Annotated in this window: 49 protein-coding genes (2 of these 49 only partly in view); 18 read left to right on the top strand and 31 right to left on the bottom strand. The window is 63.2% G+C overall.

All coding sequences use genetic code 11. The annotated features are described in order from the left end of the window. Nucleotides 1-341: the final stretch of a posphoenolpyruvate synthetase regulatory kinase/phosphorylase PpsR gene (gene ppsR, locus HNO82_RS01615; RefSeq protein WP_034350275.1), read on the top strand. The gene continues 514 nt to the left of window position 1, outside the view; only the last 341 of its 855 coding nucleotides appear in the window; its start codon lies beyond the left edge, outside the window; its stop codon occupies nt 339-341. Here the strand turns inward: ppsR and HNO82_RS01610 are convergent. The 17 genes from HNO82_RS01610 to rpsB all read right to left on the bottom strand — a co-directional run bounded on the left by HNO82_RS01610 (nt 322) and on the right by rpsB (nt 17,081). Further along, nucleotides 322-783: a DUF6314 family protein gene (locus tag HNO82_RS01610; protein WP_249776904.1), complete on the bottom strand. Its 462-nt coding sequence runs from the start codon at nt 781-783 to the stop codon at nt 322-324. The genes ppsR and HNO82_RS01610 overlap by 20 nt on opposite strands. Nucleotides 784-830: 47 nt before the next feature. Further along, a complete protein-coding gene (locus HNO82_RS01605) occupies nt 831-1,622 on the bottom strand; it encodes a TrmH family RNA methyltransferase (RefSeq protein WP_175342520.1) in 792 nt (263 codons plus the stop codon). Between the two features lie 11 nt (nt 1,623-1,633). After that, nucleotides 1,634-2,266 (bottom strand): ribonuclease HII, encoded by a 633-nt coding sequence (rnhB, locus tag HNO82_RS01600; protein WP_175342610.1) that lies wholly within the window; start codon nt 2,264-2,266, stop codon nt 1,634-1,636. A 68-nt stretch (nt 2,267-2,334) separates the two neighbouring features. Then, nucleotides 2,335-3,510, bottom strand: a complete 1,176-nt coding sequence (gene lpxB, locus HNO82_RS01595) for a lipid-A-disaccharide synthase (protein WP_175342519.1) — start codon at nt 3,508-3,510, stop codon at nt 2,335-2,337. Next, nucleotides 3,494-4,282: an acyl-ACP--UDP-N-acetylglucosamine O-acyltransferase gene (gene lpxA, locus HNO82_RS01590; protein ID WP_175342518.1), complete on the bottom strand. Its 789-nt coding sequence runs from the start codon at nt 4,280-4,282 to the stop codon at nt 3,494-3,496. Before lpxA ends, lpxB begins: the two co-directional genes overlap by 17 nt. A 136-nt stretch (nt 4,283-4,418) precedes the next feature. Next, on the bottom strand, nt 4,419-4,883 hold the full coding sequence (gene fabZ, locus HNO82_RS01585; RefSeq protein ID WP_006462531.1) for a 3-hydroxyacyl-ACP dehydratase FabZ: 465 nt from the start codon (nt 4,881-4,883) through the stop codon (nt 4,419-4,421). Continuing rightward, complete coding sequence (gene lpxD / locus HNO82_RS01580) at nt 4,876-5,964, bottom strand: UDP-3-O-(3-hydroxymyristoyl)glucosamine N-acyltransferase (protein WP_175342517.1); 1,089 nt, start codon at nt 5,962-5,964, stop codon at nt 4,876-4,878. Before lpxD ends, fabZ begins: the two co-directional genes overlap by 8 nt. 129 nt (nt 5,965-6,093) lie before the next feature. Continuing rightward, on the bottom strand, nt 6,094-6,603 hold the full coding sequence (locus tag HNO82_RS01575) for an OmpH/Skp family outer membrane protein (RefSeq protein ID WP_237713536.1): 510 nt from the start codon (nt 6,601-6,603) through the stop codon (nt 6,094-6,096). A 45-nt stretch (nt 6,604-6,648) separates the two neighbouring features. Then, a complete protein-coding gene (bamA, locus tag HNO82_RS01570; protein WP_008328437.1) occupies nt 6,649-9,030 on the bottom strand; it encodes an outer membrane protein assembly factor BamA in 2,382 nt (793 codons plus the stop codon). Nucleotides 9,031-9,232: 202 nt separating this feature from the next. Beyond that, the gene (gene rseP, locus HNO82_RS01565) at nt 9,233-10,606 is read right to left on the bottom strand and encodes an RIP metalloprotease RseP (protein ID WP_175342516.1); all 1,374 of its coding nucleotides are present in this window, start codon (nt 10,604-10,606) and stop codon (nt 9,233-9,235) included. Beyond that, the gene (gene ispC / locus HNO82_RS01560; RefSeq protein ID WP_175342515.1) at nt 10,603-11,775 is read right to left on the bottom strand and encodes a 1-deoxy-D-xylulose-5-phosphate reductoisomerase; all 1,173 of its coding nucleotides are present in this window, start codon (nt 11,773-11,775) and stop codon (nt 10,603-10,605) included. Before ispC ends, rseP begins: the two co-directional genes overlap by 4 nt. A gap of 26 nt (nt 11,776-11,801) precedes the next feature. Continuing rightward, complete coding sequence (locus HNO82_RS01555) at nt 11,802-12,629, bottom strand: phosphatidate cytidylyltransferase (RefSeq protein WP_008328431.1); 828 nt, start codon at nt 12,627-12,629, stop codon at nt 11,802-11,804. Next, nucleotides 12,629-13,387 carry a polyprenyl diphosphate synthase gene (gene uppS, locus HNO82_RS01550; protein WP_175342514.1) on the bottom strand — a complete coding sequence of 253 codons (759 nt, stop codon included), beginning with the start codon at nt 13,385-13,387 and terminating at the stop codon, nt 12,629-12,631. The genes HNO82_RS01555 and uppS overlap by 1 nt, the downstream gene beginning before the upstream one ends. 189 nt (nt 13,388-13,576) lie before the next feature. Next, nucleotides 13,577-14,137 carry a ribosome recycling factor gene (gene frr, locus HNO82_RS01545; RefSeq protein ID WP_175342513.1) on the bottom strand — a complete coding sequence of 187 codons (561 nt, stop codon included), beginning with the start codon at nt 14,135-14,137 and terminating at the stop codon, nt 13,577-13,579. Nucleotides 14,138-14,263: 126 nt separating this feature from the next. Next, nucleotides 14,264-14,980, bottom strand: a complete 717-nt coding sequence (gene pyrH / locus HNO82_RS01540; RefSeq protein WP_008328425.1) for a UMP kinase — start codon at nt 14,978-14,980, stop codon at nt 14,264-14,266. A 336-nt stretch (nt 14,981-15,316) separates the two neighbouring features. Then, complete coding sequence (gene tsf / locus HNO82_RS01535; protein ID WP_175342512.1) at nt 15,317-16,204, bottom strand: translation elongation factor Ts; 888 nt, start codon at nt 16,202-16,204, stop codon at nt 15,317-15,319. Between the two features lie 136 nt (nt 16,205-16,340). Beyond that, a complete protein-coding gene (rpsB, locus tag HNO82_RS01530; protein WP_175342511.1) occupies nt 16,341-17,081 on the bottom strand; it encodes a 30S ribosomal protein S2 in 741 nt (246 codons plus the stop codon). 322 nt (nt 17,082-17,403) lie between these two features. Between rpsB and map the strand changes: the two genes are divergently transcribed. From map to HNO82_RS01515, 3 genes are all read left to right on the top strand, one after another. Beyond that, on the top strand, nt 17,404-18,228 hold the full coding sequence (map, locus tag HNO82_RS01525) for a type I methionyl aminopeptidase (protein ID WP_175342510.1): 825 nt from the start codon (nt 17,404-17,406) through the stop codon (nt 18,226-18,228). Nucleotides 18,229-18,382: 154 nt separating this feature from the next. Further along, nucleotides 18,383-20,935: a [protein-PII] uridylyltransferase gene (locus HNO82_RS01520; protein WP_175342509.1), complete on the top strand. Its 2,553-nt coding sequence runs from the start codon at nt 18,383-18,385 to the stop codon at nt 20,933-20,935. 110 nt (nt 20,936-21,045) lie between these two features. Next, nucleotides 21,046-21,792: a pseudouridine synthase gene (locus HNO82_RS01515; protein ID WP_175342508.1), complete on the top strand. Its 747-nt coding sequence runs from the start codon at nt 21,046-21,048 to the stop codon at nt 21,790-21,792. A 74-nt stretch (nt 21,793-21,866) separates the two neighbouring features. On the opposite strand, the gene HNO82_RS01510 is transcribed toward HNO82_RS01515, so the two are convergent. After that, nucleotides 21,867-22,352: a cyanophycin metabolism-associated DUF1854 family protein gene (locus HNO82_RS01510; RefSeq protein WP_175342507.1), complete on the bottom strand. Its 486-nt coding sequence runs from the start codon at nt 22,350-22,352 to the stop codon at nt 21,867-21,869. A 4-nt stretch (nt 22,353-22,356) separates the two neighbouring features. Beyond that, on the bottom strand, nt 22,357-24,633 hold the full coding sequence (locus HNO82_RS01505; RefSeq protein WP_175342506.1) for a cyanophycin metabolism-associated ABC transporter: 2,277 nt from the start codon (nt 24,631-24,633) through the stop codon (nt 22,357-22,359). A gap of 675 nt (nt 24,634-25,308) precedes the next feature. Between HNO82_RS01505 and HNO82_RS01500 the strand changes: the two genes are divergently transcribed. Then, nucleotides 25,309-27,507, top strand: coding sequence for a cyanophycin synthetase (locus HNO82_RS01500; RefSeq protein ID WP_175342505.1), 2,199 nt, complete (start codon nt 25,309-25,311; stop codon nt 27,505-27,507). Between the two features lie 53 nt (nt 27,508-27,560). Further along, nucleotides 27,561-30,134 (top strand): cyanophycin synthetase, encoded by a 2,574-nt coding sequence (cphA, locus tag HNO82_RS01495; protein WP_175342504.1) that lies wholly within the window; start codon nt 27,561-27,563, stop codon nt 30,132-30,134. 96 nt (nt 30,135-30,230) lie between these two features. Here the strand turns inward: cphA and def are convergent, their stop codons facing one another. From def to HNO82_RS01465, 6 genes are all read right to left on the bottom strand, one after another. Further along, entirely contained in the window at nt 30,231-30,767 is a 537-nt protein-coding gene (gene def / locus HNO82_RS01490; protein ID WP_008328395.1) for a peptide deformylase, read from the bottom strand. A gap of 82 nt (nt 30,768-30,849) precedes the next feature. Continuing rightward, the gene (gene galU, locus HNO82_RS01485; protein ID WP_008328393.1) at nt 30,850-31,740 is read right to left on the bottom strand and encodes a UTP--glucose-1-phosphate uridylyltransferase GalU; all 891 of its coding nucleotides are present in this window, start codon (nt 31,738-31,740) and stop codon (nt 30,850-30,852) included. A 127-nt stretch (nt 31,741-31,867) separates the two neighbouring features. After that, a complete protein-coding gene (ligA, locus tag HNO82_RS01480; RefSeq protein ID WP_175342503.1) occupies nt 31,868-33,940 on the bottom strand; it encodes an NAD-dependent DNA ligase LigA in 2,073 nt (690 codons plus the stop codon). Between the two features lie 24 nt (nt 33,941-33,964). Next, nucleotides 33,965-35,296 (bottom strand): cell division protein ZipA C-terminal FtsZ-binding domain-containing protein, encoded by a 1,332-nt coding sequence (locus HNO82_RS01475; RefSeq protein ID WP_175342502.1) that lies wholly within the window; start codon nt 35,294-35,296, stop codon nt 33,965-33,967. Between the two features lie 407 nt (nt 35,297-35,703). Continuing rightward, on the bottom strand, nt 35,704-39,234 hold the full coding sequence (gene smc / locus HNO82_RS01470) for a chromosome segregation protein SMC (protein ID WP_175342501.1): 3,531 nt from the start codon (nt 39,232-39,234) through the stop codon (nt 35,704-35,706). 17 nt (nt 39,235-39,251) lie between these two features. Further along, nucleotides 39,252-39,464 carry a hypothetical protein gene (locus HNO82_RS01465; protein WP_175342500.1) on the bottom strand — a complete coding sequence of 71 codons (213 nt, stop codon included), beginning with the start codon at nt 39,462-39,464 and terminating at the stop codon, nt 39,252-39,254. A gap of 236 nt (nt 39,465-39,700) precedes the next feature. On the opposite strand from HNO82_RS01465, the gene dapC reads away from it, so the two are divergent. The 8 genes from dapC to HNO82_RS01425 all read left to right on the top strand — a co-directional run bounded on the left by dapC (nt 39,701) and on the right by HNO82_RS01425 (nt 48,023). Continuing rightward, a complete protein-coding gene (gene dapC, locus HNO82_RS01460) occupies nt 39,701-40,912 on the top strand; it encodes a succinyldiaminopimelate transaminase (protein ID WP_175342499.1) in 1,212 nt (403 codons plus the stop codon). 58 nt (nt 40,913-40,970) lie between these two features. Continuing rightward, entirely contained in the window at nt 40,971-41,804 is an 834-nt protein-coding gene (gene dapD, locus HNO82_RS01455) for a 2,3,4,5-tetrahydropyridine-2,6-dicarboxylate N-succinyltransferase (protein WP_006462557.1), read from the top strand. 105 nt (nt 41,805-41,909) lie between these two features. Beyond that, a complete protein-coding gene (locus HNO82_RS01450) occupies nt 41,910-42,269 on the top strand; it encodes an ArsC family reductase (protein WP_175342498.1) in 360 nt (119 codons plus the stop codon). A gap of 2 nt (nt 42,270-42,271) precedes the next feature. Then, nucleotides 42,272-43,399, top strand: coding sequence for a succinyl-diaminopimelate desuccinylase (gene dapE, locus HNO82_RS01445; RefSeq protein ID WP_175342497.1), 1,128 nt, complete (start codon nt 42,272-42,274; stop codon nt 43,397-43,399). A gap of 25 nt (nt 43,400-43,424) precedes the next feature. After that, nucleotides 43,425-44,315 carry a 50S ribosomal protein L3 N(5)-glutamine methyltransferase gene (gene prmB / locus HNO82_RS01440; RefSeq protein WP_175342496.1) on the top strand — a complete coding sequence of 297 codons (891 nt, stop codon included), beginning with the start codon at nt 43,425-43,427 and terminating at the stop codon, nt 44,313-44,315. A 31-nt stretch (nt 44,316-44,346) separates the two neighbouring features. Next, nucleotides 44,347-46,329, top strand: a complete 1,983-nt coding sequence (locus HNO82_RS01435; RefSeq protein WP_175342495.1) for an ATP-binding cassette domain-containing protein — start codon at nt 44,347-44,349, stop codon at nt 46,327-46,329. 135 nt (nt 46,330-46,464) lie between these two features. Next, entirely contained in the window at nt 46,465-47,268 is an 804-nt protein-coding gene (locus HNO82_RS01430) for a cystine ABC transporter substrate-binding protein (protein ID WP_006462562.1), read from the top strand. 95 nt (nt 47,269-47,363) lie between these two features. Then, entirely contained in the window at nt 47,364-48,023 is a 660-nt protein-coding gene (locus HNO82_RS01425) for an amino acid ABC transporter permease (protein WP_175342494.1), read from the top strand. An 87-nt stretch (nt 48,024-48,110) separates the two neighbouring features. Here the strand turns inward: HNO82_RS01425 and HNO82_RS01420 are convergent, their stop codons facing one another. Beyond that, a complete protein-coding gene (locus HNO82_RS01420; RefSeq protein WP_008328358.1) occupies nt 48,111-48,392 on the bottom strand; it encodes a hypothetical protein in 282 nt (93 codons plus the stop codon). Between the two features lie 187 nt (nt 48,393-48,579). Between HNO82_RS01420 and ompR the strand changes: the two genes are divergently transcribed. Genes ompR through HNO82_RS01405 form a run of 3 tightly spaced genes read left to right on the top strand, consistent with a single transcriptional unit; the run spans nt 48,580 to nt 51,302 of the window. Beyond that, on the top strand, nt 48,580-49,341 hold the full coding sequence (gene ompR, locus HNO82_RS01415) for an osmolarity response regulator transcription factor OmpR (protein ID WP_008328356.1): 762 nt from the start codon (nt 48,580-48,582) through the stop codon (nt 49,339-49,341). A gap of 37 nt (nt 49,342-49,378) precedes the next feature. Further along, nucleotides 49,379-50,740 (top strand): sensor histidine kinase family protein, encoded by a 1,362-nt coding sequence (locus HNO82_RS01410; protein WP_008328353.1) that lies wholly within the window; start codon nt 49,379-49,381, stop codon nt 50,738-50,740. Next, nucleotides 50,733-51,302: a flagellar protein FlhE gene (locus tag HNO82_RS01405; protein WP_175342493.1), complete on the top strand. Its 570-nt coding sequence runs from the start codon at nt 50,733-50,735 to the stop codon at nt 51,300-51,302. Before HNO82_RS01410 ends, HNO82_RS01405 begins: the two co-directional genes overlap by 8 nt. 23 nt (nt 51,303-51,325) lie before the next feature. Here HNO82_RS01405 and radA read toward each other — a convergent pair whose 3' ends face one another. Together radA and alr are read right to left on the bottom strand one after the other, a co-directional pair. Then, nucleotides 51,326-52,708, bottom strand: coding sequence for a DNA repair protein RadA (gene radA, locus HNO82_RS01400; protein ID WP_175342492.1), 1,383 nt, complete (start codon nt 52,706-52,708; stop codon nt 51,326-51,328). Between the two features lie 83 nt (nt 52,709-52,791). Continuing rightward, nucleotides 52,792-53,871, bottom strand: coding sequence for an alanine racemase (gene alr / locus HNO82_RS01395; RefSeq protein ID WP_175342491.1), 1,080 nt, complete (start codon nt 53,869-53,871; stop codon nt 52,792-52,794). A gap of 249 nt (nt 53,872-54,120) precedes the next feature. On the opposite strand from alr, the gene lplT reads away from it, so the two are divergent. Further along, nucleotides 54,121-55,392 (top strand): lysophospholipid transporter LplT, encoded by a 1,272-nt coding sequence (lplT, locus tag HNO82_RS01390; protein WP_175342490.1) that lies wholly within the window; start codon nt 54,121-54,123, stop codon nt 55,390-55,392. A 34-nt stretch (nt 55,393-55,426) separates the two neighbouring features. Here lplT and HNO82_RS01385 read toward each other — a convergent pair whose 3' ends face one another. The 3 genes in view from HNO82_RS01385 to rimI are tightly spaced (at most 13 nt apart) and all read right to left on the bottom strand, a layout consistent with a single transcriptional unit that may run on beyond the window. Continuing rightward, entirely contained in the window at nt 55,427-56,437 is a 1,011-nt protein-coding gene (locus HNO82_RS01385) for a DUF1853 family protein (RefSeq protein WP_175342489.1), read from the bottom strand. A gap of 13 nt (nt 56,438-56,450) precedes the next feature. After that, nucleotides 56,451-57,446: a uracil-DNA glycosylase gene (locus HNO82_RS01380; protein ID WP_175342488.1), complete on the bottom strand. Its 996-nt coding sequence runs from the start codon at nt 57,444-57,446 to the stop codon at nt 56,451-56,453. Beyond that, nucleotides 57,443-57,671: the final stretch of a ribosomal protein S18-alanine N-acetyltransferase gene (gene rimI / locus HNO82_RS01375; protein ID WP_299539719.1), read on the bottom strand. It continues 272 nt past the right edge of the window; the window shows 229 of its 501 coding nt (coding positions 273-501); its start codon lies beyond the right edge, outside the window; its stop codon occupies nt 57,443-57,445. Before rimI ends, HNO82_RS01380 begins: the two co-directional genes overlap by 4 nt.

The following is a 57,671-nucleotide window of genomic DNA, read 5'->3' as shown; positions in this document are numbered from 1 at the left end:
AGACCCCGACCAGCCTGTACCTGGCCATGCAGTTCGGCATCAAATGCGCCAACTATCCGCTCATTCCGGAAGACTTCGAGCGCGAGAAGCTGCCCAGCGGCCTGGTGCTGCACAAGAAGAAGATTTTCGGTCTGACCATTGCGGCTGAACGCCTGTCGGAAGTGCGCAATGAGCGCCGCCCCGGCAGCAAGTACGCCTCGCTGGAGAATTGCCGCTATGAGATCAATGAGGCCGAGAAGATGATGCGGCGCGAAGGCATCCGCTGGATGTCCTCCACCACCAAGTCCATCGAGGAAATCGCCGCCACCATCCTGCAGGAGATCAAGCTGGAGACGCGCTGAGCGAAAATCGGCGTGAAAATTCAGTAAGCACGCGGGTGCACTTCCTGGGGCCCTGAATGGACGTGTCCATGGTGAAGGAATTTTCACTATGGGCTGTATACGCCGCCGTATAGCAATCCGGGCCGCACAGGTGATCGGCGGCCGGCATGAGCGCCTGTCCTTGCAGCAGGTAGTCCTGGTAAGGCTGACCGATGCGCTCGCCGTCGGCAAACAGCACTGCCAGGCGATCAGCGCTGAAACGATAGTCAAAGACGCGGGTGAAGGGGATCAGGCGAGCCGGCGCGGCTACCATGCGCAACTGCCCCTGCTCGCGATAGATCAGTTGGCCGGGCAGCGCGCCCATGGTGAAGCTCAATTCACCCGTGGCCGTCGCCTGGGGGGACGCGCTGCCCTCCCAGATGGTCCGGGTGAAGAGCCACTCTCCACGGAAATAGTCGGCCATGGCGGCCATGTCCTTTGGCGGAAAGACAGCCATGGTCGGCACCGCCGTCAACGCCCGACGGTGCGCTGACGCAGTTGTTCGAACAGGCAGACGGCGGCGGCAGCAGCCACGTTGAGCGACTCCATCTGGCCCAGATGCGGAATCACCACTTCATGCGTGGCCGCATCCTGCAAGGCTGGCGACACGCCCTGCCCTTCATGCCCCAGCAGCCAGGCGACCGGACCGGACAGGTCACAGTCATAGATGGTCTGGGCCGCATGCGAACTGGTGGCCAGCAAGGGGATGCGGCTGGCGGCGCACAGGGCCACCAGATCGGCATTCTCGAAGATATCCAGCACGAAGTGCGCGCCCATGCCGGCCCGCAAGACCTTGGGCGACCAGGCGGCCGCCGTACCCGGCGAGCAAAACACCTGTTTCACGCCCGCAGCGGCCGCACTGCGCAGGATGGAGCCGAGATTGCCCGGATCCTGCAGGCCGTCCAGCAAGACGGCCGACTCCTTCAAGGACGTGGGGGCAGCAGGCTCCGGCGTCGTCACCAACAGCAACAAGCCCACGCCGTTTTCCACCGTACTGATGGCGTCATAGAGCTTGTCGGCCAGCACCAGGCATTGCGCGCGCAATGCTTCACATTGCGTCAGAATGGGTGCCACTTCAGGGTGATACCGGGCACTCTCGGCCACCACACAGACCTGTGGCGCGCCGCGATGCTGCAACCAGGCTTGCGCCAGATGCACGCCATCCAGCAGGCTCTGGCCGGCACGGCGGCGGGCCTGGCTGCTGGTGGCCAGCTGCTTCAAGTCCTTGAAGACCGGATTGTCCTTGGAGGTGATCAGTTTCATGCTCATCACGTTCACGCCATCCTTGCGGCCTGGCTCGACAGCAAGGCCCTGACCGGCGCGTAGGAACGACGATGCACCGGCGAGACGCCATGCAGGCGCAGCATCTCCAGGTGCAGCGGCGTGGGATAGCCCTTGTGGCGATCAAAACCGTAATGCGGATAAGTGTCATGCAAGACCATCAGCGCCGCATCGCGCGCCGTCTTGGCCAGGATGGAGGCGGCCGAGATGGCGGGCACCTTGTCGTCGCCCTTGACGATGGCTTCGCAGCGAATGCTCATGACCGGGCAGCGGTTGCCGTCGATCAGGGCCAGCGTGGGCGGCGTGGAGAGCGCTTCCACCGCGCGCCGCATGGCCAGCATGCTGGCGTGCAGGATGTTGAGTTCGTCGATCTCCTGCTCGTTGCAGGAGGCAATGGCCCAGGCCAGGGCCGATTCCTTGATTTCCAGCGCCAGGCTGTCGCGCGCGGCTTCGGAGAGCTTCTTGGAGTCGCGCAGGCCCTTGATCGGACGTGCCGGATCAAGGATCACGGCCGCCGCAAACACCGGCCCGGCCAGCGGACCGCGGCCGGCCTCATCGACCCCGCAGAGGATCTCGCCGGTATGGTCGTCAAACAAAGCCAGGGTATGGGGGGCCGCCTTGGGCATAGCAAATTCCTTCATCAAACTCTCAAACGGATCGCCGCAGCGATCCTTCTTCCCGGTAGATCCGCCGATCAGCGGCGCCGCGCACCCATGACTTCACAGACCGCATTGGCGGCTTCCCGGCTGGTATCGCGCAACAGGGACTGATGTATATCGGCAAAACGCCGCACCAGACGCTGCTGGTGCGCATGGTCTTCCAGCTGGTGCCACATGGCATCGGCCAGCGCCTGGGGCGTGGCCTGGTGCTGCAACAGTTCCGGCACCAGGAAATCGCGCGCCAGGATGTTGGGCAGGCCCACCCAGGGTTGGTAGGCCATGTGCCGCATGATCTGGTACGAGGCCCAGTTGACCTTGTAGGAGATCACCATCGGCTTCTTGTACAGCGCCACTTCCAGCGAGGCCGTTCCGGAGGCCACCAGCACGGCGTCCGAAGCCTCCATGGCGCTGTGCGACTGGCCACGGATCACGCTGATGCCAAGATCTTCATATCCGCCCTGGCGAATCTGTTCTTCAAAAAAGGCCATCTGGCGCTCGCCCGCCATGGGCGTGACGAACTGCAATTGCGCATCACGCTGCCGCAACAACCGTGCTGCGGCGAGGAAACCTTCGCCATTCTGCTTCAGTTCGCTCATGCGGCTACCCGGCAGGATGGCCACCACCCTGCCCGGCCCGGTCAGGCCCAGACGCTGGCGTGCACCCTCGGTATCGGGTTGCAGCGGGATCACCTCGGCCAGCGGGTGGCCCACATAGGTGACCGGGACCCCCGCCTGGCGATACAGGTTTTCCTCGAAGGGAAAGATCACCAGCATGTGCGACACGGCGCGCTGGATCTTTTTGATGCGCCAGCCGCGCCAGGCCCAGATCTGCGGGCCGATGAAGTGGATGGTCGGGATACCGGCCTTCTTGAGTTGCTCTTCCAGGCCCAGGTTGAAACCGGGGTAATCGACACCCACGAAGACGTCAGGCCGGTCCGCCAGCAGCTTGTCGCGCAGCGACTCCTGGATGCCCTTGATCTCGCGGTAACGCGGAATCACCTCGAACAGGCCACGCACGGTCAGCTTGTCCATCGGCCAGTCGCTGGCAAAACCCTGGGCCATCATGTGCTCGCCGCCAATGCCATGCAGGCGCACTTCCGGCAGGCGCTCGCGCACCCCGGCCAGCAGGCGGCTGCCCAGCAGGTCGCCCGAGCTTTCCCCGGCCACCAGTGCGATCGACTGGCGGCGCGTGATGTCAGCGGATGATGCCACGGGCCGAAGCCTCGATGAACTCGCGCAGCAGGCGGATGTGTTCGGCGCTGTGGGCGGACTTGGCTTCCATGTCCGCCAGTTGCTGCTTGGCTTCTTCCAGCGGCAGGCCGGCGCGGTAGATCACCTTGTAGGCGCGCTTGATCTCCATGATCTGCTCGCTGCTGAAGCCACGCCGCTTCAGGCCCTCGCTGTTGATGCCGGCCGGCACCGCACGGTTGCCGGCGGCCGTCACGAAGGGCGGCACGTCCTGGCTCACGGCCGCCGTAAAGGCGGTCATGGCGTGGGCACCGATATGGCAGAACTGGTGTACGGTGGTGAAACCGCCCAGGAACACGTGGTCACCCAGATGCACGTGGCCGGCCAGGGTGGCATTGTTGGCCAGGATGATATGGCTGCCCAGCTGGCAATCATGCGCCAGGTGGACGTAGGCCATGATCCAGTTGTCGTTGCCGATGCGGGTGGCACCGGCATCCTGGACGGTGCCCCGGTTGAAGGTGACGAATTCGCGGATGGTGTTGCGGTCGCCGATCTCCATGGTGGTCGGCTCGCCTGCGTACTTCTTGTCCTGCGGGGCCGCGCCGATGGAGGCGAACTGGAAAATCTCGTTGTCGCGGCCAATCGTGGTGTGGCCTTCGATGACCACGTGAGGACCGATGCGCGTGCCGGCACCGATGCGCACGTCGGGGCCGATGACGGCGTAGGCGCCGATCTCGACCGATTCGTCGATCTGCGCTCCGGGAGCGATCACTGCGCTGGGATGGATCTTGGACATGTCCTGTGCTTCGATGGGTTCACGAGTTGCACATCTTGCAATGAAGCAATCTGTACAATGAATCAGGCCCGGCGCGATCTTGCCGATCACCGCCGGGCCTGGCTTGATGCGTCAAGCCTTGCAGGGTGGCCTGTGGTCAGGCGCTCTGGCTGGCGTCGGCGGCGCTGCGCATGGTGCACATCAGGTCGCCTTCCACGGCCACCTGACCGTCCACGGTGGCCACGGCGCGATATTTCCAGATGCCACGGGCACGGCGGGTGATTTCCACTTCCATCTTCAACTGGTCGCCCGGCTCCACCGGACGCTTGAAGCGGGCATTGTCGATGCCGACGAAGTAGACCACGGTATTTTCATCGGGCTTGCGGCCTTCGGTCAGGAAGGACAGCAACGCAGCCGTCTGGGCCAGTGCCTCGATCATCAGCACGCCCGGCATCACCGGCTTGTGCGGGAAGTGGCCGTTGAAGAATTCTTCATTCACGGTCACGTTCTTGATCGCGGTGATCGTCTTGCCGCTCTCCCAGTTCAGCACGCGATCGACCAGCAGCAGCGGATAGCGGTGCGGCAGGTACTGTTTGATTTGATTGATGTCGAGGCTATTCATTCTCTTCTTGATTCTCTGAAAGCAGGGCTTGGCCTGCTTGTTCTTGTGTCAACGTCTTAAGCGATTTTTCCAACGCCCGGATTTTCTCACGCATCGTGCCCAGATTGCGCACCAATGCAGCGGATTTTTCCCAGTCGCGGTGTTCGGTGATGGGATAGAAGCCGGTGTACTGCCCCGGCTCCAGGATGGAACGCAAGGCCAGCGTACCGGCCGAGACGTGCACCTTGTCCACGATGGTGATGTGACCGTGGATCATGGCCGCGCCGCCGATGGAGCAGTATTTGCCGATTTTCGCGCTGCCTGCGATACCGGCGCAGGCGGCAATGGCGGTGTGGGCGCCGATGTGGCAGTTATGGGCGATCTGGATCTGGTTGTCGAGCTTGACACCCTCCTCGATCACGGTATCGGCCAGGGCGCCGCGGTCGATGGTGGTATTGGCGCCGACTTCGACGTCGTCACCGATCATGACACGACCTACCTGGGGAATCTTGATCCATTGTCCGGCTTCATTGGCAAAGCCGAAGCCATCGGCCCCGATGACGGCACCCGAATGGACGATGCCGCGGGCACCGATCTCGCAGGCGTGATGCAGCGTGGCACGGGCGTGGAAATGGGTGTCCTCGCCCACCCGGGCATGGTGGCCGATGAAGCTGCCGGCGTCGATGCGGGCGCGGGCGCCGATGACGGCACCGGCCTCGATCACCACCAGCGGGCCGATCACGGCATCCGCAGCCACCTGGGCCGATGGATCGACCACGGCACTGGGGTGGATCCCCGCCGGTGCGCGCACTTCGGCCTCGGCCTGGAACAACTGGGCGGCGCGGGCGAAATAGGCGTAGGGGTTGCGGGTGACGATACGGGCACCGGCGTAGCCCTGCACCTGGGCGTCGTCAGCCTCGGACAGGATCAGCGCCGCCGCCTGGGTCTGGTCGGCCTGCGCGCGGAACTTGGGATTGGAAAGGAAGGTGATGTGGCTGGCACCTGCGGCATCCAGCGGCGCGATGCCCTGGACGGCGATGGCCGCATCCCCCTTCAACTGGCCGCCCAGGCGCTCGACCAGTTGCTGCAGTCGAATACTCATCTTGGCTTTTCCGAATGATAGGTCTTGCTTGGCGTTACGGTAGAACAAAGGCCGCCATCATGGCAGCCCCTGAAGCGACGTGCGGGCGCCAGGGTGTCGCCACCCCGCGCCCGCACGGTATCACAGCGATTACTTGGCCAGTTCCTTCAGGACCTTGTCGGTGATGTCGATGCGCTTGGAAGCGTAGACGGCTTCCTGGAAGACGATATCGTACTTCTCGGCATCGGCGATCTGGCGGATCACCTTGTTGGTGCGCTCCAGGACCACGGCCAGTTCCTCGTTGCGACGCTGGTTCAGGTCTTCGCGGAACTCACGTTGCTTGCGCTGGAATTCCTTGTCCAGGTCGGACAGGTCACGCTGGCGCTTGGCGCGGTCGGAGTCCGACAGCACGGCGGCATCCTTGTCCAGCTTGTCGGACTGGGCTTTCAGGCGCGCAGCCATGTCTTGCAGGTCACGGTCACGCTTGGCGAACTCGGCTTCCAGCTTGGCCTGCGCTGCCTTGGCAGGGGCTGCCTCGCGGAAGATGCGCTCGGTGCTCACGAAAGCGATTTTGGAGCCTTCCTGCGCATGGGCGGGGGCAAAGCTCAACAGGCAGGCAGCCATCACGATGGTCTGCAGGGACAGGAACGATTTGGTCATGAACTTCAAGATTACTCTCCGTATTACGAATCAATGATGACCGCTTTAGAAGCCGGTACCCAGTTGGAACTGGAAGGTTTGAGACTTGTCACCCGTCTTCAGGTTCAATGGCTTGCCGAAGCTGAGCTTCAGCGGGCCGATCGGCGATACCCAGCTGATACCGACACCGGCCGAATAGCGCAGGTCGTTGAACTTGATGTTCTGGCCGTCGGCGAAGACGTTGCCGCCGTCAAAGAAGGTGAACCAGCGCAGCGTGCGGTCCTGGCCCGAGCCCGGGAACGGGAACTGCAATTCGGCGTTGCCGTACAGACGCGAGGCGCCACCCATGGAGTCGCCGTACTGGTCTTTCAGGCTACCCAGGGACGAAGCTTCATAGCCGCGGACGGTGCCGATACCGCCGGCATAGTAGTTCTTGAACACCGGATAGGGTTTACCGCCGATGCCGCGACCATAGTCGACCTCGCCGTTCAAGGCCAGCGTGACGGCCTTGCTGAAGAACGGCTGGAAGTACTGGTGCTGGTAGCTGGCACGGTAGTACTTCAGCGAACCCAGATAGGAAACTTCCAGGTTGGCTCGCTGGTAGCGACCCGTGGTCGGCACCAGGGCCGAGTCACGACCGTCACGCTGCCAGGCGACGGTCAGCGGGATGCTGGTGGTACGGGCGCTGCCGATGCCGCAGGTAGCCGTCGAGGAAACGTCGGTTACGTCGCAACCGGCACCGCCGGCACCGCCGAAGTCACGCACATACTGGCGATACAGCGAGGGGCTGGTGCTGTCGGTGCTGACCTGGGTATTTTCCAGGCCGATACCAAAGAACACGCGGTCCAGTTCGGAGAACGGCACGCCGAACTTGATGCTGCCACCCAGCGTCTTGACGCGGTAGTCACCGGTCGCGTAGACCGAAGGACGAATCGTGCGCAGGTAGACTTCGTAGGTGCGGCTGATGCCGTCATCGGTGAAGTAGGGATTGGTGGTCGAGACCGAGATCGTGCGATAGCGCGAGCTGGTGTTGATGTCGATCCCGACGGTATTGCCGCTGCCGAAGGCGTTTTCCTGCGAGATCGAGCCGGTCAGGCTGAGCTTGTCCGATTGCGAGAAGCCGGCACCGACCATGATGTTGCCGGTCGGCTTTTCCTCGACCTTCATGTTCACATCGACCTGGTCGCTGGTGCCCGGCACTTCCGGCGTATCGATGGTGACTTCCTTGAAGTAGCCCAGACGGTCCACGCGGTCGCGCGAGAGCTTGATCTTCTCGCCGTCATACCAGGAATCCTCGAACTGGCGGAATTCGCGGCGGATCACTTCATCGCGGGTCTTGGTATTGCCGGCAATGTTGACGTGACGCACGTAGACGCGCTTGCCCGGATCGACCATGATGGTGAAGGCGACTTGCTTCTTCTCGCGGTCCACATTGGGATTGGCGTTGACGTTGGCGAAGGCGTAACCGAAGTTGCCCAGACGTTCGCCGATCTTCTTGGTGCTCTCGGTGAGCTTGGCGCCGGAATAGACGTCGCCCTTCTTCAGCTGCACCAGCTTGGCCAGTTCCGGCTCCATGCCGAACATCTCGCCTTCCAGCTTGATGTCGGAGACGGTGTACTTCTCGCCTTCCTTGATGTTGACCGTGATGTAGATGTCTTTCTTGTCGGGCGTGATCGACACCTGGGTCGATTCGACCTGCATTTCCAGATAGCCACGATCCAGGTAGTAGGAACGCAGGGTTTCGATGTCGCCCTGCAGCTTTTCCTTGGAGTACTGGTCGGCCTTGGTGTACCAGGTGAACCAGCCCGGCGTGGTCAGCTTGATCTGGTCACGCAGGGTGCTGTCGGAGAAGACCTTGTTGCCGACGAAGTTGATCTGCTTGATGCGGGAGACTTCACCCTCGTCCACCGAGAAGGTGATGGCCACGCGATTGCGCTCCACCGGAGTGACGGTGGTGGTGACCTTGGCGCCATACAGGCCGCGCGAGAGGTACTGACGCTTGAGTTCCTGTTCGGCGCGATCGACCTGCGAACGGTCGAAGATGCGCGACTCGGCCACGCCGATTTCCTTCAGGGCCTTGGTCAGCTGTTCCTTGTCGAACTCCTTGATGCCGGAGAAGTCGACGCTGGCGATGGCCGGACGCTCGACCACCTGCACCACCAGCACGTCGCCTTCGGCCTCGATGCGCACGTCGCGGAAGAAACCGGTGGCATACAGCGCCTTGATGGCGGCCGTGGCCTTTTCATCATTGAAGGTATCGCCCACGCGCACCGGCAGGTAGCTGAAGACGGTGCCGGCCTCGGTACGCTGAATGCCTTCGACGCGGATATCCTTGACCACGAACGGCGTGATGGCCATGGCCTGGCTGGAGCACAGGGCAAAGGCGGCAGCGGCAATCAGGCGACGGGAGAGAGTCGGAATGGGATGTTGCGCAGGGTGTAATTTCATCTATCGTTCATCTACAGTTTTTCGCCGCGGCACTGCCTGACATGATGCTGGTAAGCAATTGAAAACGGATTCCTGATCCATTGCCAATTGCTTAACAACTGCCATCGGGGTTGGCCGGCAAATGTAAAAAATCCGGTCTTTCTCGCTGCCCTGCCGTCATTCGATTGCTCGACTGCACGGCGGGGGCGGCATCAGGCCGGATTCATCCTTGGAACATCAGTCGCACGATATCGTTGAATGCGGCAACGAGCATCAGCGCCATCAGTAATCCCAGGCCGGCGCGCTGCGCGATTTCCCCAAACCGCTCGGAAACGGGCCGCCCTGTCAAAATCTCCAGCGCATAATACAGCAAATGACCGCCGTCTAAAACCGGGATTGGCAACAGATTCATCACCCCCAGGCTGATACTGATGAAGGCCAGGAAACTCAGGTAGCTCACCAGACCCACGCGGGCGGTCTGTCCGGCATAGTCGGCAATGGTGATGGGGCCGGTGATGTTCTTCAGCGAGACCTGGCCGATGACCATCTTGCCGATCATCTTGATGGTCATCACGCTGGTATCCCAGGTACGCCGGGCGCCCTTGGCCACTGCCGTCAGCGGCCCGTCACTGATGGTCGCCATCTCGGGTGCCAGCGGTATTTCAACCTTGATGCGACCGATGCGCTTGCCGCTCTGGGCCTCTTCCACCGTGTCCGGGGTGACCCGCACCTCAAGCGCTGCGCTACCGCGCAGCCCCTGCAACAGCAATGGCTTGCCGGCGGACTCGCGGATCTTTTCCACGAAGGCCAGGCCATCCTGTACCGGCATGCCATCGATGGCCGTGATGCGGTCGCCGCTTTGCAGACCCGCCGCCTTGGCCGGGCCCTCCATGATCTTGCCCAGCACGGCGGGTGGACGAGCCAGTGCCAGGCCCAGTTTGGCCAGGAAGTCGCCTTCCAGTTCATTGCTGTCGATGCCGCCCAGGCGCAGGGTGACGGTGTCGAGCAGCTTGCCGCTGCCGTCGCGATTGGGGCGCTCGACGTCGATGCGGGCATCGGCCTTTTCCAGCACCAGCTGCATCAGTTTCCAGCGCACCTCTGACCATACCTGCACCGGCGCACCATTGATGGCGGTGATGCGGTCACCTGCCCGCAGGCCGGCCTGGTAGGCTGCCGTCTGTTCGGCCGCCGCGCGCAGTACGGGCACCGGCTCCGGCACGCCGTGCATGTAAAGACCTGCAAACAGGACAATGGCCAGCAGGAAATTGGCGATCGGACCGGCGGCCACGATGGCGATGCGACGCCAGACGGATTGGCGGGTGAATTCGCGCTTGAGATCGGCTTCCGGGATGTCTTCCAGCGGCTGTTCGCGGGCATCCAGCATCTTCACATAGCCGCCCAGCGGCAGGATGGAGATAGCCCACTCGGTCTGGTCGCGGCCGAAGCGGCGGGACCAGATCACCCGGCCCATACCGACCGAAAAGCGCAATACCTTCACACCACACCATCGCGCCACCAGGTAATGCCCCAGCTCATGGACCACCACCAGGGTGCCCAGGGCCACGAAGAAAGCGATCAGGGTATGCAGCAAGGTCATCGTGAAATCAGGGCGCAGGCAAGGTCACGCGCCTGCCGGTCCTGATCCAGCAGGGCCGTGATGTCGTCGGCTTGCCGGTTGGGAATGGCGGACATGACCTCTTGGATCAGGGGGGCGATCTTCCCGAAGCCGATGCGGCGATCAAGGAAGGCTTGCACGGCGACTTCGTTGGCGGCGTTGAGGATGGCCGCCAGCGTACCACCGGCTCGCAGGGCATCATACGCCAGTTTCAGGCAGGGGAAGCGCTGATAGTCCGGCGCAAGGAAGGACAATTGCGCAATCTGCGCCAGTTCCAGCGGCGCCACGCCCGAGGCGATACGCTCCGGATAGGCCAGCGCATTGGCGATGGGCGTGCGCATGTCGGGATTGCCCAGCTGCGCCAGCACCGAGCCATCGGCATAGGAGACCATGGAATGGATGACGCTCTGCGGGTGAATGACCACCTCGATCTTCTCGGCCGGCGCCCCGAAGAGCCAGTGCGCCTCGATGACTTCCAGGCCCTTGTTCATCATGGTGGCCGAATCCACCGAGATCTTGCGCCCCATCACCCACTTGGGATGGGCCACCGCCTCCTCTACCGTGACCTGGTCCAGCGTATTCACGTCGCGCTGCAGGAACGGGCCGCCGGAAGCCGTCAACAGGATCTTCTCGACCCCGTGCGCCGCCATCGAGCGGGTATAGCCCGCAGGCAGGCACTGGAAGATGGCGTTGTGCTCGCTGTCGATAGGCAGCAGGCTGGCGCCATGGGCTTGTACCGCATCCATGAGCAGCTGGCCGGAGATGACCAGCGCCTCCTTGTTGGCCAGCAGGATCTTCTTGCCGGCACGCGCCGCAGCCAGGGTAGAGGCCAGCCCGGCGGCACCGACGATGGCCGCCATGACCATGTCGCAGCCGTCGGCCGCGGCGATATCGCACAGTGCCTCTGGACCGTGGAGCACCTCGGTGGACAGGTCGGCGGCACGCAGCAGGGCCTGCAATTGGGCTGCCGCATCGGCCGAGCCGACCACCGCCACTTGCGGACGGAAACGCCGGCACTGCTCTGCCAGCTCGGCCACCCGGGAGTGGGCGCTCAACGCAAAGACGCGATATCGGTCGGGATGACGGGCCACCACGTCCAGCGTGGATACGCCGATGGAGCCGGTAGCGCCGAGAATGCTGATGGACTGCATGGAATTTCCAGGAGGAAAGTGGCGGCTCAGGCAGCCGCCAGCCACAGATCGACCAACGCTGCCAGCGGCAGCACCGGGATGAGCGCATCGATACGGTCGAGCACACCGCCATGGCCGGGCAGCAGGTTGCTGCTGTCCTTCATGCCGGCGCGGCGCTTGAGCTGCGACTCGAACAGGTCACCGACCACGCTGGCGGCCACCATGAGGCTCAACACACCGACAAAGCCGCCCCAGCCCCAGCGATTGAAGAGCTGATACTGGAAGGTCTCGCCCCCGCCCATGGACATGGCCACCGCCGCCGAGATCACCAGCACGGCCAGCCAGCCGCCGATGGCACCTTCCCAGGACTTGCCCGGGGAAATGGTGGGCGCCAGCTTGTGGCGGCCGAACCCCTTGCCCGAGAAATAAGCGCCGATATCGGCCACCCACACCACCGCCATCACCGAGAGCAGATACAGCGGCGAATGCTGGAACAGGTCCACGATGGCCACGAAGCAACCGAGGATGGACAGCATGTAGGTAGCGTTGAGCAGGCGATTGCTGAAGGCCTCGATCCCGGGCAGCCCCAGCCCCAATGCCGGTACGAAGCGCAAGACCCACAACAGGACGCACAACACGTACAGGGCGCGCACGCTGGGCAGGCCCGAGAAGAACAGGATCACGCTGAAGACCAGCGTCCATACGGCCGCCCACAGGGTCGGCCGCGGGCTCTTGAAGAGTCGGAAGCATTCCCAAGAACCGGCGGCAAAAAATACCAGCACCGCCATGGCAAAGGCCGGGAAATAAGCGAAATACAGGATCGGCAACAGGATTGCCAGCAGGATCAACGCCGTGATGACACGCGTCTTGAGCATCAGGAAACCTTTTTCTGGTCCAGCACCTGGGCGCTGGTGCGCCCGAAGCGGCGCTCGCGTTGTTGATAGGAACCGATCGCCTGGTCCAGCGCCTTGGCATCGAAATCAGGCCAGAAAGTCTCGGTGAAATACAGCTCGCTATAGGCCAGCTGCCACAACAGGAAATTGGAGATACGCTGCTCGCCGCCGGTGCGGATGAACAGGTCAGGCTCGGGAGCGTAGGCCATGGCCAGGTAAGGGGCCAGCTCTTCTTCGGTGTAGTCGGTAGCACCCGGCTTGTCCTTGACCATCCTGGAGACAGCCTGCATCACATCCCAGCGGCCGCCATAGTTGGCACACACGGTCAGCGTCAGGCGCCTGTTGGCGGCGGTCTGGGCTTCGGCCTTGGCCGCCATTTCCTGCAGTTTGGGATCGAAGCGACTCATATCGCCGACGATGCGCAGGCGGATGCCATTGTTGGCCATCTTGCCCACTTCGCGCTCCAGCACCGTCATGAACAGACGCATCAGGACCGACACTTCGTCGGCAGGACGGCGCCAGTTCTCGGAGCTGAAGGCAAACAGGGTGAGAAATTCGATACCGCGCTCGGCGGCGGCCTCGACGATGGAGCGCACCGCGTCCACCCCCTTGGCATGGCCCGCCACACGCGGCAGGAAACGTTTGGTCGCCCAACGACCATTGCCGTCCATGATGATGGCAACATGGCGCGGTACCGCGGAGGTCTCCGGAACCGCCAGAGTTGAGCTTTGATGCTTCATGTAAATGATTTATTGCTTTTCCGTGCAAGGGAGGGAAGCGACTCATGGTAATGGGGCGGGGCCGCTTTGACAAACCGGCCAGTTCTGCCCCTACCGCCTTCCCCGCTCCCCGCCTGCACTTTTTCTGTCTTCGACTGGTCGTGCAGCGCGGTCGCCAGAGCAGCCGCGCGTGGGCCCTGCAAGGACGGCTTACACCGTCATGACTTCCTTTTCCTTCTCGGAGACCATCTTGTCGATGTCGGCGACGAACTTGTCGGTCAGCTTCTGGATCTCGTCCTGGCCACGGCGCTCTTCATCTTCCGAGGCGATCTTGTCCTTGACCAGCTTCTTCAGACCTTCGTTGCCTTCGCGGCGGATGTTGCGCACGGCGATCTTGGCATCTTCGGCTTCGCTCTTGACCAGCTTGACCATTTCCTTGCGGCGTTCTTCGGTCAGCGCGGGCATCGGCACGCGGATCAGGTCGCCATGGGTGGCCGGATTGAGGCCCAGGTCGGCTTCGCGAATGGCCTTTTCGATGACGGCGGCCATCTTCTTCTCGAAGGGCTGCACACCGATGGTGCGGGCATCGATCAGGGTCAGGTTGGCGACCTGCGACAGGCCGGTCGGCGAACCATAGTATTCGACCATGACCTGGTCCAGCAGGCCGGTGTGGGCACGGCCGGTACGGACCTTGGCCAGATTGGTCTTGAGGGTTTCGATGGACTTGGCCATCTTCTGCTCGGTATTTTTCTTGACGTCAGCGACACTCATGCTGCTCTCCTAACTTTGGTGCAATAACTTGGCTTGTCTTGATGGCAAATGCCTGAAAGACGGGCATTGTAAACGGGAATCCCGGCCTGCGGCCGGTTTCTGCACTGCAATATCGTTCAGATATGATCAGACGTGGACCAGGGTCCCTTCGTCGTCACCCATGACCACGCTCTTCAACGCGCCCGGCTTGACGATGGAAAACACCTTGATCGGCAGCTTCTGGTCACGGCACAGCGCAAAGGCGGTCGCATCCATCACCTGCAGGTGCTTGGCGATGGCTTCGTCGAAGGAAATCGACTGGTAGCGGGTCGCTGTCGGGTCCTTCTTGGGGTCGGCGGTGTAGACGCCATCGACCTTGGTGGCCTTCAGCACGATCTGGGCACCGATTTCCGAACCACGCAGGGCGGCCGCGGTGTCGGTGGTGAAGAAGGGGTTGCCGGTGCCGGCAGCGAAGACCACGATCTTGCCTTCTTCCAGGTATTGCAGCGCCTTGGGGCGCACGTAGGGCTCGACCACCTGCTCGATGCCGATGGCCGACATCACGCGGGCCGTCAGGCCGGCCTGGCGCATGGCATCGGCCAGGGCCAGCGAGTTCATGACGGTGGCCAGCATGCCCATGTAGTCGGCGGTCGCACGATCCATGCCCTGGGCGCCCGGCGCCACGCCGCGGAAAATGTTGCCGCCACCGATCACGATGGCCAGTTCCACGCCCAGTTTGCTGATTTCTGCTACATCCGCGACCATGCGTTCGATGGTCGCGCGATTGATACCGTAGGCGTCGTCGCCCATGAGTGCTTCGCCGGAGAGTTTGAGGAGTACGCGCTTGTAAGCTGGTGTTGTCATTGCAGGGCTCCGTGTTCTTTCCGAGGTTGAATTACGTATTGACGCGCCGGCACTCGCTGTAGCCCGACGAAATGGCGCATTTTCGTCATCAGGGATCGTCCGAACGCATGAGGGGATTGTGCTGCTGCGCCTTGATGTACTGCCTGTATTGCCTGTATTGCTGCTTGCTGCTTGCTGCTTGCTGCTTGCTGCTGGTACTGCAGATTCCGCCTGCCTTGCCCTGCCCTCATCAACGCCAGCCAATTGCTGACCCTGACTGTAGATGCGGACGGCCGCGAAAGTTCCCGGTGGCCGGCTTAAAAAAACGGGCCTCTCGGCCCGTTTTTCCTGCGACGCTTACTGAGCTTGTTTCGCTGCAGCCACTTGCGCTGCGACTTCAGCTGCGAAGTCGTCCTGCTTCTTCTCGATGCCTTCGCCGACCACGTACATGGCGAACGACTTGACGGTGGTATTGGCCGCCTTCAACATCTGTTCGACGCTTTGCTTGTCGTTCTTCACGAAAGCCTGGTTGAACAGCGACACTTCCTTCAGGTACTTCTGCACCGAACCGTCCACCATCTTGGCGACGATATCAGCGGGCTTGCCGGATTCGGCAGCCTTCAGGGCCGCGACCGAGCGTTCCTTCTCGATCAGGTCGGCCGGCACTTGCTCGGACGACAGAGCGACCGGCTTCATGGCGGCGATGTGCATGGCCACGTCCTTGCCGACCTGCTCTTCGGCGCCGTCGAACTCGACGATCACGCCAATGCGGGTGCCGTGCAGGTAGGAAGCCAGCTTGCCGGTGGTTTCGAAACGCTGGAAGCGACGGAACGACATGTTCTCGCCGATGCGGCCGATCAGTTCGGTGCGCAGTTCTTCCAGGGTCTTGCCGTCGGCCAGCTTGCAGGCGCCCAGGGCAGCCACGTCAGCCGGGTTCTGCTCGACCACCAGCTTGGCAGCGGCTTCGACCAGACCGATGAACTCGTCGTTCTTGGTCACGAAGTCGGTTTCGCAGTTCACTTCGACCAGCGCGCCGACCTTGCCAGCGATGTAGGTCGAGATCACGCCTTCTGCGGTGATGCGGGAAGAGGCCTTGGAAGCCTTGCTGCCCAGCTTGACGCGCAGAATCTCTTCGGCCTTGGCCATGTCGCCATCGGCTTCGGTCAGCGCCTTCTTGCATTCCATCATCGGCGCGTCGGTCTTCGCACGCAGATCGCCCACCATTGCTGCGGTAATTGCCGCCATACTTTTCTCCTGACTTGGAGGCATCCCGCATTTGCGGCATGCCTGAAACTCGAAAATTGAATCAAAAAAAAGGGGCCACTGCGTCACTACCCGCTGTCACCCCTTTTTGGACTACCGTACTACCGGAAGAGCAGAATCAAGCCTGCTCGACCTCGACGAATTCATCGCCCTTGACTGCTTCGACGACGTCGTTGACGGCGTTGGCGCGGCCTTCCAGCACGGCGTCAGCCATGCCGCGAGCGTACAGAGCGATCGCCTTGGCGGAGTCGTCGTTGCCCGGGATCACGTAGGTGACACCTTCGGGCGAGTGGTTGGTATCGACCACGCCGATGACCGGAATGCCCAGCTTGGCGGCTTCGGTGATGGCGCCCTTGTGGTAGCCGACGTCGATGACGAAGATGGCGTCAGGAATGCCGCCCATGTCCTTGATGCCGCCGATGGCCTTCTGCAGCTTTTCCTGTTCACGGGTGAACAGCAGGGCTTCCTTCTTCGACAGCTTCTCGACCGAACCGTCTTCGATGGCAGCTTCCATGTCCTTCAGACGCTTGATGGAGGTCTTGATGGTCTTGAAGTTGGTCAGCATGCCGCCCAGCCAGCGCTGGTCAACGTAGGGCACGCCAGCGCGTTGCGCTTCAGCGGCCAGGATGTCGCGGGCTTGACGCTTGGTGCCGACGAACAGGATGGTGCCGCGATTGGCCGACAGCTGGCGCACGTACTTGACGGCTTCCTGGTACATGCCCAGGGTCTTTTCCAGGTTGACGATGTGAATCTTGTTGCGATGGCCGAAAATGAAGGGGGCCATCTTGGGGTTCCAGAAGCGGGTTTGGTGACCGAAGTGGACACCGGCTTCCAGCATTTCGCGCATGGTAACGGACATGAATTTCTCCAGGGTTAGGTCTGGAATCCGCTCGGTCATCCGGCTCATGCAGCCGGACACCCTTTTAGCGAACGGATTCGCGTTTCAAAAGATTTTTACGACAGTTTTTACAACATTTATTGTCAAAGCCACATGAAGAATCACTCCGCACATCACATTCGACAACCAATCCGTGGTTTCAGATCAGCCCGGCATTCTACTCGACCCTGCCCTTTTGTTCAAGTAGCACATGAAGCCAGGTCGCCCCGAGCGCACAAAACAGAAACCACCCCCGTCGTCTATAATCCTGACTTGACGATTTTCTAGCGAATTGCGATTCATCATGGGCAACATCACCATCAAGACCGCCGAAGACATCGAAGGCATGCGCGTGGCCGGCCGGCTGGCCGCCGAGGTGCTGGACTACATCACCCCCTTCGTGAAACCGGGCGTGACCACCGGCGAGATCGACCGCCTCTGCCACGAGTACATGACCAACGTGCAAGGCAGCATCCCGGCCCCGCTGAACTACTGTCCGCCGGGCTACACGCCCTACCCCAAGGCGATCTGCACGTCCCTCAACGACGTGATCTGCCATGGCATCCCGGGCGACAAGGTGATGAAGAACGGTGACGTGCTCAACATCGACGTCACCATCATCAAGGATGGTTACCACGGCGACACCAGCCGCATGTTCTTCCTGGGCGAACCCTCCATCCTGGCGCGCCGCCTGACCGAAATCACGTATGAGTGCATGTGGCTGGGTATCTCCAAGATCAAGCCCGGCGCCCACCTGGGCGACATCGGCCATGTCATCCAGCAGCATGCCGAAAAGGCCGGCTACAGCGTGGTGCGCGAATTCTGCGGCCACGGCATCGGCAAGGTCTTCCATGAAGAGCCGCAGGTGCTGCACTACGGTCGTCCCGGCACGCTGGAAAGGCTGGAAGCCGGCATGATCTTCACGGTCGAACCGATGATCAACGCCGGCCGCCGTGAAATCCGCGAAATGGGCGATGGCTGGACCATCAAGACCAAGGATCGCAGCCTGTCGGCCCAGTGGGAACACACCGTGCTGGTCACCGAGACCGGTTTCGAGGTACTGACGGTGTCGCCCGGCATGCCGGCGCCGCCCGCCTTCATCCAGAACCAGGTCGCCACCCCGGCGTGATCCTGGCCGCCGGAACCATGTGCCCATCCACGCTGCGCACAGTTTCCGGCACGAAACCTGCTTGGGGCCCGAAGCCGCATGGGGATGCGGCTTCGTTCACGTTTGGCGCCGCCCCGCCGCCTTGCCAGCACTGATTGTCTGATTGCCTACCACGATGCCCACACTCGCCATCACGCTCAAGAAACAGCTCAAGGCCGCGCGCCAGCAAGCCATCGAGGTGTTCCAGTCCAACCACAAGACCGAGCAGTTGCTGGCGCAGTTGCGCCGCAACGTGGATGAGGCCCTCACCACCGCCTGGGAGGAACTGGGCATGTCCGGCAACGCCGCCCTGGTGGCCGTGGGCGGCTATGGTCGGGGCGAGCTGTTCCCGCATTCGGATGTGGACGTGCTGATCCTGCTGGACCAGACCCCGGATGCCGCCAAGAAGGAAAAACTGGAGTCCCTGGTACAGTTGTTCTGGGACATCGGTCTGGAAATTGGCCACAGCATCCGCACCATCGACGAGTGCCTGGACGAATCCGCCGCCGACATCACGGTACAGACCAGTCTGCTGGAAGCCCGCCTGGTGACCGGCAACCGTGCTCTTTTCAAGCAATTGCAGGAACGCTACCTGGCCGCACTGGACCCGCTGGCCTTCTTCCAGGCCAAGACCCTGGAAATGCGCCAGCGCCACATCAAATATGAAGATACCCCCTACAGTCTGGAACCCAACTGCAAGGAAAGTCCCGGCGGCCTGCGTGACCTGCAGGTGATCCTGTGGGTAGCCAAGGCAGCGGGCCTGGGCAATTCCTGGGGCGAACTGGCCGAGCACGGCATGCTGACCTCCACCGAGGCGCGCCAGTTGCGTCAGAAGGAACGCGCCTTCAAGGACATCCGCATCCGCCTGCACATCGTCACGGATCGCCGTGAAGACCGCCTGGTATTCGACATCCAGACCCCGATTGCCGAGACCTTCGGCTTCAAGACCACCGACACCCGGCGCGCCAGCGAATACCTGATGCAGCGCTACTACTGGGCCGCCAAGGCGGTCACCCAGTTGAACACCATCCTGCTGCAGAACATCGAAGCGCACCTGTTCCCGCAGCAGGCCGTGCCGCGCCCGCTCAACGAGCGCTTCAATGAAGTCAACGGATTCGTCGACATCGCCCATGACAAGGTCTTCGAGGAGACGCCTTCGGCCATGCTGGAAGTGTTTCTGGTACTGTCCGAGCATCCGGAACTCAAGGACATGTCCGCGCGCACCCTGCGTGCGCTGTGGCACGCGCGCTTCAAGATCGACAACGCCTTCCGCGCCAATCCGGAGAATCACCGCCTGTTCATGCAGATCATCCAGAGCAAGCGCGGCATCACCCATGCCCTGCGCGGGATGAACTCCACCAGCGTGCTGGGCCGCTATCTGCCGAACTTCCGCCAGATCGTCGGGCAGATGCAGCATGACCTGTTCCATGTCTACACGGTGGACCAGCACATCCTGATGGTGGTGCGCAACGTACGCCGCTTCACCATGAGCGAACACGCGCATGAATACCCCTTCTGCAGCCAGTTGATGGCCAACTTCGGCCAGCCCTGGGTGCTGTATGTTGCAGCACTGTTCCACGACATCGCCAAGGGCCGGGGTGGCGACCACTCCAAGCTGGGCATGGCCGACGCCCGCGCCTTCTGCGAGCAGCACGGCATCTCGCCGGACAATACCGAGCTGATCGTGTTTCTGGTCGAGCAGCATCTGGCCATGTCGCACGTGGCGCAGAAACAGGACATGTCGGACCCCGACGTCATCACCGCCTTCGCCCAGCTGGTCAAGGATGAGCGCCATCTGACCGCACTCTACCTGCTGACGGTGGCTGACATCCGCGGTACCAGCCCCAAGGTCTGGAACGCCTGGAAGGGCAAGCTGCTCGAAGACCTCTACCGCATGACCCTGCGCGTGCTGGGCGGAGAAGCCCCCTCGGCCGACCGCGAACTGAAGAACACCCAGCAGGAAGCCATCAAGACCCTGCGCCTCTACGGCCTGCCGGCCGATGCCCACGAAAAGCTGTGGAAGCAGCTGGACGTGGCCTACTTCCTGCGCCACGACGCCTCCGACATCGCCTGGCAGACGCGCTGCTTCTACGACAAGGTGGAGACCGGCGTACCGCTGGTGCGCTGCCGCCTGGCGCCCATTGGCGAAGGGGTGCAGGTGGCGGTCTACACACCCGACCGCCCCGACCTGTTTGCGCGCATCTGCAGCTATTTCGATGAAAAAAGCTTCAGCATCTTCGACGCCAAGATCCACACCACCCGCAACAACTACGCGCTGGATGCCTTCCTCATCAATGCGCCGGTGTTTGCCAAGAACTACCGCGACATCATCAACCTGATCGAGCACGAGCTCGGCGCCCTGCTGCTGTCGGAGGAGCCGCTGCCGGCACCGTCCAAGGCGCGCCTGTCGCGCCTGTCGCGCACCTTCCCGGTCAATCCCTCGGTGGACCTGCGCCCGGATGAACGCGGCCAGTATTACCTGCTGTCGGTCTCGGCCAATGACCGAGCCGGACTGCTGTATTCGATCTCCAACGTGCTGGCCAAGTATCGGATCAACCTGCACACGGCCAAGGTCATGACGCTGGGCGAGCGCGTGGAAGACGTGTTCCTCATCGACGGCCCGGGCCTGTCCCAGCCACGCAACCAGATCATGCTGGAAACCGAGCTGCTCCAGACCCTGCGCATCTGACCCGGCTCACCCTGTCCGCGCTGCCGCCCGGTCTGGCGCGGCGGCGCGGCTGGCCGTACAATCTCACCCTCGCCGCTGGCCGGCCCTCCGTTTTTCGCAAGGCAATCCCCATGACTGAACCTGTACGACTTTCCAAACGCATGTCCGAACTCGGCCTGTGCTCGCGCCGCGAAGCCGACGAGTGGATCGAGAAAGGCTGGGTGCGCGTGGATGGCCAGGTGGTGTCGGTGCTGGGCAGCAAGGTGCTGCCGCACCAGAAGGTCACCGTGGAACGTCAGGCCAGCGCCGAACAGGCCCAGCGCGTGACCATCCTCATCAACAAGCCCATGGGCTACGTCAGCGGCCAGGCCGAGGATGGCTACAAGCCGGCCGTGGTGCTGGTCAATGAACAGTCGCGCTGGGCCGAAGACCAGACCGAGATGCGCTTCCACCCGCGCCAGTTGAAGAGCCTGGTGCCGGCTGGACGGCTGGACATCGATTCGGTGGGCCTCCTGGTACTGACCCAGGATGGCCGCATCGCCAAGCAGTTGATCGGCGAGGATTCGGCGGTCGACAAGGAATACCTGGTGCGCGTGCAATACACCCGCCCCGGCAAGCTGCCCGAATCCGATCTCAAGCGCCTGAACCACGGCCTCATCATGGACGGCAAGCCGCTGCGTCCGGCCAAGGTGATGTGGCAGAACGAAGATCAGCTGCGCTTCATCCTGCGCGAAGGCAAGAAGCGCCAGATCCGCCGCATGTGCGACATGGTGGGGCTGAAGGTGATCGGCTTGAAGCGCGTGCGTATCGGCGGGGTGAAGCTGGGTGAACTGCCGACCGGCCAGTGGCGCTATCTGCGACCGGACGAGAAGTTCTGAACGCGATCCCCTGGATGAAAAAACGGCCCTGACTCACCATCAGGGCCGTTCTCTTTTGCAGCAGGCAAAAGGGATCAGAGGAAGCGATCCAGAATCTTGCGGCTGTGCTTGTCCAGCGCCTTCTGGTCGCGGATCAGGAACTGGATGCCGTGACTGTCCGCAATCAGCAGTGCCGGCGCCGCCAGGCGACGGATGTCTTCCTCGCCCTTGAGCGTGAAGGTGGTGGTGCCACGCGTGGTCTGCACGGTCCAGTCGCTGGGCGTGGCGAAGGTGGAGACACTGACGATGCGCTGGATCTCCGGCATGAATTCGCGGCTGGCGAGTTCTTCCTCGATCAGGCGGCGCGTCGCGGCATCCACTTGATCCAGCGTGTCGATCCAGGCCAGCTCATGACCATCGCTGCTGACCAGAGATAGCCCGCTTTCAGGCGATGTGATCGGAAATGCACGCACCGGAATCACGTGCTCGTGCACGCCGCCCTGGGCGTCGGTGAGCACCAGGCGCCCGAAAGGATTGCGTGCCAATGTGAAGGTTTGGGCAAAATTCATCGTGGTGCTCATGGCCTTATTCGCCCTTCTCTTCTTCGCTCACCGAGACCTCGGCCTCGCCATCAGGATTGCGCGCCTGGGCCTGGTAGAGCTTGTAGTAATGCCCTTCACGGGCCATCAGTTCTTCGTGGTTGCCGACCTCGACCACCTGGCCGCGATCCAGCACGACCAGGCGATCAGCCTTGCGCAGCGTCGACAGGCGGTGCGCGATGGCAATCGTGGTACGGCCTTGCACCAGGTTGTCCAGCGCCTTCTGGATTTCCTTTTCGGTGGTGGTATCGACCGAGGAAGTGGCTTCGTCCAGGATCAGGATGCGCGGATCAATCAGCAGCGCACGCGCAATCGAGATGCGCTGGCGTTCCCCGCCCGACAGCGCCTGGCCGCGCTCGCCCACCAGCGAGTCATACCCCTGCGGCAAACGCAGGATGAATTCATGCGCATGGGCGGCACGGGCGGCGGCGATGATTTCTTCACGCGTGGCTTCCGGCTTGCCGTAGGCGATGTTCTCGGCAATCGTGCCAAAGAACAGGAAGGGTTCCTGCAGCACCAGACCGATGTTGCGGCGATATTCGGAAATCGGCAGCGAACGAATGTCCACGCCGTCGATGCGAATCGCGCCTTCGGAGACATCGTAGAAGCGGCAGATCAGGTTCACCATGGTGGACTTGCCGGAACCGCTGTGGCCGACCAGGCCGATCATCTCGCCCGGCGCAATGGACAGGCTCATGTTGCGGATCACCGCGCGGTTGCCGTAGCGGAAGCCAATGTTGCGCACTTCGATGGCGCCCTGCACCTTTTCCAGATGCACCGGATTGGCCGGCTCCGGCACGCTGGAGACGTGGTCCAGGATGTCGAAGATGCGCTTGGCGCCGGCCGCGGCCTTCTGCGTGACCGAAACGATGCGGCTCATCGAATCCAGGCGCGTATAAAAACGGCTGATGTAGGCCAGGAAGGCGGTCAGCACACCGACCGTGATCTGGTTGCTGGAGACCTGCCAGATCCCGAACACCCACACCACCAGCAAGCCCACTTCGGTCAGGAAAGTGACCGTGGGCGTAAAGAGTGACCAGATCTTGTTGACGCGGTCATTAACCATCAGGTTGTGCCGGTTGGCCTCGCGGAAACGCGCCACCTCACGCTTTTCCTGCGCAAAAGCCTTCACCACGCGGATGCCGGGAATCGTATCGGCCAGCACGTTGGTCACTTCCGACCAGATGCGGTCGATCTTTTCGAAGCCGTGTCGCAGGCGGTCGCGCACCACGTGGATCATCCAGGCGATGAACGGCAGCGGCAGCAGCGTCACCAGCGCCAGCCAGGGGTTGATGGAGATCAGGATGGCCGCCGTCATGATGATCATCAGCACATCGATGGCGAAATCCAGCAGGTGCAGCGACAGGAACACGCAGATGCGGTCAGTTTCCGAGCCGATGCGCGCCATCAGGTCACCGGTGCGCTTGCCGCCAAAATACTCCTGCGACAGTCGCAGCAGGTGCGCATAGGTGGTGGTGCGCAGGTCCGCGCCGATGCGCTCGGACACCAGCGCCAGGATGTAAGTGCGCGCCCAGCCCAGGCCCCAGGCCAGCAATGCCGCACCCAGGAGGCCCGACAGGTAGAGCGTGGCCAGGTGGGTGTTGATGGGGGTGCCGTTCTGGAACGGGATCAGCACATTGTCCATCAGCGGCATGGTCATGTAGGGCGGCACCAGCGTGGCAGCGGTGGAGGCCAGCGTCAGCAGAAAGCCCAGCAGCAGCGAGCCCTTGTAGGGCTTGGCAAAGCGCGACAGGCGGAACAGCGCCCAGGTGGAAGGCGGCGCTTCCTTGGTCTCGGGACAGATGGCACAGGTTTCCTGGCCTTCCGGCAGCACGGCCTTGCAGGTCGGGCAGACGTCGCCCTCTTCCTCGACCTGTACGCCCGAGGCCAGCAGATCGCGTTGTTGCTCGAACAGCTTGATCAGGCGCAGTGCCTGCGGGTTCTGGGCCAGCGTATAGCGCCAGGCTCCCTGGCGACCGGCGTCGTCGCACAGCTCCAGCGTCCCCACGCCGGCGTGGTCGACATGCTTGAGTTGCAGATCGGCGCGATAGGCCCAGTCCTGCCACGGCTGGCCGTCCGGTGCCACGGCCAGCAGGCGACGGTCGGTCGCCAGCACCAGCGACGACTTGAAGTGCAGTTGGGCGTCCAGGTCCAGTTCCAGCCAGGCCAGTACGGATTCACCCGGGGCCAGGCGGGCAGCGGTCTCCGTCTGCCAGCGCTCGGGCAGGCTGGCGGTCGCGGAAGGAATTGAGTCAGTAGTCATGTAACGGCAGCGTTGAGGCCCGAAGTGAGCAGTGTGGCTATTGTTTTAGGAGGTGCAGGTCTCGCCGGACCTGTTGTCTTGATGCCTGCAGTGATGTGCCAGCGGGCAGCGCGGGATTATAGCGCAGCGGCCCCGACTGCCCATGCGCAATCTGCACCCGCTGCCCGTCCATTCCGCAGCAGCCCTTCGATAACGCGAGAAGCCGTCAAACGGTGCACCGGCATGTTCACTGGAAGAGACGCCGGGATGATCTTTCTCGCAAGATGCGAACGGCTGATCGACACAAGCCTTCAGTCAGCACAGGCATCGCCTGTTTTTTCCGCCCGTGTTGCCACGGCAGCGGGACAGTCTGCGACAATATCGTTCACATCCACCTCCAGCCTTCCCGCATGAACGTCGCAGCTCGCCTGGTTTGCCCTGCCCGCATGTCCCCACGCAGGGGCCGACCTTGATACCATCAAGGCAACTTTCGTTTTCATTCAGTTATTCCCTCTGGCAAATGCAGTAAACCAAAAGCCGCCCTGCGCGTTAGTGAACCATGCGTTATTCTGACAGAGCGCTGACCGGCCTGCCGGGTGGCGCTGCAGCATGTCCGATGCGGCCAACATCGGGCAGCCCTGTCGGGCAACTTGGGCGAACTTGGCTTGGGCAACTACCGCGGACCATCCACCACACATGAAAAACATCGAATTCCTCCGTTTCCTGAATCTCAAGGGCCCCAACATCTGGACCTACCGCTCTGCCCTCGAAGTGTGGATCGATATCGGCGAACTGGAAGATTTTCCCTCCAATACCATCCCCGGCTTTCCCGAGCGCCTGACCACCTGGCTGCCGACCCTGATCGAACACCGCTGCAGCTATGAAGAGCGCGGCGGCTTCGTGCGCCGCCTGCACGAAGGCACCTGGCCCGGCCACATCCTCGAACACGTGACCCTGGAACTGCAGAACCTGGCCGGCCTGCCCGGCGGCTTCGGCAAGGCGCGCGAGACCAATGTGCGCGGCGTCTACAAGGTGGTGGTGCGCGCCCGCCATGAAACGGTCACCCGTGCCGCGCTCTTTGCCGCCCGCGACCTGGTGATGGCCGCCATCGAAGACCGTCCGTTCGACCTCGATACCACCCTGCGCAAGCTGCGCCGCATGGTCGACCGCCTGTGCCTGGGCCCCAGCACCGCCTGTATCGTCGATGCCGCCGACGAGCGCCGTATCCCGACCATCCGTCTCTCCGAAGGCAACCTGGTGCAGTTGGGCCACGGCTGCAAGTCGCGCCGCATCTGGACCGCCGAATCCGACCAGACCGGCGCGATTGCCGAAGGCATCTCCCGCGACAAGGATCTCACCAAGTCGCTGCTGCAAACCTGCGGCGTACCGGTCCCCGAAGGCCGCCTGGTGGATAGTCCCGAAGACGCCTGGGATGCCGCCCAGGACATCGGCCTGCCGGTGGTGGTCAAGCCTTGCGACGCCAACCACGGTCGTGGCGTCTTCATCGACCTGAATACCCGGGAAGAAATCGAGACCGCCTACAAGGTCGCGCTGGAAGAAGGTAGCGGCGTGCTGGTCGAACGCTTCGTGCCGGGCCTGGAACACCGCCTGCTGATCGTCGGCGGCAAGCTGGCTGCCGCCGCCCGCGGCGAACCCATCTTCATCGTCGGCGATGGCAAGTCCACCGTGCAGGAGCTGCTGGACGAACTGAACCGCGATCCGCGCCGCGGCCTGCTGGAAGAACACCTGCTGGACCCGGTGCTGCTGGACCGCGAACCGGCCGCCGTGCTGGAACTGCAGCGCCAGAATCTGACCACCGAATCGGTCCCCGCCGCCGGCCGCCGCATCCTGCTGCTGCGCAATGGCAACGTCTCCTCCGACATCACCGACCTGGTCCATCCCAGCGTCGCCGCCGCTGCCTCGCTGGCCGCGCGCATCGTCGGCCTCGATATCGCCGGCGTGGACATCGTGGCCGAAGACATCTCGCGTCCGCTGCAAGACCAGGGCGGTGCCATCGTCGAGGTCAACGCCGGCCCCGGCCTGCTGATGCACCTGAAGCCGTCGGATGGCAAGCCGCGTCCGGTTGGCGAAGCCATCGTCGACAACCTGTTCGGCCCGGAAGAAAACGGCCGCATCCCCATCGTCGGCGTCACCGGCACCCACGGCAAGACCACCATTTCGCGCCTGATCGCGCGCATCGTGCATCTGTCGGGCAAGCATGTGGGCCTGGCCTGCGGCGAGGGCCTCTACTTCGGCGAACGCCAGATCGAGCGCGGCAACCGCGCCACCTGGGATGCCGCCCATCGCGTGCTGTTGAACCGCGCGGTCGAAGCCGCCGTCTTCGAGAACGGCAGCGCCGCCATCCTCGCTGAAGGTCTGGCCTATGACCGCTGCCTGGTCGGCGTGGTCGCCAACATCGACCCCACCGACAGCCTGCCCGAGTTCTACATCGAAAACGCCGAGCAGATCGCCACCAAGGTCAAACGTACCCAGGTCGACCTGGTACTGCCGGATGGCGCCGCCGTGCTCAATGCCGACGACCCGCTGGTGGCCGACATGGCCCAGCTGTGCGATGGTGAAGTGATCTTCTTCAGCACCGATCCCGCGTCCGAACTGCTGGCCAGCCATCTCAAGGAAGGCGGCCGCGCCGTGTTCCTGCGCGATGGCGACCTGATCCAGGCCGACGGCGAGCGCCAGTGCAAGGTCAGCTCGGTCGATGCCATCCCGCTGACCGAAAACGGTGCCGTCGCCTACCAGGTCGAGAACGTCCTGGCCGCCGTCGGTGCCGCCTGGGCGCTGGGCATCGGCCCCGAGGTGATCCGTGCCGGCATCGAGCTCTTCGGCACCGAACGCGCCGAGGAACAAGGGCTGAAGTTCAAGAGCCAGGCCGCCTGAGCCCGGCAAGACCGACCGATTCAAGATCAAGAGACACCTAGGAAAAATTGTCCATGGACGTATCCCGCATTCGCGCCCTGCGCGGCCCCAATCTCTGGAGCAGACACACTGCCGTCGAAGCCATCGTTTCCTGCCCGGAAAACGAGCGCGTCATCGATGACATGCCCGGCTTCGAACTGCGCCTGCGCGCCCGCTTCCCGCAGATCGGCTTCCTCGAGCCCGATGGCGGCAAGCAGGTCGTCTCCATGGCCCATGCCCTGGCCGCCGCGGCCCTGGCGCTGCAAAGCCAGGCCGGCTGCCCGGTGACCTTCAGCCGCACCGTCTCCACCGTCGAGACCGGCATCTATCAAGTGGTGGTGGAATACAGCGAAGAAGAAGTCGGCCGCCTGGCCTTCGATCTGGCGCTGGAACTGGTGCGCGCCGCCCAGGCCGATGCGCCCTTCGACCTGACCGGCGCGCTGGCCCGCATCCGCGAACTGGATGAGGACGTGCGCCTGGGCCCCTCGACCGGCTCCATCGTCAATGCCGCCATCAAGCGCGGCATCCCCTATCGCCGCCTGACCCAGGGCAGCATGGTGCAATTCGGCTGGGGCAGCCGCCAGAAGCGCATCCAGGCCGCCGAGACCAGCAACACCAGCGCCATTGCCGAATCCATCGCCCAGGACAAGGACCTGACCAAGATGCTGCTGCACGCCGCCGGTGTGCCGGTGCCCAACGGTCGCGTGGTCGAGACCGTGGAAGACGCCCTCAAGGCCGCCGAGGAAATCGGCTCGGCCGTGGTCATCAAGCCGCTGGACGGCAACCAGGGCAAGGGGGTGGCCGTCAACATCAGCACCCCTGAACAGATCACCCGCGCCTTCAACAATGCGGCCCTGATCAGCGACGAAGTCATTGTCGAGCGCTACCTGCCCGGCCACGACTTCCGCCTGCTGGTGATCGGCAAGACCCTGGTGGCTGCCGCCCGCCGCGATCCGCCGCAAGTCATCGGCGATGGCGTGCACACCATCCGTCAGCTGATCGACCAGGTCAACGCCGACCCGCTGCGCGGTGACGGTCACGCCACCTCGCTGACCAAGGTACGCCTGGACGACATCGCCCTGTCGGTGCTGTCCGGCCAGAACCTGGACCCGGAATCCATCCCCGCCCAGGGCGTACGCGTGGTCCTGCGCAACAATGCCAACCTTTCCACCGGCGGCACCGCCACCGATGTCACCGATGACGTGCATCCGGACGTGGCCGCGCGCGCCATCGCAGCCGCACAAATGGTCGGGCTGGACATCTGCGGCGTGGACGTGGTCTGCAATTCGGTCCACATGTCGCTGGAAGAACAAGGCGGCGGCATCGTCGAAGTCAACGCTGCGCCCGGCCTGCGCATGCACCTCTCGCCCTCTTACGGCAAGGCGCGTGACGTCGGCGAAGCCATCATCTCGACCATGTACGAGGATGGCGACGATGGCCGTATCCCCGTGGTGGCCGTGGCCGGCACCAACGGCAAGACCACTACCGTGCGCCTGATCACCCATCTGCTGGCCAAGACCGGCCTGCGCGTGGGCATGACCAATACCGATGGCGTCTACATCGACGGCCAGCGCACCGATACGGGCGACTGCAGCGGCCCGCGCAGCGCCCGCAACGTGCTGTTCCATCCTGACGTGGATGCAGCCGTGCTGGAAACCGCCCGTGGCGGCGTGCTGCGCGAAGGTCTGGGCTTTGATCGCTGCGCCGTGGCGGTGGTCACCAACATCGGCATGGGCGACCACCTGGGTCTGTCCTACATCAGCACCGTGGAAGACCTGGCCGTGGTCAAGCGTGTCATCGTCGAGAACGTGGCGCCAACCGGCACTGCGGTGCTCAATGCGGCCGACCCCATGGTTTCGAAGATGGCTTCTTCCTGCCCCGGCTCGGTGACCTTCTTCGCGCTGGATCCGACCCATCCCATCATGGCCACCCACCGCGCACAGGGCCACCGCATCGTCTATCAAGACGGCGACGCCATCGTGGCCGCGCAGGGCACGTTCGAAAAACGCCTGAAGCTGTCCGGCATTCCGCTGACCCGCAGCGGCGCCATCGGCTTCCAGGTCGAGAACGTGATGGCTTCCGTGGGTGCGGCCTGGGCGCTGAACCTGGACTGGGAACAGATCACCGGCGCCCTGGCCAGCTTCATCAGCGACAGCGGCACCGCACCAGGCCGCTTCAACCTGTTCGACTACAAGGGTGCGACCCTGATCGCCGACTACGGCCACAATCCGGATGCGATCCAGGCGCTGATCAAGGCCGTCGACAGCCTGCCCGCCAAGCGCCGCTCGGTGGTCATCAGCGGTGCCGGTGACCGCCGCGACGTCGACATCACCCGCCAGACCGAACTGCTGGGCGATGCCTTCGATGAAGTCGTGCTGTATCAGGACCAGTGCCAGCGTGGCCGAGAAGACGGGGAAGTGATTGCTCTGTTGCGTCAGGGACTGGAAAAGGCCTCGCGTACCAGCGATGTGAAGGAAATCAACGGCGAATTCCTGGCCATCGATACGGCCCTCGCTACCCTGCAGCCAGGCGACCTGTGCCTGATCCTGATCGACCAGGTGGAAGAGGCGCTGGCCCATATCGACCAGCGTGTGAAGGAAAGCGCCTGATTTCAGGTGTACGCTTCACCGCGCCTTGAAACGAACATCCCGGCCTTGCGCCGGGATGTTTTTTTTGGGCTTCGCCAACGGACTGGAGAGTTTTTCTCAGTCGTCCTGGTTGGGGTCGAGCTCGGGGAACAGCACTTCCGTAAAGCCGAACTGACGGAAATCCCGGATGCGCATCGGATAGAGAATGCCCTGCAGGTGATCGCACTCATGCTGCACCACGCGCGCATGGAAGCCATCGACGGTACGGTCAATCACCTTGCCATACTGGTCCACGCCCTGGTAGCGCAACCGTGTCCAGCGCGGCACTACGCCGCGCATGCCGGGCACGGACAGGCAGCCTTCCCAGCCGTCTTCTTCCTGCTCGGACAAGGGTGTCAGCACGGGATTGATGAGCACCGTCTCCGGCACGGCCGGCGCATCCGGATAGCGCTGGTTGTGGCCGAAGCCGAAGATCACCAGTTGCAGATCCACCCCGATCTGGGGTGCGGCCAGACCGGCGCCATTGACGGCGCGCATGGTCTCGAACATGTCCTCGACCAGTTGTTCCAGTTCGGGCGTACCGAACTGCGTCACCGCTTGCGCCTGGCGCAGCAGGCGCGGGTCGCCCATCTTGAGTATCTCGCGTATGGCCATTGCCTCTCTCCATGAAACACGCCCGGCAGGAACCGGGCGTCATTGTGCAGCAGTGCGCCCTGATGGCGCCGGGTATCCCTGCTCAGCGCGCCTTGTTGGCCACTTCCTGCAGATATTCCGAGAACGCCGGGCCGGTTTCATGATGTTTCAGACCCATGGCCACCATGGCCTTCAAGTAGCCCAGCTTGGAACCGCAATCATAACGCTGGCCCTGGTAACGGTATGCCAGCACTGACTCGGCCTGCATCAGCTTGGCGATGCCATCGGTGAGCTGGATCTCGCCACCGGCTCCGCGCGGGATGTTTTCCAGATAGTGGAAGATGCGGCTGTTGAGCACATAGCGGCCCACCACGGCCAGCGTGGACGGGGCTTCTTCCGGCGCCGGCTTTTCGACGATGGCATTGATGCGTTCCAGGTCCGGCTGGTAAGGGGTGGCGCTGACGATACCGTACTGGCGGGTATCGCTCTTGGGCACTTCCTGCACGGCCAGCATGCTCATGCCTTCACGGGCGTAGATGTCAGTCATCTGCGCCAGCACCGGCTTGACGCCAGGATCGGTATCCATGAAATCGTCGGCCAGCAGGATGGCGAAGGGCTCTTCCCCCACCACCGGACGGGCGCACAGCACGGCATGACCCAGGCCCAGCGGTTCGGACTGGCGGATGAAGATGCAGTTGACACTCTTGGGCACCACGTTCTGCACGATCTCCAACAGCTTCTTCTTGCCCGCGGCTTCCAGTTCGGACTCCAGCTCGTAGGCCTTGTCGAAGTGATCTTCGATGGCGCGCTTGTTGCGACCGGTGATGAAGACCATCTCGGTGATGCCGGCAGCAACCGCCTCTTCCACTGCGTAATGGATCAGCGGCTTGTCGACGATAGGCAGCATTTCCTTGGGCTGGGCCTTGGTGGCAGGCAGGAAGCGGCTACCGAGACCGGCGACGGGGAAAACGGCTTTCTTGATCTTCTTGATCATCATGACTCCGAGGTAAAGATGGGTCTTGTTGTGTTGTTATATTGTTATGCTGACTAACCCGCACCGCAGTCCCCGCGTGCGGGACTGCATACGGGCGGCATTGTATATGAATAAAAAGACAAGGCAATTACGTTCCTGACACATCCTGACCCGCGCAAAGCGCCTTCAGTGCGTCCTCGTCGAGGATGGCCACGCCCAGTTCCTCGGCCTTGGCCAGCTTGCTGCCGGCTTCGGCGCCGGCGACCACGTAACTGGTTTTCTTTGAGACTGAACCGGAGACCTTGCCACCGGCGGCCTCGATCATTTGCGAGGCGTCATCGCGGGACAGGTTGGGCAAGGTGCCGGTCAACACGAAGGTCTTGCCGGCCAGGTGCTTGGCACCGGCATCGACACCTTCGCTCTCGGGCCAGTGCACGCCGACCGCGCGCAATTGCTCCACCAGCTCGACATTGATCGGATCATTGAAGAAGGCGCGGATCGAGGAGGCGACTACCGGACCGATATCGGCCACTTCCAGCAGTTGTTCTTCACTGGCGGCGAGCAGCTTGTCGATACCGCCGAAATGGCGTGCCAACTCCTTGGCCGTAGCCTCGCCCACGTGGCGGATGCCCAGCGCATAGATGAAGCGCGCCAGCGTGGTGGTCTTGGACTTTTGCAGGGCGTCCAGTACGTTCTGCGCCGATTTCTCGGCCATGCGATCCAGCTCGGCCAGGGCCGACAAACCGAGGCGATACAGGTCAGCCGGCGTGTTGACCACCTGGCGATCCACCAGCTGCTCTACCAGCTGTTCGCCCAGGCCTTCAATATCCATGGCGCGACGTGAAGCAAAATGCTGCAGTCCCCCCTTGCGCTGCGCTGAACATTTCAGCCAGCCACCCGAGCAGCGCGCCACCGCTTCCTCCTCGGCCCGCACGATGGGCGAGCCGCACACCGGACAGGCCACCGGCATGACGAAGGCGCGCGCATCCTCAGGGCGCTTCTCGGGGACGAAGGCGACCACTTCCGGGATCACGTCACCGGCGCGGCGGACGATGACGGTATCGCCGATCCGGATATCCTTGCGGCGGACTTCATCTTCGTTGTGCAGGGTGGCATTGGTCACCGTGACGCCGCCGACGAAGACGGGATTGAGGCGCGCCACCGGCGTAATGGCCCCGGTGCGGCCGACCTGCACTTCGATGTCCTGCACCACGGTCAGGGCTTCCTGGGCCGGGAACTTGTGGGCCAGCGCAAAGCGCGGGGCGCGCGAGACGAAACCGAGGTGCTTCTGCTGGTCCAGCCGGTCGACCTTGTAGACCACGCCATCGATCTCGTAGGGCAGGCTCTCTCGCTTGGCGCCGATACTGCGGAAGAAGTCCAGCAAGCCGGCCGCACCGCTGACCACGGCGCGCTCCTTGCAGACCGGCAGACCCAGTTCCTGGTACCAGTCCAGCAGGGCCGAGTGCGAAGGCGGCATCTCGGCCCCTTCCAGCACACCAATGCCATAGGCGAAGAAACGCAGCGTACGTTGCGCGGTGATGCGCGAATCGAGCTGGCGCAGGCTGCCGGCGGCGGCATTGCGGGGATTGGCGAACTCCTTCTGGCCGGCATCGCGCTGGCGCTGGTTCAGGCGCGCAAAATCCTCCTTGTACATCAGCACTTCGCCGCGCACATCGATTACCTGCGGCAGATTGTCACCATGCAGACGCAAGGGAATGGCACGCACCGTGCGGATGTTGGCCGTGACGTTCTCGCCCGTGGTGCCATCGCCGCGCGTGGCGGCCTGCACCAGTACGCCGTTCTCGTAGCGCAGGCTGATGGCCAGGCCGTCGAATTTCAGCTCGGTGGCGTAGCGCACTTCCTGCAGGGTTTCCAGGCCGTCGCGCACGCGCTTGTCGAAGGCTTCGATGTCTTCGTCGGCAAAGCCGTTGCCCAACGAGAGCATGGGGATGTCATGGCGCACCGGCTCGAATTGCGGCAGCGGGCCGGCACCCACGCGTTGCGTCGGCGAATCCGGCGTGAGCAGTTCGGGATGGGCGGTTTCCAGCGCCTGCAATTGCTGGAACAAGCGGTCGTACTCGGCATCCGGAATGCTGGGCTGGTCCAGCACGTAGTAACTGTGGTTGTGGCGGTTCAATTCGTCGCGCAGCGTGCGGGCGCGCGCGCGCCAGTCCGGCTCCCCTTGCGGGGGCCGTCCGGCGGAAAACAAGTCGTCTTGCATCGTAGGGAGTGTAAAAACGGGGCCTTAGCTGAACAGGCGCAAGGCGCGGGTGGAGCCGGCCGGAATCTCGGCCGATTCCATGGCGCTGTAGAACGCGGCCACCTGTTCGGCGATATCGGAAAGCGCTTCATCGGTCAGCGGCTGATCGCTGTCATCGACGATGACGCCGCCCAGACGCGCCGATAGCGACCTGGCGCAGGCCACCAAGGCACCGTAGCCATCGCGCGACGGCGCCACGCGGGGCACGTCCAGCAACAGCGTGAGGCGGTCGGTGGTTTCGTCGGTCGGAGTGGCATTGGTGGAGAGCGCGAAGAGCACTTCACCTTCGCCATCCTGCATCACCAGATAGCCTTCGGTGCGGCGATCGAAGCCCTGACGGGTCAATGCCGCCAGCAGGGTCGCCAGACTCCACGGGGCCCCTTGCGAGCGCACGTTCACCGACAGCTGCGCATCATGGTCGATGATGAACTGGTGCAGCGCCTGGGCGGTACGGATGACGTCGGGCATGTCCGGCAATTCCGGCTCGCCCGACAGCGAATCGGTCAGGTCGCGCAGGCGCATGACCAGTTCCGAATATTCGAGTTCGTTGATGGCATTGCTGCGATTGGCCAGTTGCGCACCGGCCAGCAAGGCGTTGTAGATGCTGCCATGGGTGATGGCTTCCCATTCCCCCTCGGTGGTGCGGCCGATGAAGTGCACCGGCTTGTTGCCGACATGGCGCAGGCCCTGCAGCATCGGCAGCAGCTTTTCGCCGCGCAGCGGGTTGTCCAGGCCGATGGGGATGTTGCAGTCGATCAGTTCGTCCACCGGCAGCTCGCGCTTGGGCGCCAGGCGCGCCTGCATTTCGGGCGGCGGCGTGAAGGCCGGAACGGCCTCGCCCTGCTCTTCGGCCCCGGCGATGATCTGGGCCACCGTCGATTGCGGTGCCTGCGCCAGGGCGTCGCCGAGCACAGCGTCATCGGCGGCGGCGGCGGCCGGGGTGGGCGCCGGCGGATCTCCCAGGAAGGGTTCACGCGGCTCGAACCCGGCCTGTTCCTGGTAGGCCTTCACGGGCGCGGGGACCGGTTTGCGCTCGGGCAGCTCATACAGCGAAGGTTCGGCACGCTCGGCATCGGGTTCGAGGCTTGGCTCGGCCATGCGCGCAGCAGGTGCTGTGCGCTCGCCCACCGGCGCTACGAAGACTGGCTCAGCGGTAGCGGGTTCATCCGGCGACATCAGCACGTCATCGTGCGACGAAGAAAAAGCGCGCTCCACGGTCTTGCGCGCCTTGTGCTCCTGCCACTTGTTGTAGGTGATGACCCCGGCGACGAAGACGCCGCCAAGAATGATCAGGCTGGTCTGGAGATCCATCATCATGCTGCACGACCTTTCGGGCTGGCGGGCTGGAGGGCGCCATCATGGGCGCCGCGTGGCATGGTCGGCTGGGAAGAGCTGCTCATCGAAGAAATCCGATTCCTATCAATCCAAGAAAGCCTGAACCGCGCGGGCCGCTCTGGCGGCCATCCGTCGGTGCTGCCGCAGCGCTGGCAGGCACCTGCACCGGCCCCGGCTCCACGGGAGCCATGCAGGTGAATCGAACGGATCGGGTACGGCAAGTGCGCGGTCAAGATATTGTTATTTTTCCATGGCCCGTGGGGGCCGAATCAGTACGGTTCCAGCTGTGGCCTGCGCCCGCTCCGGGCTGGCCGGCAAGGTTTTCAGGGTACGGTCACACCCCCTGCTTGTCAAGCCGACAAAGCCCCGGGCCACTGCTGCACAAGTCATCAGGCGGCCTGCTCGGCGCTGGAGAAGTTGGCGGCCGACTCCATGTCCACCGCCACGATGCGGGAGACGCCCTGTTCCTGCATGGTCACCCCGATCAACTGCTGCGCCATTTCCATGGCGATCTTGTTGTGGGAGATGAAGAGGAACTGGGTGTGATCCGACATGCGCTTGACCATGTTGGCGAAGCGCTCGGTGTTGGCGTCATCCAGCGGCGCGTCCACTTCGTCGAGCAAGCAGAAGGGTGCCGGGTTCAACTGGAACATGGAGAACACCAGCGCCGTGGCAGTGAGCGCCTTTTCGCCACCGGAGAGCAGGTGAATGGTGGCGTTCTTCTTGCCCGGCGGCTGCGCCATGACCTGCACGCCAGAGTCCAGGATCTCGTCACCGGTCATGATGAGCTTGGCCTGGCCACCGCCGAAGAGCACCGGGAACAGTTCGGAGAAGTGGTGATTCACCTTGTCGAAGGTGTCCTGCAGCAGGTCGCGGGTTTCCATGTCGATCTTGTGGATCGCATCTTGCAGCGTGGTAATGGCTTCGTTCAGGTCGGCGTGCTGGGCATCGAGGAAGTGCTTGCGCTCGGATGCGGTCGCCAGTTCGTCCAGCGCAGCCAGGTTGACCGCGCCCAGCGCCGCGATGGCGTTGGTCAGGCGGGTCACTTCGCCTTGCAGGTAGGACGGGCGCATGTCACTGGTCAGTTTTTCCGACAGGGCAGCCTCGTCGGCCTGCGTCTGGGCCAGGGCTTCCGAGAACTGTTCCTGGTTCAGGCGCGCGGCCTGTTCCTTCAGTTGCAGTTCGGTGATGCGGTCACGCTGGGGCTGCAGGCTGCGCTCCGCCTGCATGCGCGATTCTTCATGTGAACGAAGTTGCTGCGACAGTTGATCGAGCTCGTGACGGGCATCGGCCAGGGCGCGTTCCTGTTCGCTGCGGCGATCCAGCAGTTCCTGCAGACCGGCCTGGGCCGCCTGGTCATCCAGGCTTTCCAGTTCCAGCGAGCCTTGCTGCATGCTGGCAAACAGTTGCGCCGCCTGTTCCAGTGCAGTGGCGATACCGCGCTTCAATTCCTCGATCTTGTTGCGATGCGACTTCTCGGCGAATTCGGTTTCCTGGGCGGCGCGCTCCAGCTCGCGCAGGCGGGTGCGGGCGTCGTTGAGCTGCTGTTCCTTGTTGAGGTAATCGGTCTGGCCATTCTCGTGCTGCTCCTGCAGTTCGGCCAGTTCGATGTCCAGTTCTTCAAAGCGGGCCTCGGATTCGGCCTGCACCTGCTGCTGCTCGGCTTCCTGCATGCCGATTTCTTCCAGATCGGTGGCGATCTGGGTACTGCGCTGGTTGAAGCGCTCCTGCACCTCGGCCAGCTTCATGACCTCGATCTGCAGGCTGTGGGCCGATTGCGTGAGCGAATTGACGCGCTGGCGCAGTTCCTGGAGGCGCTGCGATGCGCCCGACAAGGCTGCCTCGGCGCGCACGGCGCGGCCCTTGGCTTCCTCGGCCAGCATCGCTTGTGCGCGTTGCTGCTTGGTGATGTTCTCGATTTCCTGCTGGCGCGCCAGCATGCCATCCTGCTCCGAGTCGGAGGCATAGAAACGCACGCTGGAATTGCTGACCACATGGCCCTGGCGCGTCACGAAGAGCCCACCCAGCGGCAGCTTGGCACGCTCGGCAAAGGCGGTGGCGGTGTCGTCGGCGATGTAGATGTGGTTGAGCCAGTCGTTCATCAGGGCGCGCAGGCCCGGATCGTTCAACTGCAGCAGCGTCACGAAGGGCTTCAGGCCCGCCACCGGCTGGGCTTCAGGCTGGGCCAGGCCGGCGTTGGGCGCGTACAGCGCCAGTTTGGCCGGGGGGGCATCGCTGAAGAAAGCCTTGGCCCAGTCCAGGTTGGACATTTCCAGGGCCGACATGCGCTCGCGCAGCACCGCTTCCAGCGCGGTTTCCCAGCCGGATTCGATGTGCAGCTTCTGCCACAGGCGCGGCAGTTCAGCCAGGCCGTGCTTTTCCAGCCAGGGCTGCACCTTGCCTTGGGCCTGCACGCTTTCCTGCAATTGCTTCAGGGCCGTCAGACGGGCGTCCAGCTGGGCATTGGCCGAGGTTTCCTTGCTGACCAGTTCCTGAGCGGTGCGGCGCTCTTCTTCCAGGCGCGGCAACTGCTCCTGCGCCTCTTCCAGGTACATGCTGGCCTCTTCCAGCGAAGCCTGCTTTTCTTCCAGCTGCATGCGCAGGTTGGACAGGTGCGTCTCGTCAGGCAGGGCCATACCGTTCTTCTCCTGCATCAGGCGTTCGCGGCGCGCGGCCAGGCCGGAGAGGATGTTGGAAGCATTGCGCTGGTGCGTCGATTGCAGTTCGATCTGCTGCTGCACCTGCATGATCTTGCCGCGCGATTCGGTGGTCTTGAGCTGCGACTCGCGCCAGGCCGCCTCCAGCGAAGGCAGGCGGTCGCTGGTGTCCTGCACGGCGTGCTGGGCCTGCTCCACGCGCATGCCGAATTCTTCCAGCTGGATTTCCGCTTCAGCCAGTTCTTCCTGCTGCTGCGTGCCCTGGCGCTGCCACTGGTCGCGCTGCGCGCCCAGCGAGTTCAGCTGCGCTTGCAGGCGATTGCGCGATTCGATGACGAACTTGATCTGCGCTTCCAGGCTGCCGATCTCGGAATTGGTCTGGTACAGGTGGCCTTGCGCCTGGTGCAGGCGGTCGCCGGCGGCGTAGTGCGCCTGGCGCATGTGTTCCAGTTCGGTTTCGACGTGGCGCAGCTTGGCGGTCTGCTCTTCCAGGTCGATCTGGGCGCGCTCGATTTCCTTGAAGAAGCGCTCCTGCTCGGCTTTGGCCTCATTCTTGCGCAGCAGCCAGAGCAGTTTCTGCTTTTCTTCCTGGTCGTTCTGCAACTCGTGGAATTTCTTGGCCACGGCGGCCTGGGCTTCCAGTTTTTCCAGATTGGCGTTCAGTTCGCGCAGGATGTCTTCCAGGCGCGTCAGGTTTTCGGTGGTGTCGTGCAGGCGGTTCTCGGTCTCGCGGCGGCGCTCCTTGTACTTCGAGACACCCGCCGCTTCCTCCAGGAAGATGCGCAGCTCTTCAGGACGCGCCTCGATGATGCGCGAGATCATGCCCTGCCCGATGATGGCGTAGGCGCGCGGGCCCAGGCCGGTGCCCAGGAAGATGTCCTGGATGTCGCGACGACGTACCGACTGGTTGTTGATGTAGTAGGAGGACGTGCCATCGCGGGTCAGCGTGCGCTTGACGGCGATTTCGGCGTACTGGCCCCACTGTCCGGCGGCCTTGCCGGCGGAATTGTCGAACACCAGTTCGACCGAGGCGCGCCCGGCCGGTTTGCGGTGGGTGGAGCCGTTGAAGATGACGTCCTGCATCGACTCGCCGCGCAGCTCGGAGGCCTTGGATTCGCCCAGGACCCAGCGCACCGCATCGATGATGTTGGATTTGCCGCAGCCATTGGGCCCGACCACCCCGACCAGCTGCCCCGGAACCTGGAAATGCGTAGGCTCGACGAAGGACTTGAATCCGGATAATTTGATGGAAGTTAGACGCACGTTATCGACAAATTGAATCAGTTAGGAGGAAGCAGGATTTTTGCTTCCGGAACGGGCGGTATCATAACATCGCGCGGCCCCGGCAAGACCAAAAACCGCGCCAGATTGCCTGTTCCCGCCCCTTTGGTCGATGCACTCACCGCCCGTGAAAAGGCCATGCCGGGCACCCCCGGTGAAAAGTCCATTTCTTCATTTCGATGTGATGGAATCAGAAACTTCACGCTCAGCATCAGCCTGTGCGGGCGATGACCTGCCCGCACAGGCAAGCCTGGCGGGGGCGGCAGGCTTGCCTGTGGCGCCAGCGGGCCCACCACCTTGAACAGGCCAGCTCGCGCTGCCAGAGCACGGCAATGCCGTCAAATGACGGTATAATCGCAAGCTTTCCCAGCCCTTTGCCGTGGCCGCCCGATCTCGCTGACGCCCTCGCGAGACGCTGGCCCGGAAAGCTTTACTCCAGTCCAGCGACGTGAATCCCCTACTCGACAAACTGCAGCCCTATCCCTTCGAAAAGCTCAAGAAGCTCTTCGCCGGCATCACGCCCGACCCGGCCTATCGTCCGATCAGCCTGGGCATCGGCGAGCCCAAGCACCCCACGCCCGCCTTCATCCAGCAGGCGCTGACGGACAACCTGTCCGGCCTGGCCTCGTATCCGGCCACCCTGGGCAGCGACGCCCTGCGCGGCGCGATCGCCGACTGGCTGCAAAAGCGATACGACATCCCGCGCCCGGACCCGGCCACCGAGATCCTGCCGGTGATCGGCTCGCGCGAGGCGCTGTTCTCGCTGACCCAGACCGTGGTCGATCCGACCCGTCCGGGCGCGCTGGTGATGTGCCCCAACCCGTTCTACCAGATCTATGAAGGCTCGGCCTACCTGGCCGGTGCCGAGCCCTACTTCGTCAATTCGGACCCGGCGCGCAACTTTGCGCCGGATTTCAGCCAGGTGCCGCAGGAGGTATGGGAACGCGTGCAGCTGCTGTTCGTCTGCTCGCCGGGCAACCCCACGGGTGCCGTGCTGACGCTGGAGGACTGGAAGGAACTGTTCGCCCTGTCGGATCGCTATGGCTTCGTGATCGCCTCCGACGAATGCTATTCCGAGATCTACTTCAAGCAGGACCCGCCGCTGGGCGGCATGCAGGCCGCCCGCCTCCTGGGCCGCGACTATCGCAACCTGATTTCCTTCTCCAGCCTGTCCAAGCGCTCCAACGTGCCGGGCATGCGCTCGGGCTTCGTGGCAGGCGACGCCGCCATCCTCAAGAAATTCCTGCTCTACCGCACCTATCACGGCGCGGCCATGAGCCCGGTGATCCAGGCCGCTTCCGTGCTGGCCTGGCAGGACGAGACCCACGTTCAGGACAACATCGCCAAGTACGTCACCAAGTTCTCGCAGGTCACGCCGCTGCTGCAGGAAGTGATGGAGGTCGCCTTGCCCGATGCGGCGTTCTACCTGTGGGCCAAGGTCGACAAGCTGGTCAATATCAGCGACACCGAATTCGCCCAACGTCTGTACGCCGAATATAATGTCACCGTACTGCCCGGCAGCTACCTGGCGCGCGAGGCGCATGGCGTCAATCCGGGCGCCGGTCGCATCCGCATGGCGCTGGTGGCCGAAGTCGAAGAATGCCTGGAGGCGGCGCAACGCATCGTCGCCTTCACCAAGAAACTGGCCGGCCAGGCATAAGCCCTGTCAGCGCAGCCAGATTCTCCCCCCTTTCACCCAACCGTTCATAGATACCAACATGACACAGTCCATTCAGCAAATCATCGATCAGGCGTGGGAAGACCGCGCCAGCCTGTCCCCCAAGAGCGCTCCGGCCGACATCCGCAATGCGGTGGCCGAAGTGATCGCAGGCCTGAACGATGGCACCCTGCGCGTCGCCAACCGTCAAGGCGTCGGCCAGTGGGAAGTCAACCAATGGGTGAAGAAAGCCATCCTGCTGTCCTTCCGCCTGGAAGACAACGTGCCGATGTCGGCCGGTACCGGCTACCCGCAGTTCTACGACAAGGTGCCCACCAAGTTCGCCAACTACACGGCTGAAGATTTCGCCAAGGGTGGCTTCCGCGTGGTGCCGCCTGCCGTGGCCCGCCATGGTTCCTTCATCGGCCGCAACGTGGTGCTGATGCCCTCCTACGTCAACATCGGCGCCTACGTCGATGAAGGCACGATGGTCGACACCTGGGCCACCGTCGGTTCGGCTGCCCAGATCGGCAAGAATGTTCACTTGTCTGGCGGTGTCGGCATCGGCGGCGTGCTGGAGCCGGTCCAGGCCGGCCCCGTCATCATCGAAGACAACTGCTTCATCGGTGCCCGTTCGGAAGTGGTCGAAGGCGTCATCATCGAAGAAAACTCGGTGCTGTCCATGGGCGTCTACATCGGCCAGTCGACCAAGATCTATGACCGCGAAACCGGCGAAGTGCACTACGGCCGCGTGCCGGCGGGTTCGGTGGTGGTGCCGGGCAACCTGCCCTCCAAGGACGGCAAGTACAGCCTGTACGCTGCGATCATCGTCAAGAAGGTCGATGCCCAGACCCGCTCCAAGACGTCCATCAACGAACTGCTGCGCGGCGAGTAATCCCGCCCTGCGGCTTGCCTGAAGTCCTGAAGCACCCACGCGCCGCGCCGGTCGTCCTGTCCGGCGCGGCGTCGTGCTCTAGTGGCCCGTTTTGTGAGAACCCGCATGAGCGACAAGATCACCCTCTATGGCATCCCCAACTGCGATACCGTCAAGAAAGCCCGCGTGTGGCTGGACGAGCAAGGGATCGCCTATCACTTCCACGATTTCAAGAAGGCCGGCCTCACCGCTGCACAGGCACAAGCCTGGCTCAAGGACGTGCAGCGCGACATGCTGGTCAACCGCAAAGGAACGACCTGGCGCGCCCTGCCGGACGAACGCAAGGCGGCCATCACCGATGACGCCGCTGCCGTCGCCCTGATGGTGGAGAACCCCTCGGTGGTGAAGCGCCCGGTGCTCTTCGATGGCAAGCAGTATCACGTCGGCTTCAAGGCCGATCAGTATCAACACATTTTCGAGAAATGATCATGAGCAAGACGCTGGCCCTGACCCAGGAATTGATGTCCCTTTCTTCCGTCACCCCCGAAGACAAAGGCTGCCAGGCCAGGCTGGCGGAATTGCTCGCGCCGCTGGGCTTCGTCTGCGAGACCATTCAGTCCGGCGAGGTCACCAACCTGTGGGCGCGCAAGGGCACGGCCCAGCCGCTGGTGGTCTTCGCCGGCCACACCGACGTGGTACCGACCGGCCCGTTGGAGAAATGGCAGTCGCATCCCTTCCAGCCGACCCTGCGCGATGGCCGCCTGTATGGCCGTGGCGCCTCCGACATGAAGACCTCGATTGCCGCCATGGTGGTGGCGTGCGAAGAGTTCACGGCGGCCCATCCCGATCACAAGGGTTCGATCGGTTTTCTCATCACCAGCGATGAGGAAGGCCCGGCCATCGATGGTACGGTGGTGGTCTGCAATGCGCTCAAGGCGCGCGGCGAGCAGCTGGATTACTGCATCGTGGGCGAGCCGACCTCGGCCAAGACCCTGGGCGACATGATCAAGAACGGCCGCCGCGGCACCATGTCGGGCAAGCTGACCGTCAAGGGCATCCAGGGCCATATCGCCTACCCGCAACTGGCGCGCAATCCCATCCACCAGGCTGCGCCGGCACTGGCCGAACTGGTGGCCGAACAGTGGGATGCGGGCAATGAATACTACCTGCCGACCTCCTGGCAGATCTCCAATATCCATGGCGGCACGGGGGCATCCAACGTGATCCCGGGTGAAGTCGTGATCGACTTCAACTTCCGATTCTCCACCGCCAGTACCGTGGAAGGTTTGCAGCAGCGCGTACACGCCATCCTCGACAAGCATGGCCTGGAATACGACCTGAAGTGGACCGTCGGCGGCCTGCCCTTCCTGACCCCGCGCGGCGACCTCTCGGATGCGCTGTCCAGGGCGATCAAGGACGAGACCGGGCTGGACACCGAGCTGTCGACCACCGGCGGCACGTCGGACGGACGCTTCATCGCCCAGATCTGCCCGCAGGTGATCGAGTTCGGCCCGCCCAATGACAGCATCCACAAGATCGATGAGCACATCGAAGTGCGCTACATCGATCCCCTCAAGAACATCTACCGCAAGACGCTGGAAAACCTGCTGGCCTGAACGCCGCCGCATTGAAGAGAAGCTCATGACCCCCAACAATTTCTCCACCGTGCGCGACCTGCTGCGCTACGCCGTGACCCGCTTCAACACCGAACAACTGTTCTTCGGCCACGGCAGCAGCAATGCGCTCGATGAAGCGGCCTACCTGATCCTGCATACGCTCAAACTGCCGCTGGACCAGCTCGATCCCTTCCTCGATGCGCGCCTCTTGCCCGAAGAAATCGCCTCGCTCATGCGCGTGATCGAACGCCGCAGCAAGGACCGCGTGCCGGCCGCCTACATCACCAATGAAGCCTGGCTAGGCGCTTACCGCTTCTACGTCGATGAGCGCGTGATCGTGCCGCGTTCCTTCATCGCCGAACTGATTCCGCAGCATTTCTCGCCCTGGATCCAGGACCCGGAAGCCATCGAAAACGCGCTGGACCTGTGCACCGGTTCCGGCTGCCTGCCTGTTCTCCTGGCCGATGCCTTCCCGAATGCGCAGATCGATGCCGTGGACATCTCCGCCGATGCGCTGGCCGTGGCGCGCAAGAACGTGGATGACTACCAGCTGCAAGACCGCATCAAGCTGGTCGAATCCGACCTGTACACGCAACTGCCGCTGCGCAAGTACGATCTGATCATCAGCAATCCGCCCTATGTGAATTCCGGTTCCATGGCCAAGCTGCCCCAGGAATACCTGCGCGAGCCGCAACTGGCGCTGGCCGGGGGCGAGGATGGCATGGACCTGGTGCGCAAGATCGTCGCCGGCGCCGCCGAGCGCCTCACGCCCGAGGGCGTACTGGTGGTCGAGATCGGCAACGAACGCGCCTTCGCCGAAGCGGCCTTCCCGGAACTGGAGCTGACCTGGCTGACCACCAGCGCCGGGGACGACATGGTGTTCCTGGTGACGGCCGAACAACTGCAACTGGCCTGAGCCTGAGCGCCCCTTTGAGTCTGAATCACCGATGATCCGTTTCCAGCAAGTTTCCCTCCAGCGTGGCGTCAAGCCACTGCTGGAGAATGTCGACCTGACACTCAACCCGGGCGACAAGATCGGCCTGATCGGCGCCAACGGCGCCGGCAAGTCCAGCCTGTTCGCCATGCTGCGTGGCGAGCTGCACGCCGACTTAGGCAATATCGACTACCCGGCGCGCTGGCGCATGGCCTACGTGGCGCAGGAAACCCCGGCGCTGGACCGTCCGGCCATCGAGTACGCCATCGATGGCGATGCCCATCTGCGCCAGCTGGAAGCCGAACTGGCGCGTGCCGAAGCCCAGCCGGACGACAAGCACGACGGCAATCACATCGCCGAACTGCATACTGCCCTGGCCGATGCGGATGCCTATACCGTGCGCTCCCGCGCCGAGCAATTGCTGCTGGGCCTGGGATTTTCGCTGGAACAGATGGCGCGGCCGGTGGCCAGCTTCTCCGGTGGCTGGCGCATGCGCCTGAACCTGGCGCAGGCACTGATGTGCCCGTCCGACCTGCTGCTGCTGGACGAACCGACCAACCACCTGGACCTGGATGCCATCATCTGGCTGGAAGACTGGTTGAAGCGCTACGCGGGCACCTTGCTCATCATTTCCCACGACCGCGATTTCCTGGACGGCGTGGTGAACGTGATCGTTCATATCGACGATCGCAAACTGAAGCGTTATTCCGGCAACTACAGCAGCTTCGAGCGCCAGCGCTCGGCCCAGCTGGAGCTGATGGCGGGAATGATCGAGAAGCAGCAGCGCCAGCGCGCGCACCTGCAATCCTTCATCGACCGCTTCAAGGCCAAGGCGACCAAGGCCAGGCAGGCGCAGAGCCGCATGAAAGCCCTGTCCAAGATGGAAGAGCTGGCGCCGCTGCGGGCAGCAGCCGAATTCTCGTTTGAATTCCGCGAGCCCTTGTCCGCGCCCAATCCGCTCTTGGTGATGGAAAAGGTCAACGCCGGCTATCACATCGAGGGCAAGAACGGTGCGCCGGATGAAGACAAGATCATCGTGCATGGCATCGATTTCTCGCTGCAGAATGGCCAGCGTATTGGCCTGCTGGGTGTCAACGGTGCAGGTAAATCGACGCTCATCAAGACCGTGGCCGGCGAGATCGATCCGCTGTCCGGCACGGCGCGGCTGGGCAAGGGCCTGGTGATCGGTTACTTCGCCCAGCACCAGGTGGAAATGCTGCGCCATGACGAATCGCCGCTGTGGCATCTGACTCGCCTGGCGCCCGATGTGCGCGAGCAGGAGTTGCGCAATTTCCTGGGCAGCTTCAACTTCAACGGCACCATGGCCACGTCGTCCATCGCGCCCTTCTCGGGTGGCGAAAAGGCGCGCCTGGCGCTGGCCCTGATCGTCTGGCAGCGCCCCAACCTGCTGCTGCTCGATGAACCGACCAACCACCTGGATCTGGAAACCCGCGAAGCGCTGACCATGGCGCTGGCGCAGTTCGAGGGCACCCTCGTGCTGGTCTCCCACGATCGTCACCTATTGCGCGCCACGACCGACCAGTTCCTGATCGTGGCCGAAGGCAAGCTGCAAGCTTTCGATGGCGACCTCGACGACTACAAGGACTGGCTCTTCAAGACCAAGCTGGCCGCCCGCAACGATGCGGCCGCTGCCGCGCCTTTGCCCGCAGCCAGCCAGCCGGTGGCTGAGGCCCCGGCATCGCTGGTGGACCGCAAGGAACAGAAGCGCCTGGAAGCCGAGCAGCGCCAGAAGATGTCGGCCCTGAAAAAGCCCATCGAGGCCCGCATCAAGCGCCTCGACGAGCAGATCGCCAAGCTCAACGTCCGCAAGGCCGAGATCGATGCGCGTTTGGCCAGCCCCGACATCTATGATGCCGCCAACAAGGAAGAACTGAAGACCCTCATCACCGATCAGGCCTATTGCAGCAAGGAACTGGACCAGCTGGAAAACGAATGGCTGGAACAGCAGGAAGCGCTGGAGCAATTGCAGGCTTGAGCCGGCGGAACCGCGGCTGGCATAAGCTTTCTACATCAATGTCTTAAGCCAGCCCTTGCAGTTGGGCAAAACGAGGGCATCATTGCGCCCTGGCCGCAGTTTTTGTGGCGAAAGTTTTTATAAGGACATCGACATATGAACAAGAACATCAAGCAATGGCTGCTGGCCGGCGTCGGCGCGGCGCTGCTGGCCTCCTCCCTGAGCGTCTCGGCAGCGGACCTGCTGCAATCGGTCAAGAGCAGCGGCACGCTGAAGGTGGCGCTGGAAGGCAACTATCCGCCGTTCAACTTCAAGGATGCCAAGACGGGCGAGCTGACCGGTTTCGAAGTTGACGTGGCCAAGCTGCTGGCGGCCAAGCTGGGCGTCAAGCCAGTGTTCACGACCACCGAGTGGAGCGGCATCCTGGCCGGTCTGGGTGCGGGCAAGTATGACGTCATCATCAACCAGGTCGGCATCACCGATGAGCGTCAGAAGGCCTTCGATTTCTCCGATCCCTACACCCTCTCCAGCGCCCAGCTGATCGTGCGCAAGGATGAGAAGCGCGAATTCAAGAGCCTGGACGATCTGAAGGGCAAGAAGCTCGGCCTGGGCCAGGGCACCAACTTCGAGCAGAAGGCCAAGGCCGTGCCGGGCATCGACGTGCGCACCTATCCGGGCTCGCCCGAGTATCTGGCTGACCTGGCGGCTGGCCGCATCGACGCTGCGCTCAACGACAGCTTGCTGGTGGGCTACATCCTGAAGTCGACCAACCTGCCCTTGAAGGCCGGCAGCCCCATCGGCACCGTCGACAAGATCGGCATTCCCTTCCGCAAGGGCAATCCGGAATTCAAGGCTGCGCTGAACAAGGCCCTGGCCGACATCAAGGCCGATGGCAGCTTCAAGGCCGCCTCCGAGAAGTGGTTCGGCATTGACGTGAGCCAGCCGCCGAAAGCACAATAAGGCGCACCTGATCCTGGGCTCCCCGCCGCCCGGCTTGGTCCGGGCGGAACGACTTATCCCCGCATTGCGGGGATAATTTTTTTATCCGAATGCTTATGGAAATCCTCGAACTGCTGCAGCAAGCCGCCCCTACCCTGATCAAGGGCGTGGGCTATACCCTGCTCTTCGCGCTGGCTTCGATGGTCGGCGGACTGGTGCTGGGTTTCGTGCTGGCGGTGGCGCGCATCCTGCCCTGGCGCCCGATTCACTGGCCAGCGGCGGTCTACGTCAGCATGATGCGCGGCACACCGCTGCTGGTGCAGATTTTCGTGGTCTATTACGGCCTGCCGGGGATCGGTATCGAATTCTCGCCGCTGACGGCGGGCGTGCTCACGCTCAGTCTCAATGCCGGGGCCTACCTGTCGGAAAGCCTGCGCGGTGCCATCTTGGGGGTAACGCGTGGCCAGTGGAATGCTTCCTACAGCGTCGGGCTGACCTATTTCCAGACCTTGCGCTACATCATCGTGCCGCAGGCGGTGCGCATCGCCGTGCCCTCGATGAGCAATACCATGATCAGCCTCATCAAGGATACCTCGCTGGTCTCGGTCATCACCGTGACGGAATTGATGCTTGCGACCAAGGAAGTCATTGCGGTGACCTTCCGTCCGCTCCCGCTTTACCTGGCCGCTGCCGGCATCTACTGGCTCCTGAGCCTGTGTTTCGAAGCCGTCCAGCACCGATTGGAAAAGCGGCTGGGCAAAGCGCATGAGAACTGATGCCTGCCAGCCACAAGGAAAAAGCCCGGATGCGATGCACCCGGGCTTTTTATTGGGAGAAAAGGGAATCTTTCCCGGTGGCCGAACTCAACGCTTGACGCGGTAGATATCCTGGCCGACTTCATTGATCTGGCGACGCAGCTCACGCCGCTCATCGGCACTGAGTCTGCCGCCACGGCGTTGCTCCTGATCACTGGCGATCTGGCTGCGATGATCCTGCGGGGCAAAATCACCACCGCGTTGCCTGAAGTCACCCGGCTGACCCGGCATCGGCCGGCCGCCCTGGGGTGGGCCAGCCAGCGCGGCCGCTCCCACACCGAGCGCCAGCATCGCTGCCAGACATAGCTTGTTGATGACTGCAATCTTCATAATGCGATTTTTCCGGAGACAGAGAATCAGGAAGAGAAAGCGCTGACCACCGTGCTTTCCCGACGTGATTCCAGTTTAGGGCGCAGGCCGCGATGGTATAAGATGATTAAGGTAAGGTATGTAACAGTTTGTAATGGATCAACAGCCCCGACTTGCTCAAAATCGCCAAGACGCTACCATAGGCACCATGAATACAACCAACGGCAACAATACTAATACGACAACATCCGCCAATCAATTCAAAGTGTTGGTGGTGGATGACGACATCCGTCTGCGCGACCTGCTGCGCCGCTACCTGACCGAGCAAGGTTTCAATGTGGTCACGGCCGAAAACGCCCAGGCCATGAACAAGCTGTGGATCCGCGAGCGCTACGATCTGCTGGTGCTGGACCTGATGCTTCCCGGTGAGGACGGCCTGGCCATCTGCCGCCGCCTGCGCGGTGCCGGTGACCAGACGCCCATCATCATGCTCACTGCCAAGGGTGAGGACGTGGACCGCATCATCGGCCTGGAAATGGGCGCCGACGATTACCTGCCCAAGCCCTTCAACCCGCGCGAACTGGTCGCCCGCATCAACGCGGTGCTGCGCCGCAAGGGCCCCGATGAACTGCCGGGTGCACCGTCCGAAACCCCGGAAACCTTCGAATTCGGCGATTTCATCCTGGACCTGGGCACCCGCACCCTGAAAAAGAGCGGCGAAACCATTTCCCTGACCACCGGTGAATTCTCGGTACTGAAGGTCTTTGCACGCAATGCGCGCCAGCCGCTGTCGCGCGAAAAGCTGATGGAAATGGCCCGTGGCCGCGAATATGAAGTATTCGACCGCAGCCTGGACGTGCAGATTTCGCGCCTGCGCAAGCTGATCGAACCGGACCCGGCCAATCCGCTCTACATCCAGACCGTGTGGGGCCTGGGTTATGTCTTCATCCCGGAAGGGAAACCGCGCTGATCGCCCGTTTCACCCCTCACCCGCAGGCCGCTTGCCGATGAAAACCCGCCCTCAAACCGGATGGTTCAGCAACGGCCTGTTCTGGCGTACCTTCTTCCTCCTGACCTTCCTGATCACCGCCAGCATGGTGGCCTGGGTGGCCAGCTTTCGCATGGTCGAACGCGGCCCGCGAGCCGAGCAGCTGGCCGCACAGATCGTCTCGGTGGTCACCATCACGCGCGCTGCGCTGACGCACTCGGCGCCCGAGATGCGGCGCGAACTGCTGTTCGATCTGGCCAGCAATGAAGGCATCCGCATCTATCCGCTGGAAAAGAGCGACCGCATCGTACCGCCCGAGGACTCCCCCATCGTGCCTGAGCTGGAGTACTACGTGCGCCAGTCGCTGGACGAGAACACCATCTTCGCCTCCAGCGTCAACGAGGTGGAAGGTTTCTGGATCAGTTTCAACATCGACGATGACCAGTACTGGCTCATGCTCGACCGCGGCCGCCTGGACCGCACCTCGGGTCTGCAATGGCTGGGATGGGGTTCGATTGCGCTGTTCCTGTCACTGATCGGGGCAGTCTTCATCTCCACCCTCATCAACCAGCCGCTGGCCCGGCTGACGGCAGCGGCCCGCGCCATCGCCAAGGGACGCCAGCCGGAACCGCTGCCCGAATCCGGCCCGACCGAGATCGAGGAAGCCAATCGCAGCTTCAACCAGATGGTGGCCGACCTCAATCGCATCGAATCAGACCGCGCCCTGATCCTGGCCGGCATCTCGCACGACCTGCGCACACCGCTGGCGCGCATGCAGCTGGAAGTGGAGATGGCCAACCTGTCGGACGAATCGCGCGACGGCATGCACTCGGACCTGGCGCAGATGGACAGCATCATCGGCCAGTTCCTCGACTACGCCAAGCCCTTCGATACCAACAGCCTGGAAAGCATCAACCTGGCCGACGTGCTCGACGATGTGGCCGCCAAGTCGGCGCGCCTGTCCGACGTCAAGCTCACTACCGAGATCACGCCCGCCACCGAGGTTGCGGGCAATGCAACCGAACTGGCGCGGGTGTTCAGCAACCTGGTGGAAAATGCGCGCCGCTACGGCAAGACGCCCGGTACCGACTGCGCCGAGATTCATCTGCGCAGCCGCATCGAAGGGCATCATGTCCTGGTGGAAGTGTTCGACCATGGCCCGGGGGTGCCCGAGAACGAGTGTGAACGTCTGCTGCGCCCCTTCACCCGCCTCGACAGCGCGCGCGGTCAGGCCAATGGCTCCGGCCTGGGGCTGGCCATCGTCAACCGCATCGTGCTCAAGCACAATGGCAAGCTGGTCCTGAAGGGCCATGAAGAAAGCCACGGCGGCCTGCTGGTGCAGATTTCGCTGCCCTTGAAGGGGCATCGGCGTCATGCCTGAGCGGGCATTCATCCGGCGCCTGCTGCCCTGGCTTCTGGCGGCTGCCCTGCCCGCCCTGGCGTGGGCGCAGACCTATGCAGACCGCAACCTGAGCATTCCCGCCGCCGGCAGCGACGGCAGCAAGCGCCCCATCGTGATCCTCTCGCCGGTAATGCCAAGCGGTCCCTCGCCGCTCAATATCACGCCGGCCCATGGCGGACCGTCCGGCGCCTATGCCTCTGACGTACCCGGTCCGGATATCCGCGCCCGCAACGCCGACTACATCACGCAATTCACGGTGGTGGGACAGGTACCGCCGGGCGCGACCATTCGCAAGGTCAGCTGGCGCTATACCCTGGCCAGCAAGCCCCCCGGCTTCGAGGCCAGGCTGTGCTGGAAGGATGCGGGCGTGTGCTGGGACGTGAGTCAGACCAGTGCCGGCAGTACCGATTTCTTCAACGGGCGCGATGCCCGCCAGCCGTTCCAGCTGCATTACAGCCTGCGCGGCACGGCACGCACAGGCGAGCCCCCCATCAAGGGCGAGATCAACCAGGTCATCGTCACCTTCGACACGCCCGGCTGAAGGGCTCCACTGCCGACGGGGATTCAGGCAGCGTAATCGTCGATCTCGCGCGCTTTCTGCAAGGCATCATCGATGCGCTCCACCGCAATGACTCGCAGCCCCTCGATGGGCTGCTTGGGCGCATTGGCCTTGGGGATCACCGCGATGGAGAAACCGAGCTTGGCCGCCTCCCGCAAGCGTTCCTGACCGCGCGGTGCCGGACGGATCTCGCCGGCCAGCCCCACTTCCCCGAACACCACCAGTCCACGTGGCAAGGGTTTGTTGCGCATGGAGGAATTGATCGCCAGCAGCACCGCCAGGTCGGCGGCGGGCTCGGTAATCTTCACCCCGCCTACCGCATTGATGAACACATCCTGATCGAAAGCCGCCACGCCCGCATGCCGGTGCAGCACGGCCAGCAGCATGGCCAGGCGGTTCTGCTCCAGACCGACCGAGAGACGGCGCGCATTGGGTACGTGCGAACTGTCCACCAGCGCCTGGATTTCCACCAGCAGGGGCCGCGTCCCCTCCTGGGTCACCATGACGCAGGAGCCGGGCACCTGGTTTTCGTGCTGCGAGAGGAACAGGGCCGAGGGATTGGATACCCCCTTCAAGCCCTTCTCGGTCATGGCAAACACGCCCAGCTCGTTGACGGCGCCGAAACGGTTCTTGAAAGCGCGCACCAGGCGGAAGCTGGAATGGGTATCGCCCTCGAAGTAAAGCACCGTATCGACGATGTGCTCCAGTACGCGCGGGCCGGCCAGCGCGCCTTCCTTGGTCACGTGGCCGACCATGATGATGGTGATGCCGGAAGTCTTGGCCACCCGCGTCAGTTGCGCCGCGCATTCGCGCACCTGCGCCACCGAACCGGGCGCCGAGCTCAGGGCATCGGAATAAATGGTCTGGATGGAGTCGATCACGGCCACTTCGGGCTTGTGCTCGGCCAGGGTGGCGAGGATCTTTTCCAGCTGGATCTCGGCCTGCAATTGCAGCGCGCGCGCATCCACCGCCAGACGCTTGGCGCGCAGGGCGATCTGCGAACCGGATTCTTCACCGCTCACGTAGAGCACCTTCTTGAGCCTGGAAATATTGGCCAGCGCCTGCAACAACAACGTCGACTTGCCGATGCCGGGGTCGCCACCGATGAGCGCCACCCCACCCGGCACCAGGCCACCGCCCAGCACCCGGTCGAATTCCTCGATGCCGGTGCCAAAGCGCGGCACATCGATTGCTTCGATATCGGCCAGGCTCAACACCGGTGCGGTCTGCGCCAGGCTTTGCGGAGTGGACGAGTAGCGATTGCCGCCGCTCTCCACCAGCGTCTCGACCAGGGTATTCCACTGCCCGCAGGCCGGGCACTGGCCGGCCCATTTGTTGCTGACCCCGCCGCATTCGGTACAGGTGTAATTGGTCTTGACCTTCGCCATCGTCGCCTTGCCGCTCTCTGCTCTATGCTGGTATGCCTGCTGAAACGTCCCGGAAATCTGCCAGGAAGTTCATCTTCTTCAGATCACGCCACTTCACGCACCGCCACCCGTGGGGCCAGCGCGCACATCAATTCATATCCGATCGTACCCGCCGCAGAAGCGACCTCATCGATGGGCAACTGCTGGCCCCACAACTGGACGCGGCTGCCCACAGCAGCGCCGGGGATCGCGGTCAGGTCCACGCACAACATATCCATCGAGACCCGGCCGACGGTGCCGGTTCTGGCGCCATCGACCAGTACCGGCGTGCCGGTCGGTGCGTGGCGCGGATAGCCGTCGGCATAGCCGCAGGCCACCACGCCCACGCGCATGGGCTTGTCGGCCACGAAACGGCTGCCATAGCCGATGGCTTCGCCCGGTCCGATCTCTTGTACGCCGATGATCTGGCTTTCCAATGTCATGGCCGCCCGCAGGCCGAAATCAGCCGCAGTGCCGCCGCCGGGCGTCCCACCATAGAGCATGATGCCCGGACGCACCCAGTCATGGGCCAGTTGGCCGTGCATGAGGTCGGCGGCTGAATTGCACAGGCTCTTCGGGCCGGTCAGCCCTTGCGTGCCGGCCTCGAAACGGCGCACCTGCTCGGCCAGCGGCAGGGCCGGGTTGCCGGCATCATCGGCGTTGGCGAAGTGGGTCATCATGGTGATGCTGCGCACGCTGGCGATCTTGCTCACCCGCGCATGGGCGGCGTGGAAGGCCTCGGGCTTGAAACCCAGGCGGTTCATGCCGCTGTTCATCTTCAGATGCACATGGAAGGCGGCATCAGTGACGAATTGTTCCAGCAGCGCAATCTGCTCGTCGCAATGCACGGCGAACTGGATATCGTGACGGGCCAGCACCGGCAGGTCATCGGCATCGAAGAAACCTTCCAGCAGCAGGATCGGCTTGGTCCAGCCCAACTCCCGCAGGCGCACCGCATAGTCCGGCTCGACCAGCGCCAGGCCGTCGGCGTCGGCCAGGCCGCGCATGGCGCGCTCCAGTCCGTGACCGTAGCCGTTGGCCTTGAGCACGCCCCAGAGGCGGGCATTGGGTGCATGGGCGCGGGCCACCGAGAGGTTGTGTTGAAGAGCAGAAATGCTGATGGAAGCGACGATGGGTCTTGGCATGATATCCAGTAGCGGTAACGGAGCGAATGGCTGACAGACAGAGATCGGCGGGAACCGGCAATGTGCACGGCCAATGAGAAGGTCGCCACGGGCCTGCCTGTCGCGGTTCGCCCGGCAGTTTTTGCCCTGCGGGGAACAAGCGGGCATTTTACCGGACGAACATCTTTCTGGTTGGACTTATGACGGAGCGTGCATGGTTTCATGGTATAAAGCTACCCGGACATCATTTGTTATACATCTTGGACAGGGATGAATCGCGGTTTCTATACCATCATGGCGGCGCAGTTCTTTTCGTCGCTCGCCGATAACGCGCTGCTGATCGCCGCCATCGCCCTACTTGCCGAAATGCACTCGCCAGCGTGGATGACCCCGCTGCTGAAGCTGTTCTTCGTGCTTTCCTATGTGCTGCTGGCGGCCTTCGTGGGCGCCTTCGCCGACGCCTTCCCCAAGGGCAAGGTCATGTTGATCACCAACATGATCAAGATCGGCGGCTGTTCCCTCATGTTCTTCACCGTGCACCCGCTGCTGGCCTATGCGGTGGTCGGCTTCGGCGCGGCGGCCTATTCGCCGGCCAAGTACGGGATCCTCACCGAACTGCTGCCGCCGGAAAAACTGGTCGCCGCCAACGGCTGGATCGAGGGGCTGACGGTGGGCTCGATCATCATGGGAACGGTCCTGGGCGGGGCACTGGTCAATCCCAAGGTGTCGGCCGTGATCCTCAGCTTCGATTTCCCGATGATCGACCTGCCCATCAACACCCCTACCGAAGCGGCCCTGTGCATCATCTCCTGCATCTACATCATCGCCGCGCTGTTCAACTTCTACATCCCTGATACCGGTGCCCGCTACGAGCACCAGGAACGCAATCCCATCCGTCTCATCGTCGATTTCGCCGGCTGCTTCACCACCCTGTGGAAGGACAAGCTGGGCCAGATCTCGCTGGCCGTGACCACGCTCTTCTGGGGCGCCGGGGCGACGCTGCAGTTCATCGTCCTGAAGTGGGCCGAGAAGTCACTGCACATGCCGCTGGACAAGGCCGCCATCCTGCAGGGCATCGTCGCCCTGGGCGTGGCGCTGGGCGCGGTGGCCGCAGCGCGCTTCGTGCCGCTGAAGAAATCGCTGACCGTCATGCCGCTGGGCATCATCATGGGCATCGTGGTGATGCTGATGACCACCACCACCTCGGTGTGGGTGGCCTATCCGCTGCTGGTGATCGTGGGCGCCCTGTCGGGGTACTTCGTGGTACCGATGAATGCCCTGCTGCAACACCGTGGTCACGTGCTCATGAGCGCCGGTCACTCGATTGCCGTGCAGAATTTCAACGAAAACCTCTCGGTGCTGACCATGCTGGTGCTGTATGCCTTCATGGTGCGCATGAACCTGGATGTCAATACCGTCATCATCATCTTCGGTTCCTTCGTGGCCGGCATCATGTATCTGATCATGCGCCGCCATGCCGCCAACCAGCGCGAGCACGACTCGCTGGCGCTGATCGGCGAGGACAAGCATCCCCACCACTGATTCCCCGCTGCATTGAAAGGTCCGGACCGCCGGTTCAGACCTGGACGATGGCGTGCTGCACGGTCGTGGCGGCACGCGCTTCCCACTGTGGCGGCACCACGAAACCCCGCATCACTTCCAGCAGTTCCGGCTCTGTGCCCTCCTGCGGACGACACTGCGCCACCATCACCGGGCTGTCGTCAGCGCAGAACATCTCCTCCAGCCTGTCCATCAATTGCCCCAGCGACAGCCCCTGCGCGGCAGGCAGACGGGCTGGCGCCAGCCAGGACAGGCGCGGCAACAAGGCGTAGCGCATCGGCTGCTCGTCGATGGCCGGCAGGCAGGCCGCATCGCACCAGAATCCCCGGCAATGATCGTCGGCAATGCCCATGGAAACTGGCAACGCCAGCGCTGCGCCCAGCGGATAGAACAACCATCCCTTGACCAGGGCGCGCGCTGCCACCACCGGCGCAGGCAAGACAGCCTGGGCAGAGGGATGCGCGGACAGCCGCAACTGCTGCTGCAGGATCTTGCGCATCTTGCGCCCGAGCGAATCGGCCAGATTGGGACCGACGAAGGCCTCCGCCCCGGACGACCCGGAAAGCTGCCGCGCCTGCAGCAAGTAGAACTTGGTGGCGAACTCCCAGTGGACGAGTCCGCCATCGGTCTCGGCCTCGGGGGAGCGGATCAGGAAATCGAACTCGCCCAGGGTTTCCCGCGCGCCCTCCTGATTGCGCACCTGCAGATTGGCCGCGACCAGACAGTCCTGATGACGCAGATAGAAGCCGAGCAGCTTTTCGGCGTAGCGGCCCAGGCGGCCCGAGGGCTGCTGCGCCATGTGCGCGTGCAGCGCCGCGTTGCCAGCGGGATCGAATTGCAACTCGTGCAGCCAGTCAGCCACCTCGGACGAAAGCTGGCCCAGCGTGGCAATGCGGCCCTCCCAGCAGGCCGCATGCGGTGCCAGCAGATCGGGGGCATACAGCAGCCAGGCCAGCGCGCGTACGTGGGGATCGCGCAACTCCGGCCAACGCTGGTGAAAACGCGCCTGGTGCGTGGTCAGGTCCATGCCCGGCATCGCTTCAGCGCGACTGCGCCTGGTAGGTACTCATGGCCAGGCACAGGTCGGCCCAGGCCTTGCTTTTGTCGGTGAGCGTGCGCAACAGATAGGCCGGGTGGTAGGTCACCACCAGCGGACGGTCCTGGTAGCGATGCACCGTGCCACGCAGGCGCGAGACCGGCGTCGCCGGATCCATGCCCAGCAGCGAAATGGCCGCCGTCTTGCCCAGCGCCACCAGCACCGTGGGCTGGATCAGCTCGATCTGGCGCTGCAGATAAGGCAGGCAAGCGGCCACTTCCTGGGCGGAAGGCGGACGGTCGCGCCCGTTGTCGTCGGTGGGACGGCATTTGACGATATTGGCGATGTAGGCATTCTCGCCGCGCTTGACGCCCATGGACAACAGCATGTTGTCCAGCAGCTTGCCGGCGGGGCCGACGAAGGGTTCGCCCTGCTGGTCCTCATTGCGGCCCGGACCTTCGCCGATGAAGAGCCACCGGGCCTTTTCATCGCCTACGCCAAAGACCGTATTCTTGCGGCCCTGACACAGGCCGCAACGGCGGCACCCGGCGACCTGCTGCTTCAACTGCGGCCAGTCCATGGTCTTGAGGCGGGCGATCAGGGGATCGACGGACGGCGCGTCTTGCTCCTCGTCGCCGTCCGGAATGAGCACGGGCTCCAGTGCGGTACCGAAGTCCATATCGTCCAGCCAGGAGGGTGGGCCGCCCTCTTGCTCCACCGGCGCAGCCGCGGGAGCAGGCGCGACGGGCAAAGGTGGAGATGGTCGCGCATGCGTCACGACGGCTGCCTTGGCTTCTGCTGCGACCGGCTGCGGTGCGCTGACGTTGGGCGATTCGACCGGAGCGGCAGGGGTCGGGGCAAGGGCTTCTTGCGTGGCGGCTGTGCCCTGCACTTCTTCCACCGCCAGTTCACGCCGCACCCAGACCGGGCCGATACCCAGCGCATCCAGCAGGGCCAGGGAGGAGCCGAAACCGGGCTCTTGTTTCAATTCTTCACTCATAAGGGCAGGCTCATGACGATAGCCCCTTCTCGGGTCTGGTTGGCAGCGGGATAGTAGTTCTTGCGTCGGCCGATTTCAGTAAAGCCGTACTGGCGATAGACCTTGGCGGCATGCTGGTTGGACTCGCGCACTTCCAGCAGCATGGTGCGCATGTGGCGCTGGCGTGCCGTGGCGCTGGCCTGGTCCAGCAGCAGGCGGCCCAGGCCCTGATGCTGATGCAGGGCC

Source organism: Herbaspirillum sp. C9C3 (assembly GCF_013359625.1).
Taxonomy (GTDB): domain Bacteria; phylum Pseudomonadota; class Gammaproteobacteria; order Burkholderiales; family Burkholderiaceae_D; genus Herbaspirillum.
This window is presented reverse-complemented; position numbering and strand designations above follow the sequence as displayed.

Excerpts from the sequence above, each read along its gene's own strand:
- HNO82_RS01610 (WP_249776904.1), bottom strand. The coding sequence starts at position 783 with ATGGCCGACTATTTCCGTGGAGAGTGGCTCTTCACCCGGACCATCTGG.
- HNO82_RS01605 (WP_175342520.1), bottom strand. The coding sequence starts at position 1,622 with ATGAAACTGATCACCTCCAAGGACAATCCGGTCTTCAAGGACTTGAAG.
- rnhB (WP_175342610.1), bottom strand. The coding sequence starts at position 2,266 with ATGCCCAAGGCGGCCCCCCATACCCTGGCTTTGTTTGACGACCATACC.
- lpxA (WP_175342518.1), bottom strand. The coding sequence starts at position 4,282 with ATGTCCAAGATCCATCCCAGCGCAGTGATCGCTCCCGGAGCGCAGATC.
- fabZ (WP_006462531.1), bottom strand. The coding sequence starts at position 4,883 with ATGAATAGCCTCGACATCAATCAAATCAAACAGTACCTGCCGCACCGC.
- lpxD (WP_175342517.1), bottom strand. The coding sequence starts at position 5,964 with ATGAGTATTCGACTGCAGCAACTGGTCGAGCGCCTGGGCGGCCAGTTG.
- HNO82_RS01575 (WP_237713536.1), bottom strand. The coding sequence starts at position 6,603 with ATGACCAAATCGTTCCTGTCCCTGCAGACCATCGTGATGGCTGCCTGC.
- bamA (WP_008328437.1), bottom strand. The coding sequence starts at position 9,030 with ATGAAATTACACCCTGCGCAACATCCCATTCCGACTCTCTCCCGTCGC.
- rseP (WP_175342516.1), bottom strand. The coding sequence starts at position 10,606 with ATGACCTTGCTGCATACCCTGATCGCTTTCTTCGTGGCCCTGGGCACC.
- ispC (WP_175342515.1), bottom strand. The coding sequence starts at position 11,775 with ATGCAGTCCATCAGCATTCTCGGCGCTACCGGCTCCATCGGCGTATCC.
- HNO82_RS01555 (WP_008328431.1), bottom strand. The coding sequence starts at position 12,629 with ATGCTCAAGACGCGTGTCATCACGGCGTTGATCCTGCTGGCAATCCTG.
- uppS (WP_175342514.1), bottom strand. The coding sequence starts at position 13,387 with ATGAAGCATCAAAGCTCAACTCTGGCGGTTCCGGAGACCTCCGCGGTA.
- frr (WP_175342513.1), bottom strand. The coding sequence starts at position 14,137 with ATGAGTGTCGCTGACGTCAAGAAAAATACCGAGCAGAAGATGGCCAAG.
- pyrH (WP_008328425.1), bottom strand. The coding sequence starts at position 14,980 with ATGACAACACCAGCTTACAAGCGCGTACTCCTCAAACTCTCCGGCGAA.
- tsf (WP_175342512.1), bottom strand. The coding sequence starts at position 16,204 with ATGGCGGCAATTACCGCAGCAATGGTGGGCGATCTGCGTGCGAAGACC.
- rpsB (WP_175342511.1), bottom strand. The coding sequence starts at position 17,081 with ATGTCCGTTACCATGCGCGAAATGCTGGAAGCCGGTGTCCACTTCGGT.
- map (WP_175342510.1), top strand. The coding sequence starts at position 17,404 with ATGGGCAACATCACCATCAAGACCGCCGAAGACATCGAAGGCATGCGC.
- HNO82_RS01520 (WP_175342509.1), top strand. The coding sequence starts at position 18,383 with ATGCCCACACTCGCCATCACGCTCAAGAAACAGCTCAAGGCCGCGCGC.
- HNO82_RS01515 (WP_175342508.1), top strand. The coding sequence starts at position 21,046 with ATGACTGAACCTGTACGACTTTCCAAACGCATGTCCGAACTCGGCCTG.
- HNO82_RS01510 (WP_175342507.1), bottom strand. The coding sequence starts at position 22,352 with ATGAGCACCACGATGAATTTTGCCCAAACCTTCACATTGGCACGCAAT.
- HNO82_RS01505 (WP_175342506.1), bottom strand. The coding sequence starts at position 24,633 with ATGACTACTGACTCAATTCCTTCCGCGACCGCCAGCCTGCCCGAGCGC.
- HNO82_RS01500 (WP_175342505.1), top strand. The coding sequence starts at position 25,309 with ATGAAAAACATCGAATTCCTCCGTTTCCTGAATCTCAAGGGCCCCAAC.
- cphA (WP_175342504.1), top strand. The coding sequence starts at position 27,561 with ATGGACGTATCCCGCATTCGCGCCCTGCGCGGCCCCAATCTCTGGAGC.
- def (WP_008328395.1), bottom strand. The coding sequence starts at position 30,767 with ATGGCCATACGCGAGATACTCAAGATGGGCGACCCGCGCCTGCTGCGC.
- galU (WP_008328393.1), bottom strand. The coding sequence starts at position 31,740 with ATGATCAAGAAGATCAAGAAAGCCGTTTTCCCCGTCGCCGGTCTCGGT.
- ligA (WP_175342503.1), bottom strand. The coding sequence starts at position 33,940 with ATGCAAGACGACTTGTTTTCCGCCGGACGGCCCCCGCAAGGGGAGCCG.
- HNO82_RS01475 (WP_175342502.1), bottom strand. The coding sequence starts at position 35,296 with ATGATGATGGATCTCCAGACCAGCCTGATCATTCTTGGCGGCGTCTTC.
- HNO82_RS01465 (WP_175342500.1), bottom strand. The coding sequence starts at position 39,464 with ATGCTGAGCGTGAAGTTTCTGATTCCATCACATCGAAATGAAGAAATG.
- dapD (WP_006462557.1), top strand. The coding sequence starts at position 40,971 with ATGACACAGTCCATTCAGCAAATCATCGATCAGGCGTGGGAAGACCGC.
- HNO82_RS01450 (WP_175342498.1), top strand. The coding sequence starts at position 41,910 with ATGAGCGACAAGATCACCCTCTATGGCATCCCCAACTGCGATACCGTC.
- dapE (WP_175342497.1), top strand. The coding sequence starts at position 42,272 with ATGAGCAAGACGCTGGCCCTGACCCAGGAATTGATGTCCCTTTCTTCC.
- prmB (WP_175342496.1), top strand. The coding sequence starts at position 43,425 with ATGACCCCCAACAATTTCTCCACCGTGCGCGACCTGCTGCGCTACGCC.
- HNO82_RS01435 (WP_175342495.1), top strand. The coding sequence starts at position 44,347 with ATGATCCGTTTCCAGCAAGTTTCCCTCCAGCGTGGCGTCAAGCCACTG.
- HNO82_RS01430 (WP_006462562.1), top strand. The coding sequence starts at position 46,465 with ATGAACAAGAACATCAAGCAATGGCTGCTGGCCGGCGTCGGCGCGGCG.
- HNO82_RS01425 (WP_175342494.1), top strand. The coding sequence starts at position 47,364 with ATGGAAATCCTCGAACTGCTGCAGCAAGCCGCCCCTACCCTGATCAAG.
- HNO82_RS01420 (WP_008328358.1), bottom strand. The coding sequence starts at position 48,392 with ATGAAGATTGCAGTCATCAACAAGCTATGTCTGGCAGCGATGCTGGCG.
- ompR (WP_008328356.1), top strand. The coding sequence starts at position 48,580 with ATGAATACAACCAACGGCAACAATACTAATACGACAACATCCGCCAAT.
- HNO82_RS01410 (WP_008328353.1), top strand. The coding sequence starts at position 49,379 with ATGAAAACCCGCCCTCAAACCGGATGGTTCAGCAACGGCCTGTTCTGG.
- HNO82_RS01405 (WP_175342493.1), top strand. The coding sequence starts at position 50,733 with ATGCCTGAGCGGGCATTCATCCGGCGCCTGCTGCCCTGGCTTCTGGCG.
- radA (WP_175342492.1), bottom strand. The coding sequence starts at position 52,708 with ATGGCGAAGGTCAAGACCAATTACACCTGTACCGAATGCGGCGGGGTC.
- alr (WP_175342491.1), bottom strand. The coding sequence starts at position 53,871 with ATGCCAAGACCCATCGTCGCTTCCATCAGCATTTCTGCTCTTCAACAC.
- lplT (WP_175342490.1), top strand. The coding sequence starts at position 54,121 with ATGAATCGCGGTTTCTATACCATCATGGCGGCGCAGTTCTTTTCGTCG.
- HNO82_RS01385 (WP_175342489.1), bottom strand. The coding sequence starts at position 56,437 with ATGGACCTGACCACGCACCAGGCGCGTTTTCACCAGCGTTGGCCGGAG.
- HNO82_RS01380 (WP_175342488.1), bottom strand. The coding sequence starts at position 57,446 with ATGAGTGAAGAATTGAAACAAGAGCCCGGTTTCGGCTCCTCCCTGGCC.